Annotated in this window: 58 protein-coding genes, 4 tRNA genes, 1 pseudogene and 1 riboswitch (2 of these 64 running past the window's edge); of the genes and pseudogenes, 41 read left to right on the top strand and 22 right to left on the bottom strand. The window is 72.6% G+C overall.

The window, feature by feature from the left end; genetic code table 11:
• From SJY07_RS02535 to SJY07_RS02500, 8 genes are all read left to right on the top strand, one after another.
• A protein-coding gene (locus tag SJY07_RS02535; protein WP_328295811.1) for a DUF881 domain-containing protein crosses the window boundary here: on the top strand, positions 1–773 show its 3' portion. Its footprint begins 82 nt before the window's first position; the window shows 773 of its 855 coding nt (coding positions 83–855); its start codon lies beyond the left edge, outside the window; it ends in the stop codon at positions 771–773.
• 70 nt (positions 774–843) lie between these two features.
• Positions 844–1176, top strand: coding sequence for a small basic family protein (locus SJY07_RS02530; RefSeq protein ID WP_328295812.1), 333 nt, complete (start codon positions 844–846; stop codon positions 1174–1176).
• Positions 1173–1940, top strand: a complete 768-nt coding sequence (locus tag SJY07_RS02525) for a DUF881 domain-containing protein (protein WP_380156818.1) — start codon at positions 1173–1175, stop codon at positions 1938–1940. The genes SJY07_RS02530 and SJY07_RS02525 overlap by 4 nt, the downstream gene beginning before the upstream one ends.
• A gap of 41 nt (positions 1941–1981) precedes the next feature.
• The gene (gcvH, locus tag SJY07_RS02520; RefSeq protein WP_328295814.1) at positions 1982–2365 is read left to right on the top strand and encodes a glycine cleavage system protein GcvH; all 384 of its coding nucleotides are present in this window, start codon (positions 1982–1984) and stop codon (positions 2363–2365) included.
• Positions 2366–2674: 309 nt separating this feature from the next.
• Positions 2675–3091, top strand: a complete 417-nt coding sequence (locus SJY07_RS02515) for an FHA domain-containing protein (RefSeq protein ID WP_380162111.1) — start codon at positions 2675–2677, stop codon at positions 3089–3091.
• A 41-nt stretch (positions 3092–3132) separates the two neighbouring features.
• Positions 3133–3846: a MerR family transcriptional regulator gene (locus tag SJY07_RS02510; RefSeq protein ID WP_328295816.1), complete on the top strand. Its 714-nt coding sequence runs from the start codon at positions 3133–3135 to the stop codon at positions 3844–3846.
• A gap of 25 nt (positions 3847–3871) precedes the next feature.
• Complete coding sequence (locus SJY07_RS02505; RefSeq protein ID WP_380156816.1) at positions 3872–4351, top strand: bifunctional nuclease family protein; 480 nt, start codon at positions 3872–3874, stop codon at positions 4349–4351.
• Between the two features lie 144 nt (positions 4352–4495).
• Positions 4496–5095, top strand: coding sequence for a MerR family transcriptional regulator (locus SJY07_RS02500; protein WP_380156814.1), 600 nt, complete (start codon positions 4496–4498; stop codon positions 5093–5095).
• 82 nt (positions 5096–5177) lie between these two features.
• On the opposite strand, the gene SJY07_RS02495 is transcribed toward SJY07_RS02500, so the two are convergent.
• A complete protein-coding gene (locus SJY07_RS02495; RefSeq protein ID WP_328295818.1) occupies positions 5178–5843 on the bottom strand; it encodes a hypothetical protein in 666 nt (221 codons plus the stop codon).
• Between the two features lie 141 nt (positions 5844–5984).
• Positions 5985–6746 carry a ParA family protein gene (locus SJY07_RS02490; RefSeq protein WP_328295819.1) on the bottom strand — a complete coding sequence of 254 codons (762 nt, stop codon included), beginning with the start codon at positions 6744–6746 and terminating at the stop codon, positions 5985–5987.
• Positions 6747–6806: 60 nt separating this feature from the next.
• Positions 6807–6908: riboswitch (glycine riboswitch) on the top strand.
• 83 nt (positions 6909–6991) lie between these two features.
• On the opposite strand from SJY07_RS02490, the gene gcvP reads away from it, so the two are divergent.
• The 6 genes from gcvP (at position 6992) to SJY07_RS02460 (ending at position 14276) form a co-directional block, all read left to right on the top strand.
• The gene (gene gcvP, locus SJY07_RS02485; RefSeq protein ID WP_380156811.1) at positions 6992–9865 is read left to right on the top strand and encodes an aminomethyl-transferring glycine dehydrogenase; all 2874 of its coding nucleotides are present in this window, start codon (positions 6992–6994) and stop codon (positions 9863–9865) included.
• Between the two features lie 190 nt (positions 9866–10055).
• Complete coding sequence (locus SJY07_RS02480) at positions 10056–10568, top strand: VanZ family protein (RefSeq protein ID WP_380156809.1); 513 nt, start codon at positions 10056–10058, stop codon at positions 10566–10568.
• A 198-nt stretch (positions 10569–10766) separates the two neighbouring features.
• Positions 10767–11240, top strand: a complete 474-nt coding sequence (locus tag SJY07_RS02475; protein ID WP_380162109.1) for an NfeD family protein — start codon at positions 10767–10769, stop codon at positions 11238–11240.
• A complete protein-coding gene (locus SJY07_RS02470; protein ID WP_380156807.1) occupies positions 11240–12301 on the top strand; it encodes an SPFH domain-containing protein in 1062 nt (353 codons plus the stop codon). The genes SJY07_RS02475 and SJY07_RS02470 overlap by 1 nt, the downstream gene beginning before the upstream one ends.
• 56 nt (positions 12302–12357) lie before the next feature.
• On the top strand, positions 12358–13872 hold the full coding sequence (locus SJY07_RS02465) for a cryptochrome/photolyase family protein (protein ID WP_380156805.1): 1515 nt from the start codon (positions 12358–12360) through the stop codon (positions 13870–13872).
• Positions 13869–14276: a PPOX class F420-dependent oxidoreductase gene (locus SJY07_RS02460; protein WP_328295824.1), complete on the top strand. Its 408-nt coding sequence runs from the start codon at positions 13869–13871 to the stop codon at positions 14274–14276. Before SJY07_RS02465 ends, SJY07_RS02460 begins: the two co-directional genes overlap by 4 nt.
• Positions 14277–14309: 33 nt before the next feature.
• Here SJY07_RS02460 and SJY07_RS02455 read toward each other — a convergent pair whose 3' ends face one another.
• The 4 genes from SJY07_RS02455 to SJY07_RS02440 form a co-directional block, all read right to left on the bottom strand.
• Positions 14310–15026: a RibD family protein gene (locus SJY07_RS02455; protein ID WP_380156802.1), complete on the bottom strand. Its 717-nt coding sequence runs from the start codon at positions 15024–15026 to the stop codon at positions 14310–14312.
• A 4-nt stretch (positions 15027–15030) separates the two neighbouring features.
• Positions 15031–15681, bottom strand: coding sequence for a GTP cyclohydrolase II (gene ribA / locus SJY07_RS02450; protein ID WP_380156800.1), 651 nt, complete (start codon positions 15679–15681; stop codon positions 15031–15033).
• Between the two features lie 16 nt (positions 15682–15697).
• On the bottom strand, positions 15698–16111 hold the full coding sequence (locus SJY07_RS02445) for a SufE family protein (protein WP_380162107.1): 414 nt from the start codon (positions 16109–16111) through the stop codon (positions 15698–15700).
• A 71-nt stretch (positions 16112–16182) separates the two neighbouring features.
• Positions 16183–17091: a sulfurtransferase gene (locus SJY07_RS02440; RefSeq protein ID WP_380156798.1), complete on the bottom strand. Its 909-nt coding sequence runs from the start codon at positions 17089–17091 to the stop codon at positions 16183–16185.
• Between the two features lie 155 nt (positions 17092–17246).
• Between SJY07_RS02440 and zapE the strand changes: the two genes are divergently transcribed.
• Positions 17247–18287: a cell division protein ZapE gene (gene zapE / locus SJY07_RS02435; protein WP_380162105.1), complete on the top strand. Its 1041-nt coding sequence runs from the start codon at positions 17247–17249 to the stop codon at positions 18285–18287.
• Here the strand turns inward: zapE and SJY07_RS02430 are convergent.
• The 5 genes from SJY07_RS02430 to glgX all read right to left on the bottom strand — a co-directional run bounded on the left by SJY07_RS02430 (position 18252) and on the right by glgX (position 26456).
• Positions 18252–19334: a HoxN/HupN/NixA family nickel/cobalt transporter gene (locus SJY07_RS02430; RefSeq protein WP_380156796.1), complete on the bottom strand. Its 1083-nt coding sequence runs from the start codon at positions 19332–19334 to the stop codon at positions 18252–18254. The two genes, zapE and SJY07_RS02430, sit on opposite strands and share 36 nt — an antisense overlap.
• 53 nt (positions 19335–19387) lie before the next feature.
• A complete protein-coding gene (locus SJY07_RS02425; RefSeq protein ID WP_380156794.1) occupies positions 19388–20035 on the bottom strand; it encodes an NUDIX hydrolase N-terminal domain-containing protein in 648 nt (215 codons plus the stop codon).
• 4 nt (positions 20036–20039) lie between these two features.
• Positions 20040–21779 (bottom strand): malto-oligosyltrehalose trehalohydrolase, encoded by a 1740-nt coding sequence (gene treZ, locus SJY07_RS02420; RefSeq protein ID WP_380156792.1) that lies wholly within the window; start codon positions 21777–21779, stop codon positions 20040–20042.
• 97 nt (positions 21780–21876) lie between these two features.
• The gene (gene treY / locus SJY07_RS02415; protein ID WP_380156790.1) at positions 21877–24300 is read right to left on the bottom strand and encodes a malto-oligosyltrehalose synthase; all 2424 of its coding nucleotides are present in this window, start codon (positions 24298–24300) and stop codon (positions 21877–21879) included.
• A gap of 14 nt (positions 24301–24314) precedes the next feature.
• A complete protein-coding gene (glgX, locus tag SJY07_RS02410) occupies positions 24315–26456 on the bottom strand; it encodes a glycogen debranching protein GlgX (RefSeq protein WP_328295834.1) in 2142 nt (713 codons plus the stop codon).
• 199 nt (positions 26457–26655) lie between these two features.
• Here glgX and SJY07_RS02405 point away from each other — a divergent pair, with 199 nt between their 5' ends.
• Complete coding sequence (locus tag SJY07_RS02405; RefSeq protein ID WP_380156788.1) at positions 26656–27603, top strand: YihY/virulence factor BrkB family protein; 948 nt, start codon at positions 26656–26658, stop codon at positions 27601–27603.
• A 13-nt stretch (positions 27604–27616) separates the two neighbouring features.
• Here SJY07_RS02405 and SJY07_RS02400 read toward each other — a convergent pair whose 3' ends face one another.
• The 6 genes from SJY07_RS02400 to SJY07_RS02375 form a co-directional block, all read right to left on the bottom strand.
• A complete protein-coding gene (locus SJY07_RS02400; protein WP_380156786.1) occupies positions 27617–28546 on the bottom strand; it encodes a hypothetical protein in 930 nt (309 codons plus the stop codon).
• Between the two features lie 70 nt (positions 28547–28616).
• The gene (locus SJY07_RS02395) at positions 28617–29852 is read right to left on the bottom strand and encodes a glycosyltransferase (protein WP_380156784.1); all 1236 of its coding nucleotides are present in this window, start codon (positions 29850–29852) and stop codon (positions 28617–28619) included.
• 217 nt (positions 29853–30069) lie between these two features.
• Positions 30070–30144 (bottom strand) — tRNA-Val (locus SJY07_RS02390).
• A gap of 35 nt (positions 30145–30179) precedes the next feature.
• Positions 30180–30253: transfer RNA gene (locus SJY07_RS02385), tRNA-Cys, on the bottom strand.
• 34 nt (positions 30254–30287) lie between these two features.
• Positions 30288–30360 (bottom strand) — tRNA-Gly (locus SJY07_RS02380).
• Positions 30361–30554: 194 nt separating this feature from the next.
• Positions 30555–30983, bottom strand: a complete 429-nt coding sequence (locus SJY07_RS02375; RefSeq protein ID WP_328295838.1) for an SsgA family sporulation/cell division regulator — start codon at positions 30981–30983, stop codon at positions 30555–30557.
• Positions 30984–31353: 370 nt separating this feature from the next.
• Here SJY07_RS02375 and SJY07_RS02370 point away from each other — a divergent pair, with 370 nt between their 5' ends.
• The 6 genes from SJY07_RS02370 (at position 31354) to SJY07_RS02345 (ending at position 35595) form a co-directional block, all read left to right on the top strand.
• The gene (locus SJY07_RS02370; RefSeq protein WP_380156782.1) at positions 31354–31908 is read left to right on the top strand and encodes a TIGR02611 family protein; all 555 of its coding nucleotides are present in this window, start codon (positions 31354–31356) and stop codon (positions 31906–31908) included.
• Between the two features lie 70 nt (positions 31909–31978).
• A tRNA-Val gene (locus tag SJY07_RS02365) sits at positions 31979–32050 on the top strand.
• Between the two features lie 17 nt (positions 32051–32067).
• Positions 32068–32622, top strand: coding sequence for an MOSC N-terminal beta barrel domain-containing protein (locus tag SJY07_RS02360; RefSeq protein ID WP_380156780.1), 555 nt, complete (start codon positions 32068–32070; stop codon positions 32620–32622).
• Positions 32623–32673: 51 nt separating this feature from the next.
• Positions 32674–34656, top strand: a complete 1983-nt coding sequence (gene thrS / locus SJY07_RS02355; protein WP_328295841.1) for a threonine--tRNA ligase — start codon at positions 32674–32676, stop codon at positions 34654–34656.
• A gap of 1 nt (position 34657) precedes the next feature.
• Positions 34658–35230 (top strand): HIT family protein, encoded by a 573-nt coding sequence (locus SJY07_RS02350; RefSeq protein ID WP_380156777.1) that lies wholly within the window; start codon positions 34658–34660, stop codon positions 35228–35230.
• Positions 35227–35595 (top strand): DCC1-like thiol-disulfide oxidoreductase family protein, encoded by a 369-nt coding sequence (locus SJY07_RS02345; RefSeq protein ID WP_328295843.1) that lies wholly within the window; start codon positions 35227–35229, stop codon positions 35593–35595. The genes SJY07_RS02350 and SJY07_RS02345 overlap by 4 nt, the downstream gene beginning before the upstream one ends.
• On the opposite strand, the gene SJY07_RS02340 is transcribed toward SJY07_RS02345, so the two are convergent.
• Entirely contained in the window at positions 35544–36404 is an 861-nt protein-coding gene (locus SJY07_RS02340) for a hypothetical protein (RefSeq protein ID WP_328295844.1), read from the bottom strand. The two genes, SJY07_RS02345 and SJY07_RS02340, sit on opposite strands and share 52 nt — an antisense overlap.
• Positions 36401–36871 (bottom strand): hypothetical protein, encoded by a 471-nt coding sequence (locus SJY07_RS02335; protein ID WP_328295845.1) that lies wholly within the window; start codon positions 36869–36871, stop codon positions 36401–36403. The genes SJY07_RS02340 and SJY07_RS02335 overlap by 4 nt, the downstream gene beginning before the upstream one ends.
• Before the next feature lie 100 nt (positions 36872–36971).
• Between SJY07_RS02335 and pgsA the strand changes: the two genes are divergently transcribed.
• The 7 genes and pseudogenes from pgsA (at position 36972) to SJY07_RS02300 (ending at position 41661) form a co-directional block, all read left to right on the top strand.
• The gene (pgsA, locus tag SJY07_RS02330; RefSeq protein WP_328295846.1) at positions 36972–37589 is read left to right on the top strand and encodes a phosphatidylinositol phosphate synthase; all 618 of its coding nucleotides are present in this window, start codon (positions 36972–36974) and stop codon (positions 37587–37589) included.
• Positions 37586–37846 (top strand): annotated as a pseudogene (locus SJY07_RS02325) (phosphatidylinositol mannoside acyltransferase); the annotation flags it as partial. The gene pgsA and the pseudogene SJY07_RS02325, both read left to right, overlap by 4 nt.
• Before the next feature lie 23 nt (positions 37847–37869).
• Positions 37870–38529: a phosphatidylinositol mannoside acyltransferase gene (locus SJY07_RS02320; RefSeq protein ID WP_380156774.1), complete on the top strand. Its 660-nt coding sequence runs from the start codon at positions 37870–37872 to the stop codon at positions 38527–38529.
• Positions 38530–38532: 3 nt separating this feature from the next.
• Entirely contained in the window at positions 38533–39633 is a 1101-nt protein-coding gene (locus tag SJY07_RS02315) for a glycosyltransferase family 4 protein (RefSeq protein WP_328295848.1), read from the top strand.
• Entirely contained in the window at positions 39630–40163 is a 534-nt protein-coding gene (locus SJY07_RS02310; protein ID WP_328295849.1) for an NUDIX hydrolase, read from the top strand. The genes SJY07_RS02315 and SJY07_RS02310 overlap by 4 nt, the downstream gene beginning before the upstream one ends.
• 48 nt (positions 40164–40211) lie before the next feature.
• Positions 40212–41126 carry a pyridoxal 5'-phosphate synthase lyase subunit PdxS gene (gene pdxS / locus SJY07_RS02305; RefSeq protein ID WP_380156771.1) on the top strand — a complete coding sequence of 305 codons (915 nt, stop codon included), beginning with the start codon at positions 40212–40214 and terminating at the stop codon, positions 41124–41126.
• A 10-nt stretch (positions 41127–41136) separates the two neighbouring features.
• Entirely contained in the window at positions 41137–41661 is a 525-nt protein-coding gene (locus tag SJY07_RS02300) for an NUDIX hydrolase (RefSeq protein WP_380156769.1), read from the top strand.
• Positions 41662–41663: 2 nt separating this feature from the next.
• Here SJY07_RS02300 and SJY07_RS02295 read toward each other — a convergent pair whose 3' ends face one another.
• Complete coding sequence (locus tag SJY07_RS02295) at positions 41664–42509, bottom strand: PIG-L deacetylase family protein (protein WP_380156767.1); 846 nt, start codon at positions 42507–42509, stop codon at positions 41664–41666.
• A 222-nt stretch (positions 42510–42731) separates the two neighbouring features.
• Here SJY07_RS02295 and SJY07_RS02290 point away from each other — a divergent pair, with 222 nt between their 5' ends.
• The 5 genes from SJY07_RS02290 (at position 42732) to ruvC (ending at position 47149) form a co-directional block, all read left to right on the top strand.
• Positions 42732–43811: a YbhN family protein gene (locus tag SJY07_RS02290; protein WP_380156765.1), complete on the top strand. Its 1080-nt coding sequence runs from the start codon at positions 42732–42734 to the stop codon at positions 43809–43811.
• Positions 43808–44980: a glycosyltransferase family 4 protein gene (locus SJY07_RS02285; RefSeq protein ID WP_380156763.1), complete on the top strand. Its 1173-nt coding sequence runs from the start codon at positions 43808–43810 to the stop codon at positions 44978–44980. The genes SJY07_RS02290 and SJY07_RS02285 overlap by 4 nt, the downstream gene beginning before the upstream one ends.
• The gene (gene pdxT / locus SJY07_RS02280; RefSeq protein ID WP_380156761.1) at positions 44977–45630 is read left to right on the top strand and encodes a pyridoxal 5'-phosphate synthase glutaminase subunit PdxT; all 654 of its coding nucleotides are present in this window, start codon (positions 44977–44979) and stop codon (positions 45628–45630) included. Before SJY07_RS02285 ends, pdxT begins: the two co-directional genes overlap by 4 nt.
• 48 nt (positions 45631–45678) lie before the next feature.
• Positions 45679–46440, top strand: a complete 762-nt coding sequence (locus SJY07_RS02275) for a YebC/PmpR family DNA-binding transcriptional regulator (protein ID WP_328295853.1) — start codon at positions 45679–45681, stop codon at positions 46438–46440.
• Between the two features lie 76 nt (positions 46441–46516).
• Entirely contained in the window at positions 46517–47149 is a 633-nt protein-coding gene (gene ruvC, locus SJY07_RS02270; protein WP_328295854.1) for a crossover junction endodeoxyribonuclease RuvC, read from the top strand.
• Here the strand turns inward: ruvC and SJY07_RS02265 are convergent.
• Positions 47068–47784 (bottom strand): dienelactone hydrolase family protein, encoded by a 717-nt coding sequence (locus tag SJY07_RS02265; RefSeq protein ID WP_328295855.1) that lies wholly within the window; start codon positions 47782–47784, stop codon positions 47068–47070. The genes ruvC and SJY07_RS02265 overlap by 82 nt on opposite strands.
• 108 nt (positions 47785–47892) lie before the next feature.
• On the opposite strand from SJY07_RS02265, the gene ruvA reads away from it, so the two are divergent.
• The 7 genes from ruvA (at position 47893) to SJY07_RS02230 (ending at position 56273) form a co-directional block, all read left to right on the top strand.
• On the top strand, positions 47893–48483 hold the full coding sequence (gene ruvA / locus SJY07_RS02260) for a Holliday junction branch migration protein RuvA (RefSeq protein ID WP_380156758.1): 591 nt from the start codon (positions 47893–47895) through the stop codon (positions 48481–48483).
• Positions 48483–49553 carry a Holliday junction branch migration DNA helicase RuvB gene (ruvB, locus tag SJY07_RS02255; RefSeq protein WP_328295857.1) on the top strand — a complete coding sequence of 357 codons (1071 nt, stop codon included), beginning with the start codon at positions 48483–48485 and terminating at the stop codon, positions 49551–49553. The genes ruvA and ruvB overlap by 1 nt, the downstream gene beginning before the upstream one ends.
• A 174-nt stretch (positions 49554–49727) precedes the next feature.
• On the top strand, positions 49728–50090 hold the full coding sequence (yajC, locus tag SJY07_RS02250) for a preprotein translocase subunit YajC (protein WP_328295858.1): 363 nt from the start codon (positions 49728–49730) through the stop codon (positions 50088–50090).
• Between the two features lie 95 nt (positions 50091–50185).
• Entirely contained in the window at positions 50186–52213 is a 2028-nt protein-coding gene (gene secD, locus SJY07_RS02245) for a protein translocase subunit SecD (protein WP_380156755.1), read from the top strand.
• 5 nt (positions 52214–52218) lie between these two features.
• Entirely contained in the window at positions 52219–53205 is a 987-nt protein-coding gene (secF, locus tag SJY07_RS02240) for a protein translocase subunit SecF (RefSeq protein ID WP_380156753.1), read from the top strand.
• Positions 53202–53759: an adenine phosphoribosyltransferase gene (locus SJY07_RS02235; protein ID WP_380156751.1), complete on the top strand. Its 558-nt coding sequence runs from the start codon at positions 53202–53204 to the stop codon at positions 53757–53759. Before secF ends, SJY07_RS02235 begins: the two co-directional genes overlap by 4 nt.
• A gap of 75 nt (positions 53760–53834) precedes the next feature.
• Positions 53835–56273: a RelA/SpoT family protein gene (locus SJY07_RS02230; protein ID WP_380156749.1), complete on the top strand. Its 2439-nt coding sequence runs from the start codon at positions 53835–53837 to the stop codon at positions 56271–56273.
• Here SJY07_RS02230 and SJY07_RS02225 read toward each other — a convergent pair.
• On the bottom strand, positions 56245–56433 hold the 3' end of the coding sequence (locus SJY07_RS02225; RefSeq protein ID WP_380156747.1) for a hypothetical protein. Its footprint extends 441 nt past the window's final position; 189 of the gene's 630 nt are visible here — the last part of the coding sequence; its start codon lies beyond the right edge, outside the window; the stop codon is at positions 56245–56247. The two genes, SJY07_RS02230 and SJY07_RS02225, sit on opposite strands and share 29 nt — an antisense overlap.

Raw genomic sequence — 56433 nt, 5'->3', positions numbered from 1 at the left:
CCCTGGACCCCGGCTACGCCGCGGCCGCCCGACGTCGCGCGGAGACGGGGGAGGAGCGCAGTCGCTCGGGGCGAGGCCTGACCTGGCTCGCGCTGCTGGTGATCGGTGGGCTGCTGGCCGTCGCCGGGGTGCGCGCCGCCGCGGCCGAACCCGCGGCCGACCGCGGCCGGCAGGCGCTCCTGCAGCGGATCGACGACAGCACCGGGCGTTCCGACCGGCTCACCGCGCAGGTCGCCCGCGCCCAGACCGACAACGCCGCGCTCGCCGCGCGGCTGGGCGGGGCACCCGCCGCCTCCGCCGACGCCCAGGCCGGCGGACTCGCCGTGGCCGCCGCCGCGACCGCCGTCACCGGCCCGGGGCTGCAGGTCGTGCTCGACGACGCGCGCGGCGACGACTCCGGCTCCACCACGACCTCGGGACGGGTCGTGGACCGCGACGTCCAGATCGTCGTCAACGGGTTGTGGCAGAACGGCGCCGAGGCCGTCGCGATCAACGGGCAGCGACTGAGTTCGCTGTCCTCGATCCGCGCGGCGGGGGAGGCCGTCCTCGTCGACTACCGCCCGTTGACCCCGCCGTACACGATCTCCGCCATCGGCGACCCCACGGCCCTGCAGACCGGCCTGGCGACGTCCGTCGCGGGTCGCTACCTGCAGGTGCTGCGCGACAACTACGGCATTTCCGCCGGCGTCGACACCCGCTCCGGCGACGACCCGATGACGTTGCCCGCCGCCCCCCGCCTCGACCTGCGCCTGGCCCACCCCTCCGTGCCGTGACCTCGCCGGGACTCCGGACCGGGCGCGCGGCGGCTCGGGGAAGGCGGTGGGGGAGGTAGCGTTCCGCGACGTGATCGCAGCCGTCGGACTCGTCGTCGGGATCGTCGTGGGTGTGCTCCTGCACCCCGAGGTCCCGGTGTCCCTGCAGCCCTACCTGCCGATCGCCGTGGTCGCCGCGCTCGACGCGGTGTTCGGCGGTCTGCGGGCGGTGCTCGACGGGATCTTCGACGACAAGGTGTTCGTCGTCTCCTTCCTGTCCAACGCCGTCGTCGCGGCCCTCATCGTCTACCTCGGCGACCAGCTCGGCGTCGGCTCGCAGCTGTCCACGGGGGTCGTCGTCGTGCTCGGGGTGCGCATCTTCTCCAACGCCGCCGCCATCCGCCGGCACCTGCTGAACGCGTGAGCGAGCCCGCGGCCCCGCGCCGCTCGCCGTGGCGACGGTTGTGGCGCGCGGGCCGGCCCCGCGCCACGCGCGCCCAGGTCCTGGCCGGGATCCTCTGCGCCGCGCTCGGCTTCGGATTCGTGGTGCAGGTGCGTCAGACGAGCACCTCGGGTCTGAGCGACCTGCGCGAGACCGACCTGGTCCGGATCCTGGACGACACCACCGAGCGGGGGGACCGCCTGCAGGAGGAGCTCGACAACCTCCAGGCGACCCGGCGTCAGCTCACCGAGGGGTCCGACTCCGCCCAGGCCGCCGCCCAGGCCGCCGAGCAGCGGGCCCAGGAGTACGGGCTGCTGGCCGGGACGCTGCCCGCGCACGGGCCCGGGATCGTCGCCACCATCACCGACCCCGACACCGCCGTGCGCTCGACCAACCTCATCCAGTTCGTCCAGGAGCTGCGCGACGCCGGCGCCGAGGCGATCCAGATCGGCAGCACCCGCGTGGTGGCCGAGACCGCCTTCACCGACACCACCGGAGCCGTCCTGGTCGACGGGGCGACCGAGCGCGCGCCCTACGTCGTGAGCGTGATCGGCGACCCCGACACCCTCTCCACCGCCCTCGACATCCCGGGCGGGGTGCGCGAGACGTTGCGCTCCGCCGGGGCGGACCTCGAGGTCCGCAACGCCGCCGGTGCCGACGGGGTGCAGGTGGACGCCTTGCACGCCGTCTCCGCGCCTCAGTACGCTCGCCCGGCGTCACCGGAACCCTCCGCCAGCACCGGCTGAGTCCCCGTCCGGCCGTCCCCACCAGAGGAGTCAGTTCCAGCATGTCGAACGTCCCCGCCGACCTCCGCTACACCAGCGAGCACGAATGGGTGCGCGTCGAGGCGGACGGCACCGTCCGGGTCGGCATCACCGACCACGCCCAGGACGCCCTCGGGGACGTCGTGTACGTCTCGCTGCCCGCCGAGGGCGAGACCGTCGCCGCCGGTGGCGCCTGCGGTGAGGTCGAGTCGACCAAGAGCGTCAGCGAGATCACCGCGCCCGTGTCCGGCACCGTCTCGGGGCACAACCCGGGGCTGGAGACGCGTCCCGACCTGGTGAACACCGACCCCTACGGCGACGGCTGGATGTTCACCATCACGCCGAGCGACGTGGCGCAGGTCGAGGGCCTGCTCGACGCGGAGGCCTACACCGCCCACGCGGGCTGAGCGCTCCGCCACCCGTGTCGACCCGGCGACCTGACCTGCCGGGTCGGCACGGCTAGGGTGATCCTGGAAGTTCCAAGCGTGACCGCTCGCGTGCAGGGAGTTGCCTGCCCCCGGGAGTCACGTGTTCTGCCAGCGTGAGAGGTGGTGTCGATGTCTGCGTCGGGCACGTCGTCGGACGACGGGTTGGCTGCGTCGGACGACGGGTTGGCTGCATCGTCGACCGACGGGGCAGGTGCGTCCTCGGAGGGCGGGACGACCCCTGCGTCGACCCCCCGGGGTGGCGCGGCCGAGCGGCCGGTGGACTCCACCATGTCCTTCGCCGGTCTGGTCGTCCCCGAGGTCCACGAGTCCGCGGAACGCGGTCTCACCAGTGACGACCAGGAGGCCATCGACGCCCTGCCGGCCGGATCGGCCCTGCTCGTCGTGCGGCGCGGTCCCAACGCGGGGTCCCGGTTCCTCCTGGACGCCGAGCGGACCTCCGCGGGCCGCCACCAGACCAGCGACATCTTCCTCGACGACGTGACGGTCTCGCGCAAGCACGCGGAGTTCCTCCGCGCGCCCGACCCGGCGACGGGTCCGGGGTTCCGGGTGCGCGACGTCGGCAGTCTCAACGGCACCTACGTCAACCGCGAGCGCATCGACGACGTGGTCCTCGCCGCCGGCGACGAGGTGCAGATCGGCAAGTACCGGATGGACTTCCACCCCAGCCCGCGAGGGGAGCAGTGAGCGCTGCCGGGGCGCGGTCCCTGGACCCGAGTCTGCCCAGGATGACGATCGGCGAGGTCCTCGCGATCCTCACGCCGGACTTCTCCGACGTCAGCATCTCCAAGATCCGCTTCCTCGAGGAGCAGGGCCTCGTCGAACCGGGCCGGACCCCCGCGGGGTACCGCAAGTTCTCCTCCGACGACGTCGACCGGTTGCGGTACGTGCTCTCCGCCCAACGCGACCACTACCTGCCGCTGAAGGTCATCCGGGAGAACCTCGAGGCCATGGACCGCGGCCTCGAGCCGCCGGAACAGCCCGGGGCGGCACCGCGCGTCCCCGAGGTCGTCGCGGCGGGCAGCGTCCCGGGGGCCGACCGGTTCGACGGCCACGCCGCCAACCTCCGGCTGACCCGGCTGGAGATCCTGCGCGAGTCCGGCGTCGACGCCGAGCTCCTCGACGCGCTCGAGGGGTTCGGCGTGCTCTCGCCCGCTCCCGGGGGCCCGTGGTACGACGGTGAGGCCCTGGAGGTGCTGCGCGCCGCGGCCTCGCTGGCGGCGCACGGCATCGAGGCCCGGCACCTGCGGATGTTCCGCACCGCCGCCGACCGTGAGATCGCCCTCGCGGAACAGGTCGCCGCGCCGCTGCAGCGCCTCGGGCAGCGAGGCGGTGGGGAGTCCGTCGACCGCGCCGACCAGGTCGTGCGGGAGATCGCGGCGGCCTGCCTGCGACTGCACACCGCGCTCGTCGCCGGCGCGCTCGGCCGCGGCGCGCGCTGAGCCGACGCCGGGGTACGGTGATCGGGTGCGCGCGCTCGATGTCATCGGCGTCAGAGTCGAGATGCCTTCCAACAACCCGATCGTGCTGCTGCGCGAACGGGACGGCGACCGGTACCTGCCCATCTGGATCGGGGCCCCCGAGGCGAGTGCCATCGCCTTCGCCCAGCAGGGTGTGGTCCCGCCCCGTCCGCTGACCCACGACCTGCTCAAGGACGTCATCGAGGCCGTCGGCCGACGTCTGGAAGAGGTCCGGATCGTGGCGGTCAAGGACAACGTCTACTTCGCGGAACTCGTCTTCGACGGTGGCCTCACGGTCAGCTCGCGGACGTCCGACGCGATCGCCCTCGCCCTGCGCGTGGGCTGCCCCATCGTGAGCGCCGACCAGGTGCTCGACTCCGGGGGCGTCCCGGTGCCGGACGAGGACGAGGACGAGGTGGAGAAGTTCCGCGAGTTCCTCGACCACATCTCGCCCGAGGACTTCGAAGCCGATTCGGGCGAGGCCTGAACCCGGGTTCTCCCGGGTCACGGAAAGGTCACGGTCTGCGGCGCGCCGCGCGCCTCGTTGACGCTCCGGGGGTGCTCTTCTACGGTCAGTATGCAGAACGCTTCCGGTCGGTCTTCGACGGGTGGCGATGACGAGGAGGCCGGCGTGAGCAGTGGCGATGCAGTCGCAGGGTCGTCGCGGAAGTCGACCCCACCAGTTCGTGCGCAGGGTCTGCTGTTCGCCGAGGACCTCCCCGACCTGGACGAAGAGGTCGGCTACCGCGGTCAGACGGCCTGCAAGGCCGCCGGCATCACCTACCGCCAGCTCGACTACTGGGCCCGCACCGGCCTGGTCGAACCGGGTGTGCGCGGTGCCTCCGGCTCCGGCTCGCAGCGTCTCTACGGGTTCCGCGACATCCTGGTCCTGAAGGTCGTCAAGCGACTGCTGGACACCGGCGTCTCGCTGCACCAGATCCGTTCGGCGGTCACCCACCTGCGTGAGCGTGGCGTCGACGACCTCGCCCAGATCACCCTCATGTCCGACGGCGCCAGCGTCTACGAGTGCACCTCGGCCGATGAAGTGATAGATCTCGTCCAAGGCGGTCAAGGCGTCTTCGGCATCGCCGTGGGCCGCGTATGGCGCGAGGTCGAGGGGGAGCTGGCCTCGCTGCCGAGCGAACGTCCCGCCGATCGCGAGCCCGGTCAGAGCGCCATGGTGCTGGCCGACGAGCTGTCCAAGCGTCGCGCCGCCCGCGAAGCCGGTTAGCCCCACCCCACGCACGACGAAGGCCGCGATCCCGCTGGGTTTCCCAGCGAGGTCGCGGCCTTCGTCGTGCGTGGGGTGGGGACTAGTCGAGGAGCTCGGCGCGGGGGAGGGCCTGCAGGGCGAAGGGGTCGGTCACCCAGTCGTGGGCGTCGGGCAGCCAGTGCACCGCGGCGAGCAGGGAGTCGGCCCAGGTGCTCAGCAGCTCGTCGAGACCGACGCGCCAGGAGTGCTGGTAGCCCTCGCCGTCCTCGGCCAGCACGATCTGCTCGACGACGGAGCGGCTGGAGCCCAGGCGCACGGCGATGAGTTCCTCGTCGCGGGCGAAGAGGGGCAGCAGGGCCGGCGGGGCGGTGAGGCCGGGACCCTGGCCGCTCGCGCGACGCACGGCCTCTTCCAGGGTCAGAGGAACCCAGCCACCGGGCCCCACCGTCGGAGCGCTCGTGCGGAAGGTGGTGCGGACGGGATCGACACCGTCGACCGCGCGCCACCAGGCCCGGGCACCGCGAGGGATCAGCAGGCCCATCTGGCGTTCCACCGCGTCGAGGTGCGCCTCGCCGACCCCGGGGCGCAGGTGGCTGGCGATGTCCGCCCCGCAACGCGTCCACTGGGCGCGCAACCGCGTGACGATGCCGGTGATCCGGTCGGCCTCCGGGTCCGGAGCGGGCACGTGCGGCGCTGCGGTCGCAACCGCCGCTCCGCGGACGGCGCGGACCACGCGGAGACGGTCGAGGGGTGTGTTGGGCGTCACGGAACCTCCTAGGGCCCGCGAAGAGCGCGGGGAAGAACGGGCGGCACCAGCGGGGACGAACCCGGGTAGACCGACTTGCTAGAAACTAGGCGTTCGTCGGCGTTCCCGCACCTCGGACGCGGTACGACCCCGCCCGGTTCCCTACGTCGTGCGGAGGATCCGGTCCAGCACCACGTCGAACTGCTCCGCGACGGTCTTCGCCGCCTTGGCCCGCAACGAGTGCAGCGGAACCCCCGCTCCCTGCGACTGCGGCACGGCCACCCGGTCCGGCAGCGGTTCCAGCACCAGGTCGCCGAACATGGCCTGCAGTTCCTCGTAGCGGAAGCGCTGTTCCCCCGAGCGCTGGGTGTAGCGGTTGACCAGGACCCCGACGACCTCCGGGGAGCTGCGCAGGGCACGGACCTCCCGGATCGTGCGGTCGACCGCCGCCACGGAGAAGCGGCTGGCGTCGGAGACCACGAGCACGGCGTCCGCCGCGCGCCACGCCGAACGCGTCAGCCCGTTGAGCGAGGGCGGGGTGTCCAGCAGGGCGAGGTCGTGGTCGTCGAGCTTGCCCAGGGCCCGGCGCAGCGACTTCAGCGTCTCCTCGTCGGCCCCGGGGGTGTCCAGACCCGCGGAGGCCGCGGAACCGGTGAGGACGTCGAGCAGTCCCGGGTGGTCGTCGACCCACCCGCTGGGCGCGACGGCGTCCTCGGCGACACGACGTCTCGGGGTCCGCAGCACGGCGGCGACGTCGTGGTCGCGGTGGGCGCTGACGTCGAGGCCGGACGTGGCGTCCGCCTGCGGGTCGAGGTCGACGACGAGGGTGCTGGTCCCGCGGTGGAGGGCGGCCGAGGCCAGCCCGAGGACGACGGACGTCTTGCCGACCCCACCCTTGGCACTGCAGACGGCGAGGGTGATCACGACGGTCAACCTATCTTCCCGGGATCCGGGATCCCGTCCCGTAGGATGGCGGCAGGCCGTTCAGCTCGTGTGGGAGAGACCCTGGTCGGGGAAGAGTCCGACCGCGGCGCCGAAGGGGCAACATCCCCGGAACCTCTCAGGCGGAAGGACCACGCGAGATCAGGCCGCTCTGAAGCACGTCCGCGCCCGCGCGGGTGGGTGACAGACGGGGAGGTACCTGCCCTCAGCGACCTCCGGAGCGTCCCATGACCTCACCCACGCCCGTCCGCAGCGACCTGCCCGAGTTCTCCCCGGAACCCGCCGCCCTGCCGTTCAGCGCCCGCCACATCGGCCCCGACGCCGCCGACGTCGCCCGGATGCTCGAGGTCGTCGGCCTCTCCTCCACCGAGGAACTCGTCGACCGCGCCGTCCCCGCCGGGATCCGCGACGGCGTCCTCGACCTGCCCGAGGCCCTCGACGAGACCGCCGTCACCGCGGCCCTGCGCGCGCTCGCCGGACGCAACCGGGTCGTCCCCTCGATGATCGGCCTCGGCTACTTCGGCACCCGCACCCCGGCCGTCGTGCGTCGCAACGTCCTCGAGGACCCGTCCTGGTACACGGCGTACACGCCGTACCAGCCCGAGATCTCCCAGGGCCGCCTCGAGGCGCTGCTGAACTTCCAGACCGCCGTCACCGACCTCACCGCCCTCGACGTCGCCAACGCCTCCCTGCTCGACGAGGCGACCGCCGCGGCCGAGGCCATGACCCTGGCCCGACGGACCTCCAAGGCCCCCGCCGGGGCCGTGTTCGCCGTCGACGCCGACGTCCTCCCGCAGACCCTCGCCGTGCTGCGCACCCGCGCCGTGCCGCTGGGCGTCGACCTCGTGAGCGTCGACCTCGACGCCGCGGACCCGCTGGCCGTGGTGGGCGAGCGCGGGGTGTTCGGGGTGCTCCTGCAGTACCCGGGGACCTCCGGCCGGGTCCGCGACCTCGCCGCCGTCGTCGCCGATGCCCACGCCCGCGGTGCGATCGCGATCACCGCGGCCGACCTGCTGGCGCTGACGCTGCTCGTCGCGCCGGGGGAGTTCGGCGTCGACGTCGCCGTCGGTTCCAGCCAGCGCTTCGGCGTCCCGATGGGTGCCGGTGGCCCGCACGCCGCCTACATGGCCGTCCGCAAGGGCCTCGAACGCTCCCTCCCCGGGCGCCTCGTCGGCGTCTCCGTCGACGCCGACGGCAACCGCGCGTACCGCCTCGCCCTGCAGACCCGCGAACAGCACATCCGCCGCGACAAGGCGACCTCCAACATCTGCACCGCCCAGGTCCTGCTGGCCGTGATGGCCGGCTGCTACGCCGTCTGGCACGGCCCGGAGGGTCTGCGCGCCATCGCCTCCCAGGTCGCGCGCCGCGCCGCCGCGCTCGCCGACGCCCTGCGCGCCGGCGGGGTCGAGGTCGTGCACGAGGCGTTCTTCGACACCGTCCTGGCCCGCGTGCCCGGCCGCGCGCAGGCCGTGGTCAGCGCCGCGCTCGAGGCGGGGGTGAACCTGCGCCTCGTCGACGCCGACCACGTCGGCCTGACCGTCGACGAGACCACCTCCGAGGCGCACGTCGCCGCGGCGCTGACCGGTTTCGGCCTGGCCCCGACGGAGGCGACCGCCGAGGCGGCGCTGCCCACCGCGCTGCGTCGCACCAGCGAGTTCCTGACCCACCCCGTCTTCGAGCGGCACCGCTCCGAGACGGCGATGCTGCGCTACCTGCGCACCCTCTCCGACGCCGACTACGCCCTCGACCGCGGCGCGATCCCGCTGGGCTCCTGCACCATGAAGCTCAACGCGACCACCGAACTCGAGCCGATCTCCTGGCCCGAGTTCGCCGACCTGCACCCCTACGCCCCGGCCGACCAGCTCGCCGGCACCGCCGAACTCGCCGCCGACCTCGAAGGCTGGCTCGCCGAGGTCACCGGCTACGACGCCGTCTCGTTGCAGCCCAACGCCGGGTCCCAGGGCGAGTTCGCCGGACTGCTGGCGATCCGCGCCTACCACCTCGCCCAGGGCCACGGTGAGCGCACGATCTGCCTCATCCCCTCCTCCGCCCACGGCACCAACGCCGCCAGTGCCGTGATGGCCGGGCTGAAGGTCGTCGTCGTCCGCTGCGACGACGCGGGCAACGTCGACCTCGACGACCTGCGCGCCAAGGTCGCCGAGCACGCCGACGACCTCGCCGCGCTGATGGTCACCTACCCCTCGACCCACGGCGTCTACGAGGAGTCCATCCGCGAGGTCTGCGGGCTCGTCCACGACGCCGGCGGCCAGGTCTACGTCGACGGCGCGAACCTCAACGCCCTCGTCGGCCTCGCCCGGCCCGGCAAGTTCGGGGCCGACGTCTCCCACCTGAACCTGCACAAGACGTTCTGCATCCCCCACGGCGGCGGCGGCCCCGGCGTCGGACCCGTCGCGGTCCGCTCCCACCTCGCCCCGTTCCTGCCCTCCACCGCCCCCGACGGCGACGGGGTCGGGATGGTCTCCGCCGCCCCGTACGGTTCCGCCGGGATCCTGCCCATCCCGTGGGCCTACCTGCGCCTCATGGGCCCCGACGGGCTGCGCGCCGCGACCGTCCAGGCCGTGCTCTCCGCCAACTACGTCGCCACCCGGCTGCAGGAGGCCTTCCCCGTCCTCTACCGCGGTCCCGGCGGGCTCGTCGCCCACGAGTGCATCCTCGACCTGCGCCCGATGACCAAGGCCACCGGTGTGACCGTCGACGACGTCGCCAAGCGCCTCATCGACCACGGGTTCCACGCCCCGACGATGTCGTTCCCCGTCGTCGGGACCCTCATGGTGGAACCCACCGAGAGCGAGGACCTCGCCGAACTCGACCGGTTCTGCGACGCGATGCTCGCCATCGCCGCCGAGGTCCAGGACATCGCCGACGGGCGCTGGGCCGTCGAGGAATCGCCGCTGCGCCACGCCCCGCACACCGCGGTGTCCCTCGTCGGGGAGTGGAACCACCCCTACTCCCGCGAGGAAGCGGTGTACCCCAACGGGATGAACCCCCGCTCGAAGTACTGGCCCCCCGTCCGCCGCATCGACGGAGCCGCCGGCGACCGGAACCTCGTCTGCTCCTGCCCGCCGCTGTCTGAGTACTGAGGTCTCAAGCCCGCGGGGTCGGGGCGGGCGGACCGCGCGGGACAGGTGCGCCGGATACTCCGTTCGCGCGAGCGGGTGCACCTCGTTGGTCTGGGTGCACCGGCGCTCACTTCGGACATCCGGCGCACCTGTCCCGCCCGGACCGCCCTCCGTGCATCAGGAGCGGCTCGACCAGAGGTAGGGGAGCGGTGTGGGCTGGTTGCCGACGTTGCTGGTCGAGCACTCCGCGCTGGTGCCGCTCGGGGTGCTGGTCGTCGTGGTGGGGTCCGGCGCGCTGGGCTGGGTGGGCCGGAAGAGCCCACGCGTGCTGGGTTGGCTGGTCGGCCTCACGTTGCTGGGGGTCCTGGCGGTCACCCTGGCGCCCGACGACCGGGGGCGGGTGCACGAGGTCACGTGCGAGGTGGGGGTCGACTTCCCGTCGTGGGGGAGCAGCGAACTGCTGGCCAACGTCGCCCTGTTCGTGCCGGTGACGGTGTTCGCCGTGGTGCGGTTCCGGCGCCCGGTCATCGTCGGTCTCGGTGGGATCGTGCTGTCCGCGGCGATCGAGGGCACCCAGGCGCTCGCCGTCGTCCTCGGCCGCTCCTGCACCACCAGCGACTGGGCCATGAACACCGCCGGCACGGTGCTGGGCGTCGGAGTCGGGGCAGCCCTCCTCGTGCTGGACCGCACCCGTGCGGGTCGTGCAGGAGTCGCACCCAGGTGAGGTTGAAGGGTCGCCAGGGAGTGCTGTCCTCGGACGTCCGAAGTGAGCGCTGGTGCAGTCGACGTGAGTGGGTGCACCTGCTCGCGCGAACGGAGTGTCCGAGGACAGCACTCCCTGACGCCCCGGACGAGAACCCGCCCGGGTCCCGGCCCAGCCCCACCCCGGGTTGGTAGGGTCCCCGGCGAGGGGGTGATCACGATGGAGTTCCTGGACGCGTTGCTGGACCGCAGCTGGTTGCTGTGGGTCGCGGCGGCCCTGGTCCTGGGGATCCTCGAGATCACCGCCATCGACCTCGTCTTCGCGATGCTCGCGGGCGGGGCGGTGGCGGGGGCGATCGCCGACGCGGTGGGGCTGTCGTTCGTCCCGCAGGTCCTCATCGCGGCCGTCGTGGCCGGGTTGCTGCTGGCGACGATCCGGCCCGTCCTGCTGCGGCGCCTGCGGATGCCGCCGACGGGTACCACCAACTCGGCCGCCCTCGTCGGGCGCTCGGCGATCGTCCTCGAACCGGTCACCCTCCGCGGGGGCCTGGTGAAACTCGTCGGGGAGACGTGGTCGGCGCGCTCGACCGGTCCGACGTTCGCCGCGGGTGACGACGTCGTCGTCACCGCGATCGACGGGGCCACCGCGGTCGTGGGGCCGCTCGCACCACTCAGTACCACCGAGGAGAACTGATGGACAACGTCGTCACCCTTGTCGTGCTCGTGCTCGTCGTCGTGTTCGTGGTGACGGTGATCGCCCGCACGATCCGGATCGTCCCGCAGGCCACGGCCGTCATCGTGGAACGGCTCGGCCGGTACTCGCGGACGCTGGAGGCGGGGCTGAACATCCTGGTCCCCTTCATCGACAAGGTGCGGGCCAACGTCGACCTGCGCGAGCAGGTCGTCTCGTTCCCGCCGCAGCCGGTCATCACCTCCGACAACCTCGTCGTGAGCATCGACACCGTCATCTACTACCAGCCGACCGACCCGAAGTCCGCGACGTACGAGATCGCGAACTACATCCAGGGCATCGAGCAGCTCACCGTCACCACGCTGCGCAACGTCATCGGGTCCCTCGACCTCGAGCAGACCCTGACGAGTCGCGACCAGATCAACGGTCAGCTGCGCGGGGTCCTCGACGAGGCGACGGGCCGGTGGGGGATCCGCGTGAACCGCGTGGAGCTCAAGGCGATCGACCCGCCCGCCAGCGTGCAGGACTCGATGGAGAAGCAGATGCGCGCCGAACGGGACAAGCGCGCCGCGATCCTCACGGCCGAGGGTTTCAAGCAGTCGCAGATCCTGACGGCCGAGGGTGAGAAGCAGTCCTCGATCCTGCGGGCCGAGGGTTCCGCCCAGGCCGCGATCCTCGAGTCGCAGGGGCAGGCGAAGGCGATCACCCAGGTGTTCGACGCCATCCACCGCGGCGACCCGGATCCGAAGCTGTTGGCCTACCAGTACCTGCAGATGCTCCCGAAGATCGCCGACGGCAGCTCGAACAAGCTGTGGATCGTGCCGAGCGAGCTGAACGACGCCCTCAAGGGTTTCGGGAACATGTTCACCGCCCACGGCGGTGACTCCTCGGGTTCCGACGGGTCCCGAGCGGCCCGTCCCGCCGCCCCGGAGCCGACGACGGGTTTCGACGAGGTCGTCCTCGAGGACCCCGCGCAGGCGTTGAAGCGGGCCCGTGAGGAGGCCGCGGGGGCGGCCCGCGACGCCGAGGGCGTCACCCGGGAGACGCACCTCCCGGGGAACTGACGGGTCCCGCCCCGCTTCGGCGTGCCGAGCGGGCGTCGCTCTCCCAGAGTGGACGCGTGGACGTCGCCGCGCAGGAACTGCCCGACCGCTCGCCGGACACCCGGCGGTGGTTGTTCGCCGATCAGCTCGGCCCGCACTTCCTCGACGCTCCGGGGCAACCGGTGCTGCTCGTCGAGTCCACCGAGGTGTTCCGGCGTGCCCGCTACCACCGGCGCAAGGCGCACCTGATCCTCTCCGCGTTGCGGCACCGCGCCGCGGAACTCGGCGACCAGGCGGTGTTCGTCCGGTCGGGCACCTACCGCGACGGACTCGCGGCGTCGGGGGAGCCGGTGAGCGTCTGCGACCCCACGTCCTACCGTTCCCGCCGCTTCGTCCGGCGGGTGCCCGACCTCGAGGTGCTCGCCTCCCGGGGTTTCGTGGTCTCCGAGCGGCAGTTCGCCGGGTGGGCCGACCGGCGGGGCGGGAAGCGGCTCCTCATGGAGGACTTCTACCGCGACGTCCGTCGCCAGCACGGGTTGTTGATGGACGGCGCCGAACCGGTCGGCGGTTCGTGGAACTACGACCACGACAACCGCGAGGCGCCGCCGAAGCAGGCGACGCTCGACGTCCGCGAACCCTGGTGGCCCACGGAGGACGCGATCGACGACGAGGTGCGCGCCGACCTGGACCGGATGGTGCGCGACGACGGCGTCGAGTTCAGCGGCAACGACGGGCCGCGCCGGTTCGCGGTGACCCGCCGGGAGGCGCTGAGCGCGCTCCGCCGGTTCCTGTCCGAGCGGTTGGAGCAGTTCGGCGTCTACGAGGACGCCATGCTCGCGGCCGACCCGTGGATGGCGCACTCGATGCTCTCCGTCCCGTTGAACCTCGGCCTCCTCGACCCGGTCGAGGTGGCCCGCCGGGCGGAGGAGCACGGCCGGGAGCACCAGGTCCGGCTGGCCTCGGTGGAGGGTTTCGTGCGTCAGGTCGTGGGCTGGCGCTCCTACACCTGGCACCTGTACTGGCACCTGGGGGAGGACTACAAGGGCCGCAACGCGATGGGGGCGACGTCACCGCTTCCGGACTGGTTCGCCGACCTCGACGCCGACGCGGTGGAGGCGAACTGCCTGCACCACGTCCTGGCCGGCGTCCGCGACGAGGGCTGGGCCCACCACATCCCGCGGCTCATGGTGCTGGGCAACTGGGGTCTGCAGCGCGGCTACCGGCCGGCGGAACTCGCCGACTGGTTCTGGCGGAACTTCGTCGACGGCTACGACTGGGTCATGACGACGAACGTCGTCGGGATGTCCCAGCACGCCGACCACGGTGTCCTCGCCACCAAGCCGTACGCCTCGGGCGGCGCGTACATCGACCGGATGAGCGACTTCTGCGGGGGTTGTCGCTACGATCCCAAGGTCCGGGTGGGCGAGGACGCCTGCCCGTTCACCGCGGGGTACTGGAACTTCCTGGCCGGCCACCGGGAGGAACTGGGAGGCAACCGGCGCATGTCCCGGGCACTGGGGGGCCTGGACCGGTTGCGGGACCTCGACGGTGTGCTCCACCAGGAGGCCGAGAGAGGTAGTGGTCCACCGTGACCGACGTCCAGCGAGCGACGGAACTGCTGGGGAAGTCCTCCTACGTGCTCCTCACCACGTCCCGTCGTGACGGGCGCCTCGTGCCGACGCCGGTGTGGGCGGCGCCGTACGGCGACGGTCGCCTCGTCCTGGTCACCCAGGACACCACGGGGAAGGTCAAGCGCCTGCGCCGGGAACCTCAGGTGCTCCTCGCTCCCTGCAGCAACCGCGGGAAACCCTACGGTCGTCCGGTGCGCGGCACGGCGGAGCTGCTCGGGCCGGAGGAACTGCCCGAGGTGGAGAGGGTCCTCGCGGCCAAGTACGGCCTCCAGTTCCAGCTGTTCACCCGGGTCGAAGGGTTCATGCAGCGCCGCGGACGCATGCAGGGCGAACGGGTGGGGGTCGTCCTCACCGTCACCGACTGATGCCCGGCGCCGCGGTCCTTGCCCGACCACCGCTCAGGCGCGGAGGTCGAGTTCGAAGCAGACGTCGTCACCGAGGAGGTGGCGACGGGCGGGTGGGCGCAGGCAGTCGGTGAGGGGTTCGACGTCGGGCAACGAGATCCCCCGCCGGCCGCCGCGGCCGACGACGAGCGGGGCGACCGTGAGGTAGAGCCGGTCGACCAGCCCGGCCGCGACCCAGTCGCTGACCGTGGCTCCGCCGCCCTCGACGAGGATCCGGCGCAACCCCTGCTCCCGCAGGGTCTTCAGGACGGTCCGGGGCGAACGGGCCGGCTCGCCGACCAGGTGGACCGTGGTGGGGTCCCGCAGGACCCCGCGGTCGAGCAGCGTTCCGCGCGGGTCGAGGACGACCCGCACCGGGTTCGGCCCCTCGACGGCCCGCACGGTCAGCTGCGGGTCGTCGGTGTGGACGGTGCCGGGCCCGACGACGACGGCGTCGACCAGTGCGCGCAACCGGTGCAGGTGTTCGCGGTCGGCCTCGCCGGTGACGAAGTGCGAGTCGCCCGAGGCGGTCGCGATGCAGCCGTCAAGGCTCTGTCCGAGCTGGGCGACGACGCCGGTGCGCCCCGCGAGCAGCAGCGGTGCGTAGCGGTCGACGAGGTCGCCGCCGGAGCGTTCCTGCAGTCCCGCCCCGACGAGGACCGGGTCGTCCTCGCGCGCCAGGCGCAGCAGGGTGTCCCAGTCGCCGAGGCGGACTGGTGCGTCGATGCTCACCGGGTCAGCTCACACCGGGGAGGCGGTGGCCCATCCGGTCGCGCTTGGTCCGCAGGTACCGGACGTTGTCGAGGGTCTGGGCGACGGGCAGGTCCCGACGGCGCAGCACGGGGACACCGTGGGTCTCCAGCGCCGCGACCTTCACCGGGTTGTGGGTCATCAGCTCCACGTCGTGGACGCCGAGGTCGCGCAGGACCGCGACGGCCCCGGCGTAGTCGCGGGAGTCGACGGGCAGACCGAGGTCGAGGTTGGCCTCGACCGTGTCGCGACCCTGCTCCTGCAACGCGTAGGCCGCGATCTTCTCGGCGAGCCCGATGCCGCGCCCCTCCTGACCACGCAGGTAGAGCACGACCCCCCGACCCTCCGCGGTGACGGCCTCCAGTGCGGCGTGCAGCTGCGGACCGCAGTCGCAGCGCAGTGAGCCGAGCACGTCGCCCGTCAGGCACTCCGAGTGCATCCGAACCAGGACGTCGTGCCCGTCGCCGATGTCGCCGGCGACGAGCGCGAGGTGCTCGATCCCGTCGGCCTGGCGGTAGGCGACGGCGCGGAAGGTGCCGAAGGTCGTGGGCAGTCGTGCTTCGGAGATCCGCGTCACCGGTAGGGCACGGTTGTCCTCCGCCAGCAGCTCGTGGCTCGACTCCTGGGTGTACGTCACGTCCTCGTCCCTCTCCTCAGGCGACGGTGGCGACGCGCACCTGGCGCTTCACCCGCGCCAGCATCCCCGTCATCCCCCGCATCCGCAGCGGGCTGACGGCTCGGTCGAGCCCCAGCCGGGAACACACGTCACCCGGCAGGTCGAGCACCACCGCCGCGGGCAGGCCGTCCAGACCTTCCTGCAGCACCCCCGCGAAACCGCGCGTGGTCGGCGCCTCGGGTGGCGCCGAGACGTGCAGGTGCACGGCGTCGGCGTCGTCGACCTCGACGGTGATGAAGACGGGTGACTGGCACTCGTCCACCCGCTCCATCTTCTCGAGGTGCCCCTCGAACTGCGGGGGCAGCGGCTTCAGGCCCTGGCTGAACTCGAGCAGCAGTTGCAGCCGCTCGCGATCGGGCAGCGCCTGGAAGTCCTCGACGATCTCGGCCATCGGGGCCGGCAACCCCGCGGTCGGGTCGTCGCTGAGGTCATCGCTGCGGTCGTCGCCCGACGCGTCGGCGGTCACTGGACCGAACCCTTGTCGGACCCCTTGGCGATCGGGACGCGGACGGCGTTGCCCCACTCCGTCCAGGACCCGTCGTAGTTGCGGACCTGACCGAAACCGAGCAGCTGGGAGAGCACGAACCAGGTGTGGCTGGAGCGTTCCCCGATGCGGCAGTAGGCGATCACGTCGTCCTGGGGGGAGAGGCCCTTCTCGTCCTGGTAGATCGCGGCGAGTTCCTCGCGGGAGCGGAAGGTGCCGTCCTCGGCGGCGGCGCGAGCCCACGGGACGCTGTCGGCGCCGGGGATGTGGCCGCCGCGGACGGTGCCCTCCTCGGGGTAGTCCGGCATGTGCGTGCGTTCGCCCGTGTACTCCTGCGGGGACCGCACGTCGACCAGCTTGCCGCCGCTACCGGTGCGGATGTGCGCGAGCACGTCCTCCTTGAAGGCGCGGATCGAGGTGTCCTCGCGTTCGACGACGGGGTAGTCCGCTGCGGGACGCGCGGGGGCCTCGGTCGTCATCTCCCGGCCCTCGGCGACCCACTTCGCGCGGCCGCCGTCGAGCAGGCGGACGTCGGGGTGGCCGAAGAGGGTGAAGACCCACAGCGCGTACGCGGCCCACCAGTTGTTCTTGTCGCCGTAGATCACGACGGTGTCCTCACGGCGGACGCCCTTGGCCGACATCAGCGCGGCGAAGCCGGCGCCGTCGACGTAGTCGCGGGTCACGGAGTCGTTGAGCTCGGTGTGCCAGTCGACCTTCACCGATCCGGGCACGTGCCCGGTGTCCCAGAGCAGGACGTCCTCGTCGCTCTCGACGACGACGAGGCCCGGTTCACCGAGGTGCTGCGCCAGCCAATCCGTCGTCACGAGCTTCTCGGGGTGGGCGTAGGCGGCGAGCTTCTCGTCGGTGTCCAGGGGCAGCGTGGTCACGGTGGTTCCTCCAGCGGTCGTCGTCCTTGCAGCAACGTCCCGGCGCGGTCCGTCGTTCCCAGCCGTGGTCGTTCCCGCTGGCCGCGATCCTGCCAGACCCCACCGACGCCCCCACCGACCGCTCACTACTGTGGAGCACTGTGACCGGCTCTCAGATGCGTCTGGACTCCCTGGCAGACCGCAACCCGCGGGTACCCCCGCAGCAGCTGGTCGCGGAGCTGGTGCCGCCGCCGCGCTTCGCCGACGTCCGCTTCGCCAGCTACGTCCCCGCCCCCGAGCACCCCAGCCAGGCCGAGGCCGTCGCCGGGATGAGCGCGTTCGGGGAGCGCGTCCTCGCGGCCGGCGCGCCGGCGAAGGGTCTGGCGGGCCTCTTCAAGCGCAAGGCCGCGCCGAGCGGTGCGCCGGGGATGTACCTCGACGGTGGCTTCGGGGTCGGCAAGACCCACCTGCTCTCCTCGCTGTACCACCAGGTCGTCACCGAGGGTGGCCGCACCGCCGCCTACGGCACCTTCGTCGAGTACACCAACCTCGTCGGTGCACTGGGCTTCCTGCCCGCCGTCGAGGCGCTGGCGCCGAACGCCCTGGTCTGCATCGACGAGTTCGAGCTCGACGACCCGGGTGACACCGTCCTGATGTCGCGGTTGATGCGCGAACTCGTCGACCGCGGGGTGAAGCTGGCGGCGACGTCGAACACGCTGCCGGGGGCCCTGGGCGAGGGGCGCTTCGCCGCGCAGGACTTCCAGCGCGAGATCCAGGCCCTGGCCGGGCAGTTCGACGTGCAGCGCGTCGACGGCGAGGACTACCGCCACCGCGGCTTGCAGCCCGCGCCCGCGCCGCTGTCCGACGAGGAGGTCGAACGCGCCGCCGCTGCCCGTCCGGGCGCGACGTTCGACGACTTCACGACCGTGCTGAACCACCTGGCCCAGGTCCACCCCAGCCGCTACGGCGCGATGGTCGGCCAGACCACGGCGGTCTGCCTCCGCGGGGTCAGCACCGTCACCGACCAGATGGTGGGTCTGCGCCTCGTCGTCCTCGCCGACCGGCTCTACGACCGGGACATCCCCGTCGTCGCGTCCGGAGTCCCCTTCGACGCCGTGTTCACCGACGAGCTGATCAACGGCGGGTACCGCAAGAAGTACCTGCGCGCGGTGTCGCGGTTGTCAGCCCTCGCGCGTGAGGGTGCGGCGCCGGCCTGAGCGGCGCCACCACACCAGCGCGACCGCCCACACGAGCAGGAACAGCCCCGCGACGGCGTACCCGACGTACTCCGTGTCGAGGCCGGAGATCCACGTCGCGGCGCCGCCGAGACCGAGTTCGTCGTGCAGGACCGACACCAGCTGGATGGTGCCGATGGCCAGCGCGACGACCACCGAGACCCCCGTCACCACGGCGTTGTAGGTCAAGCGCCGCAACGGGTTCGCCAGGGCCCAGTCGTAGGCGAGGTTCATGAAGGCGCCGTCGAGGGTGTCGAACAGGCTCATGCCCGCGGCGAACAGGACCGGGAGCACGAGGACCGCGTACCAGGGCAGGGTCACGGCCGCCGTCCCGGCGAGCACGAGCAGCGCGACCTCCGTCGCCGTGTCGAAACCCAGACCCATGAGCAACCCGGCCGGGTAGATCTGGCGGGGGGAGCGGATCCTCGCGGTGAAACCCCGCAGCAACCGGGCCACCGCACCGTCGAGGGCGAGTCGCTGGTGCAGGGCCGCGTCGTCGAGTTCCCCGCGACGGCGCATCCGGGCCGTGCGCAGGATCCCGACCAGCGCGGCGAGGTTCACCAGCCCGATGACCCAGAGGAAGACCCCCGCGGCGCTCGTGCCGAACACCCCGAGGGCGTCGTGCGCCGCGCTGCCCTCGGTGACGAGGCCGGAGGCGAACCTCGCGCCCGTCGCCACGACGACGGCCATCGCGAACACAACGCTGGAGTGGCCCAGGGAGAACCAGAAACCCACCGACAGCGGACGCTGGCCGTCCCCCGTGAGCTTGCGCGTGGTTCCGTCGATGACGGCGATGTGGTCGGCGTCGAAGGCGTGCCGCACCCCGAACACGTAGGCCGTCAGTCCCAGCCCCCAGCCGAAGACCTGCTCGCCCACGGAGAACTCGTGGGGTACGACGAGGAGACCCAGGACACCCCACCCGAGCACGTGCAACCCCGCGACGACGGCCAGCAGACGCAGCAGGCGTCGGGTGTCGAGGCCGCTCCAGGAGCGGCCGGCGGCGCGGGACGGCTCGGACAGGACGGACACGCTCACTCCTCGCTTGTTGCAAGTCACTGGCAACAAGCAGGGAGCCTAACGGGTCAGTCCCACTCGGTGGGCAGGGACGGGTCCAGGTGGTGGGCCATCATCCGTTCCAGCTCCCAGCGGTTGATGCGCCGCTGCGACAGCTCCGGCAACTCGTCCAGGCCGAACCAGCCGACGTCCAGGGTCTCGAGCTCGCTCGCCGCGACGCGGTCCCCGGAGACGGTGCAGAGGAAGTACAGGTGGAAGACGCTCACCGGCATCGGCGGCTGCTTGCCGCGGGCGTCCCGTTCCCAGACGCCCACGACCTTGATCACCTCGACGGGGTAGCCCGTCTCCTCCAGCACCTCGCGGACCGCCGCCTGAGCCGGGCGGTCACCCGGGTCCGCCCACCCTCCCGGCATCGACCAGAGCCCGTCGCTGCGCTCGCGCAGCAGCAGGAACCGGCCCTGATCGTCGATGACCCCCGCCCGGACGTCGACCTTGGGCGTCGCGTAGCCCGCGTCGGTGTCCAGGAGCGCCCGCAGGACGTCGCGGGGCGAGGTGGAGACCGCGGCCAGCAGATCCGCCGCGAGCTCGGTCAGCTCCCGGTAGCGGGCCGCGTCGTAGTCCTTGGCGGGGTCGCCGAGCGCGAAGGTCAACCCGTCCTGGGCCAGGGCCGCGATGCGGACGGCGGCCGTGCGGACCAGGTCGGCGGGTTCGCTCACGCGATCACGCTACCCGCAGCACCACCACCGACTCCGCGGACGTGCGCACCCCTTCGCCGAGCAGCTCGGCGGCCGGGCCGTCGCTGAACTGGGCGACGACCTCGAGGGGGCTGCCCTCGACCTCGACGTCGGCGCCTTCCCCGAGGGTGACGACGACCCGGTACCGGCCCCGGTGCAGGACCAGGGCGTTGCCCGCGACGTCCACCCGGACCTCGCGCAGGTCCGCGGCCGCGAAGTCCGGCACGGCGCGACGCAGGCCGGTCAGCGTCCGGTACCAGGCCAGCATCCGCGCGTGCGGCTCGGCGTCGACCTCGTCCCAGCGCAGGACCGAGGCCTCCTTGGTGGCCGGATCCTGGGGGTCGGGGACGTCCTCGGCGTCCCACCCGTGCTGGCCGAACTCCGAGCGGCGGCCGGTGCTGACGGCCTTGCCGAGGTCGGGATCGGGGAAGGAGGTGAAGAACTGCCACTTCGTCGAGGCGTTCCACTCCTCACCCATGAACACCATCGGCGTGAAGGGGCCCAGCAGGTACAGCGCCGCCCCGGCGGCCTGCGCGGTGGGGGAGAGCAGGTGCCCGATCCGGTCGCCGACGGCGCGGTTGCCGACCTGGTCGTGGGTCTGCAGGTACCCCAGGAACGCCGTCCCCGGGACGCTCGCACGGTCGACCTTCTTCCCCCACTGCTCCCCGCGGAAGGTGGAGAACCGCTCGGCGTGGAAGAACGCCTCCTCGAACGTCGTCTTCACGACCTCGGCGTCGCCGAAGTCGGCGTAGTAGCCCTGACGTTCCCCGGTGAGCCAGGCGTGCAGGGCGTGGTGCACGTCGTCGTCCCACTGCGCGGTCATCCCCCGGCCACCCTGAGCCGTGGGGGAGACCATGAACGCGTCGTTGAGGTCGGACTCCGCGACCAGGGACAGCGGTCGGCCGAGCTGGCGGGCGAGTTCCGCGACCTCGTCCGACAGCTGCGCCAGGACGTGGCGGGGGGAGTCGTCGACGAGGGCGTGCACGGCGTCCAGGCGCAGGGCGTCGACGTGGAAGTCGCGGAACCAGCGCAGCGCGTTGTCGACGATCCAGCGACGGACCTCGACCGAGCCCTCGTCGTCGAGGTTCACGGCCGCACCCCAGGGGGTGTCGTGCTTCTCGGTGAAGTAGGGCCCGAACTCCGCCAGGTAGTTCCCGCTGGGCCCGAGGTGGTTGTAGACGCAGTCGAGCGCGACGGCCAGACCCTTCGCGTGGCAGGCGTCGACGAACGTGGCGAAACCCTCCGGACCGCCGTACTCGTGCTGCACCGCGTAGGGGGAGACGCCGTCGTAACCCCAGTTCCACGGCCCGTCCCACGCCGACACCGGCAGGACCTCCACGACGTCCACGCCGAGGTCGACGAGGTGGTCCAGCTTCTGCGCCGCCGCCGCGAACGTCCCCTCGGGGGTGAAGGTCCCGATGTGCAGTTCGTAGAACACCGCCCCGTGGGCGTCCCGGCCGGCCCAGTTCTGGTCGGTCCAGGTGAAGAGCGACGGGTCCACCACGGCGCTCGCGGCGTTCACCCCGTCCGGCAGCCAGCCGCTGCGCGGGTCCGGGCGCGGGTCACCCCCGTCGAGGGAGAACGCGTAGCGGGTGCCGTCCGCGCCCTCGGCCTCGACGCTCCACCACCCCGGACGGGGGGAGTCGCTGCGCCGCATCGGCACCCGTCCCGCGTCGAGGACGAGCTCCACCTCTTGCGCCGCCGGCGCCCACAGTTCGAACCGCATGGTGCACAGCTTGTCGGAGCCCGCGCCCCCTTGCGACTTCTGGGGGACTTCCCACCCTTCCGCGGCCTGGGAAGGGTGGGAAGTCCCCCAGAAGTTGCTAGGCGCGGACGAGCAGCGCCACCGGGAGGTCGGTGAGGACGTCGGCGATGCGGGCGGCCCCGCCGGGGACCTCGGCGCCGGTGAAGACGTTGCGCCACAGGCCCTCGGGGAGGGTCAGGGTGTGCTCGCCCCAACCGCCGAGACGTTCCAGCGACACCGGGAGGCGGGTCGCCACCGCGACGACGGCCGGGTTCTCCGCCGGGCCGCGGGAGAACGCGACGGCGTTGCCGTTGGTCGTGGGGACGGGGGAGTAGGCGCCCGCGAAGACCTCGGGGTGGTCTCGGCGCACCCGCAGGGTCCGCGAGACCACGAGGAGCTTCTCGTCGTCCAGGTCGGTCGGCCCCGAGCCCGCGTCCAGCGCCGTCAGGCGGCGGGCGCGGTCGGCGAAGTCGACCGGGCGGCGGTTGTCGGGGTCGACCAGGGACAGGTCGACGAGTTCGGTGCCCTGGTAGACGTCGGGGACACCCGGCATCGTCAGCTGCACGAACTTCTGCCCCAGCAGCGCGACCCGCGCCGCGGGGCCCGTGAGCTCGACGAACTCGGCAACGGCGGCCAGGACCTCGGCGTCACCGAGGACCCCCGTCGCGAACCGTTCCACCGCAGCCTCGTAGGCCTCGTCCGGCGCGGTCCACGTGGTGTGGTCCTTGGCCTCGCGGGTCGCCTTCTGGAGGTAGCCGAGGAGGCGTTCCGCCGCGATCGGACCCGAGGAGCCCCAGGTGCCGACGAGCGTCTGCCAGATCAGCAGTTCCGTCCGGGCGTCCAGTTCCGCGGCCCGGTGGGTGGTGGCCAGTTCCCGCCACGCGGTGACGGCGGCCGCCCACTCGGTGGTGAACTCCGACAACGTCGACAGGCGGGCGCGGACGTCCTCGCTGCGCTTGGTGTCGTGGGTGGAGAGCGTCGTCATCGTGGCCGGCCAGTCGCGCGCCAGCGCCGAGGCGAAGGAGTGGAACTCCTCCGGGGAGGTCCCGAACCTCGTGGGTTCACCGCCGACCTCGTTGAGCGAGCTCAGCCGGAACCACCGGTAGAACGCGGTGTCCTCGATGCCCTTGGCCATCACCGGGCCGCACGTCTGCTGGAACCGGACGATGAACTCCGCCGCGCGCGCGTCGTCGGTCGCGACCCGACCCAGCGCCAGGTCCACGACGACCGCGAGGGTGTCGTGGCGCTCGGCGGGCAGGCGGGCTCCGGCGACCTCGGCGGCGTGCTCGAGGACCTCGACGGCCACCTCCGGTGCCGCCTCGCCCGGGACCACGTAGGCGCGGTACTGCTCGATGGAGACGAGCAGCTCGAGCACGCTCTCGTGCAACCCGCGACGGGTGTGGTCGCGCAGGTCGACGTGGTCGTGGCAGATGCCGGCGAGGAGCTCCACCAGGCGGTGGACCTCGGCGTAGAGGCCGAACTCGGCGACCTCGCGCTTCGCCTCGTCGACGATGGTGGAGAACGGCCGGTTCTCACCGGTCACCGCGGCGTACTGCGCGGACAGCGGTTCGGCCCCGGCGGAGTCCAGGAAGAGCCCACCGATGCGCTGCAACGCGTCGTAGCCGGTGGTCCCGGCGCACTCCCAGTCCTCGGGCAGGGTCTCGTCACCCTCAAGGATCTTCTCGACGACGACCCAGGCGCTCGAGTCCCCCTCGCGCGTGACCTCGGCCAGGCGGCGCAGGTAGCCGCGCGGGTCCGCGAGACCGTCCGGGTGGTCGATCCGCAACCCCTGCAGGTCCCCCGCGCGCAGCAGTTCCAGCAGCAGGGCGTGCGAGGCGTCGAAGACGGCCGGGTCCTCGACCCGGATCGCGGCGAGGGTGTCGACGTCGAAGAAGCGGCGGTAGTTCAGCTCCTCGTCGGCCACCCGCCAGTGCGCCAGCCGGTACCACTGGCGGTCCACCAGCTCGGCCAGCGGCAGGTCCTCGGTGCCGGGACGCACCGGGAACACGTGGTCGTAGTAGCGCAGGACGAGCTCGTCGCCGGAGTCGTCCAGGGCCAGCTCGCCCGCGGCGAGGACCTGCCCGATCCGCTGACCGAGGACGGCCATGAGGATCGCCCGGTCCGGCACCGACCAGTCGACGTCGAACCAGGAGGCGAAGGGCGAGTCCGGCCCCTCCTTGAGGACCGACCACAGCTGCGCGTTGTCGGAGGCGGGAGTGGGCACGGCCATGTGGTTGGGGACGACGTCGGCCACCGCGGCGAGACCGGCGGAACGCAGCGCGGCCACCAGCCGGTCGAAGCCCTCCCGACCCCCGGCCTCGGGGTTCAAGTGGGAGTGGTCGACGACGTCGTAGCCGTGCTCGGAGCCCTTAGCGGGCGCCAGCACCGGCGAGAGGTAGGCGTGCGAGACGCCGAGGGTCGCCAGGTACTCCGCCTGCGCGGCGGCGTCGTCGAAGGTGAAGGCCGGCTGCACCTGCAGCCGGTAGGTGCTCCCGGGCACCACGGTCGGACGGTAGGTCACTTCTCTCCCAGTGGTCCACGAGCGAGCACGAGCACCGAGCGGGCCGCCACCGGCAGCTTCGCGCCCGGGGAGAACGCCGATTCTTCGGTGAAGATCGAGACGATGCCGACCTGGTCGTCGGCGGTGTCGAGGCGGGGGGCCCAGTCGTCGCCGTAGGCCTTCTCGGGCAGCGTGAACTCCACCGCCTCGTGCCACGGGTTCCACAGCACCAGGAACGAGTCGCCGACGATGCGCTCCCCGCGCTTGTCCGGTTCGGGGATCGCCTCCCCGTTGAGGAACACCATGACGGTGTGGTTGGACCGGTCGGCCCAGTCCGCGGCGGTCATCTCGGTGCCGTCGTTGGTGAACCACTCGATGTCGCCGACCTCGCTCTCCCCGCCGTGGGAGGCGTCACCGGCGAAGAAGCGCCGGCGCTGGAAGACGGGCTCGGTGCGGCGCAGGGCGACGATGCGCTGGGTGAAGGCCAGCAGCTCCTTCTGGGGGTCGTCGAGATCCCAGTCGACCCAGGACAGCTCGTTGTCCTGGCAGTAGACGTTGTTGTTGCCCCGCTGGGTGCGGCCGAGCTCGTCGCCGTGCAGGAGCATCGGCACGCCCTGGGAGAGCAGCAGCGTCGTCAGCAGGTTCCGGTGCTGGCGGGCCCGCAGGGCGATGATCTCGGGGTCCTTCGTCTCGCCCTCGACCCCGCAGTTCCAGGAGCGGTTGTGGCTCTCGCCGTCGTTGCCGCCCTCACCGTTGGCGGCGTTGTGCTTGTCGTTGTAGGACACCAGGTCCCGCATCGTGAAGCCGTCGTGGGCGGTGACGAAGTTGATGCTCGCGATGGGCTTGCGCCCGGAGTGCTCGTAGAGGTCGGAGGAACCGCTGATGCGGCTGGCGAAGTCGCCCAGCGACTCGGGCTCCCCGCGCCAGAAGTCGCGCACGGAGTCGCGGTACTTGCCGTTCCACTCCGTCCACAGCGGGGGGAAGCCGCCGACCTGGTAGCCCCCCTCGCCGATGTCCCAGGGCTCGGCGATGAGCTTGACCTGGGAGACGATCGGGTCCTGCTGCACCAGGTCGAAGAAGGCGCTGAGCCGGTCGACCTCGTGGAACTGGCGGGCCAGCGTCGCGGCGAGGTCGAAGCGGAAGCCGTCGACGTGCATGTCCGTCACCCAGTAGCGCAGCGAGTCCATGATGAGCTGCAGGACGTGCGGGTGGCGCATCAGCAGGCTGTTGCCGGTGCCGGTGGTGTCGAAGTAGTGCTTCTGGTCGCCGTCGACGAGACGGTAGTAGGCCTGGTTGTCGATGCCGCGCATGCACAGCGTCGGGCCCATGTGGTTGCCCTCGGCGGTGTGGTTGTAGACCACGTCGAGGATGACCTCGATGTTCGCCTGGTGCAGCGCGAGCACCATCGACTTGAACTCCTGCACCTGCTGACCGCGCTGGCCGTTGGAGGAGTAGGCGTTGTGCGGGGCGAAGAACCCGATGGTGTTGTAGCCCCAGTAGTTCGAGAGGCCCTTGTCGACGAGGTGGGTGTCCTGCACGAACTGGTGCACCGGCATGAGCTCGACGGCCGTCACCCCGAGGGAAGTGAGGTGCTCGATGATCGCCGGGTGCGCCATCGCGGCGTAGGTGCCGCGGATGTCCTCGGGCACGTCGGGGTGCTGCATCGTCAGACCCTTGACGTGGGCCTCGTAGATCACCGACTCGTGGTACTCGTGGCCGGGGCGGTGGTCGTTGCCCCAGTCGAAGAAGGGGTTCACGACGACGGAGAGCATCGTGTGGCCGAGGCTGTCCTCGACGTTCACCTCGTCCGGGCGGTCGAAGTGGTAGGAGAACAGCGACTCGTCGCCGTCCACCTGGCCCTCGATGGCCTTCGCGTAGGGGTCGAGCAGCAGCTTCTCCGGCTGGCAGCGCGATCCGCTCTCGGGGTGGAACGGGCCGTGCACGCGGAAGCCGTAGCGCTGACCGGGCATCACCGAGGGCAGGTACGCGTGCCAGACGAACCCGTCGACCTCGGGCACGTCGAACCGCTGCTCGGTGCCGTCGTCGGCGATGAGGCACAGCTCGACCCGTTCGGCCACCTCCGAGAAGAGGGCGAAGTTCGTCCCGGCGCCGTCGTACGTGGCGCCGAGGGGATAGGGCCGTCCGGGCCAGATCTGCATCGCGGGGTTCCCTCCGGAAGGGATTCGAAGTGGGCGTGACCGGCCCATCATGGCGGGTCGAGGACCGTGCCACCTCCCGGGGCGCCTCCCGCGGCCGGGCTCCCGGCCCGGTTACGGTGTCCGGACGCCTGCGGACCCGCCGTGTCCGGCGAGCGAGGCGGACCACCGTCTGGACCACCTGCGGGACCCCGAGGAGACGATGCACCAGCAGCCTGTCCTGACCCTGTCGTGGCCGGGGAGGGCGTGGCGCGACGTCCGGGCCCTGGCCACCGCGACCGTCGGGGCCTGCATGCGCTTCCGGGTCACCGGTCTGGCGGCGGAGGGCGGGTTCTTCGCCCTGCTCTCGTTGCCGCCGCTGGTCTTCGGCATCGTCGCCAGCCTGGGCTACCTCGGGCGCTGGCTGGGAGCCGACGACGTCGCCGCCGTGCGCGAGCAGCTCGCCCGGATCACCGAGGCCGTCTTCACGTCCCAGGCCATCGCCGACGTGATCCTGCCGACCTTCGACTCCGTCACCACGCAGGGCCGGGCCGACCTCACGGTGCTCGCGTTCCTGGTCAGCGTGTGGTCGGGCTCGCGCGCCCTCAACGTCTACGTCGACACCATCGCGATCATGTACGGGCTCGGCGGGCACCGCGGCATCGTCCGGACCCGGATCCTGTCGCTGTCCACCTACCTGGTGGCGCTGCTCGTGGGGGTCGTCGTCGTGCCGCTGGTGCTCGTGGGCCCGCGCCTGCTGCAGGAGTGGCTGCCCGCGAACGTGCGGGTGCTGTCGCACCTGTACTGGCCGGTCGTCCTGGTGCTCTCGGTCTTCTGCCTCACGACGCTCTACCACCTCTCGACGCCCGTGCGGTCGCGCTGGTGGCGCGACCTGCCCGGGGCGCTGCTGGCGCTGCTGGGGTGGTTCCTCGTCTCGTGGGTGCTGCGCCGCTCGCTGGCGCTCTCGATCGCGGGCCCCTCGACGTCGATCTACGGGCCGCTCGCGGCGCCCGTCGTGGTACTGATCTGGTTCTACTTCCTGGCCATCTCGGTGCTCATCGGCGCGGCCCTGAACTCGGCCGTGGACCGGGTGTGGCCGGACCCGACGAAGACCGCGGCCCGCGAGGCCGCCCGGCGCCAGGCGGCCGAGCGGCGTCGCTGGGTCCCCTGATCCCCGGCAGGGGTCAGCGCGTGACCCGCACCCGGGCGTAGCGGTAGCCGACCATGCGCTGGAAGTGGCGCAGGCCGTTGGACAGCTGCGGCGGCGGGGTCGAGTCCACGAGGTGGCGCACCCCGCGCTCGGCCAGGGCCGAGACCAGGGCCGGCATCAGCAGGTAGCGGGCGTCGCTGTGCGCGGGGGAGGCGCCCAGGGTGCGGAAGTAGCGCAACAGGGCCCACTCGCCGTCGACCGGGGTCACCGACAGCATGATCGCCTCACCGTCGGCGTCGGTCGCCACCAGCCAGAGGTCGTGCAGCAGCAGGTCGGAGTTGTCGGGGGTGTCCACCCGGTACTGGGCGTCGGCGTGCGCCTGCTCGGCCGCGTTGGCGCGCTCCAGCAGGGCCGCGCGCTCCGCCGCGTCCTCGACGAAGCGGAACGTCACGCCCTTCTTCTGCGCCGCCCGCACCTTGCGGCGCAGCGTCTGACGGGCCGCGCCCAGCACGTAGTCACCACCGTCGGCGGGCACGTCGAGGACGGCGACCCCGGTCGAGGCGACCGTCAGCCCACCGAGGTGGCGGGCCAGCAGCGTGGAGCGGAGGATCTCACCGGCCGGTCCGTCCCCCAGCGCCGCGGGGGCGACGGGCAGGCGCAGGACGGCCGCGACGGCGCCGAGGGTGGCCGAGGGGTGGTGCAGGGCGTAGCGGAGCGCGTGCCGGCCACCCTCGGTGGCGCCGCTCTCGCGGTCGTCGACGTAGGCGGTGAGGAACGCGGCGAGGGAGGCCTCGGTGGTGCGTTCGCGCAGTTCGCGGGGAACCTCGGTGCGGACCTTTCGACCCGCCTCGAGCGCTCTGGCGGCGGCGTTGCCGAGACGGGCCCGCAGCGCGGTGGGGGTGTCGGGGACGGTGCGCGTCGTTGCGCTGGTGGAGAGGAAACGGACCAGGTCGAGCGCGCGCACGGTGAGGAGCTCCTAGGGCTTCGAGGGATGCGGTGGTTTCGATGGGTCGGTCGGGCGGACGGGCGGTGGGTCAGGTGGTGCTGCCGAGGGACGGACCCTGGTGCGTCCTCAGCAACGTGTCCCCGGTCGCGACGGGCAGCGGGGCGAACACGGGCAGCGGTGCTCCGCTGATCCGGGACAGCAGCGCGAGGTGCTCGCGGGCGAGGCGACGCGGTTCGAACCGTCGGGCGAAGGCCGGTCCGGCCGCCGCGGCGTTCCGCAACCGCCGCTGGTCGCCCAGGTGAGCGGCGATCGCCTCGGTGAGGGCCTCGACGGACTCCGGCGCGACGAGGTCACCGTAGCGACCGTCGTCCAGCAGCAACCGCGAGCCCTCGCAGCAGTCGGTGGCGACGACGGGGACGGCCAGGGCCAGCGACTCCAGCAGCGTCAACGGCATCGCCTCCGTGCGGGAGGAGGAGACGAAGAGGTCGGCCTGGGCCAGCAGGGCCGCCGGGTTCTCCACGAACCCGGGCAGGCTGACGTGGTCCGCGCCCAGCTCGGCGGCGAGCTGCTCGAGGGCGGCCCGGTCAGGGCCCTCCCCGGCGATCACGAGGTCGTGGTCGAACCCGCGGTCGCGGACGCCGACCGAGGCGCGCAGCAGCAGGTCGAAGCCCTTGTGCGAGGTGAGCCGGCCGATCGCCAGCAGGCGCGGTCGCCGGGGCACCGGGTCGGGGGCGCCGCGGTCGGTCACGGCCCGTTCCTGCACCTCGTCCACGTCGACGCCGTTCACGACGACGTGCGCGCGCTCCGCGGGGAGGCCGTTGGCCAGCAGACCCGGGACCAGGCCGGGGGAGACGGCGATCACCGCGTCCGCGTGGCGGTGCACCCACCGCGTGGCGGACTGCAGCTTGGCGGGGACCCAGGCGGCGATTGCCTGGTCGAGGTCGCCCTGGGCCAGGACCACGAAGGGCTTGCCGAGGGTGCGGGCGACCAGGGACGCCGCGAGCAGGCCGTGGCCGATCTCCGAGCCGGAGACCACGACGTCGTAGCCGCGGGCGGTGCGCAGCAGGGCGAGGAGCCCGGTGGGCAGCCGGCGGGCGGCCGGGAGGGCGTGGTGGGCGCCGTAGCGCAGCGCGACGCCGTCGCTGGGGAGCGCCACGGCCTCCTCACCGTCGACCTCCTCCAGGGCGAAGACGCCCGTCCGGACCCCGTCGGCGCTGAAGCGGGCCGCCAGGGCGTTGACGACGCGGAGGCCGCCGTTCTCCCGGAGGTGGCCCTGGACGAACAGCACGCGCAGCGCCGGGCGGCCGGAGTGTGCGGAGGACATGGCCGTCACCGTACGTACTCCGCGGCTCCGTGACAGGCGTGTTACGAATTCGTTAACCCGTTGGCAGGCAAGGCGTTGGTCCGCCTGGGTGACCTTTCGTGACTCTCTGCGGTTTCAGCGGCGAGACCGTGTACCGGAACCCCGGGAGGCGTCACGAGCGCGGCCGGAACGACGAAGAGGGTCGGGTCCGTCTCCGGACCCGACCCTCTTCACGTGCTGGTGGGCGATACTGGGATCGAACCAGTGACCTCTTCCGTGTCAGGGAAGCGCGCTACCGCTGCGCCAATCGCCCTCGGTACCCACGGTCGGGAGCTACCCGACTGCGAGTGGAGGTGGAGACGGGATTCGAACCCGTGTGGACGGCTTTGCAGGCCGCTGCCTAACCTCTCGGCCACTCCACCGTAGAGGCTCACGGCCCCGTTGTGCCGACTTCCGAGCGGACGACGAGACTCGAACTCGCGACCCTCACCTTGGCAAGGTGATGCGCTACCAACTGCGCTACGTCCGCATGCCCTGGTTTCCCTGCCGTTCCCGGCCGGTTCCCCGTGGCGTTGAAAACATTAGCCGACGTCGGCCACAAGGCCAAATCCCCTCCCGGCTCACGCGGCCGCAGGGAACGGAAGAGCTGCGACACGGGAGAACCCGCCGCGGCGACAGTGCCGGGGCGGGTCCGCTCGCGTTCGTGCGTCGTCTGCCGGTGCGTCAGGACACCAGGCGAGCGATGAGCTCGTCCAGGTCCAGGTGGCGGGTCTCGCGGCCCGGGGGGACGAGGGCGTCGGCACGGCGCAGGAAGCGCCGGACGTCGGCCTCGTCGGCTTCGAGTTCCGCGTTGCCGTCCGGGGACGACAGGCGGAGCAGGACCCGGGGGCGGCCGTCGAGGGTGTCCGAACAGGGCCGCACCTGCACGTCGCCGGTGCCGGCGGGTGCGGTCAGTCCTTCCCTCAACAGGTCCCGTGCGAAGACCCACTCCACGTCCGTGTCGCCACCGCGGAAGACCGCGTGGATGGCGTAGGGGTCGTCAGCTCCGTAGTGGAGGCTGGCGGGGACGGGGAGTCCCGGACCACTGGTGGTCCGGAGTCGCAGCGACACGTCGACGTCGACCTCGGTCTTGCGGTGCGGCAATGCAGGCACGTCGACCTCCGTGTGTGCTCATGGCCGCTGACGGGCTCCAGCGACCGTGTCCATGAGTTTCCCACCAACTGCGTGCTTGAAACACCCGAACGACGCAAGTGGGACGTCGGCGTGTCGCCGGAGGTTCCCCCACCGTTCGGCCACGGCGGGTTCGCGGGCCTACGAGGGGGTGTATCCGCAGGTCAACCGCCGTCCGGCGGGCCGCTGTGACGGTTCTCACCACGGGTCGACGCGAAACCTCCACCTCCGGCGGGAGCGTCGCGACCCGTCCGTGCGTTGGAGGAGTCGGCAGGTCGTGGACGGAGGGTGAGCGGTGCGGACGGTGCACGAACACGGACCTGGGGACCAGGACGGCGCGGTGGACGGGCAGGTGGACGAGCAAGTGGACGGGCAGCTGGACGGGCAGGTGGAGCACCGGGCGCGCGCCGAGGGGGCGTCGCTGCCGTCGCCGCCGACCGCGCCGCACCCCGTGGTGACCGGGGTGGACGCCCCGGTCAGCGCCCACCAGCACCGGGTGCGGCGGACCCGGGCCGCCCTGCACGCCCAGCGCGAGCGGATCCGCGCCGACACCCGCAAGAACCGGGTCTACCGCGCCGTCGTCGGGGCCGTCGGCGCGTTCGTCGTCCTGCTCGGCCTCGTGCTGGTGCCGCTGCCCGGTCCCGGCTGGCTCGTGGTGTTCCTCGGGCTCGCCGTCCTCGGCACGGAGTTCTCCTCCGCCCAACGGCTCAAGCACTTCGGGGAACGTCAGCTCCACCGCTGGGCCCGGTGGCTCGCGCGCCGCTCCCTGGCGACCCGCGCGGCGCTGGGGACGGGAACCGCCGCCGTCGTCGCGGCCCTGCTCTGGGGCTACCTCGCCTGGCAGGGGCTGCCGGCGTGGACGCCCGAGGTCGTCACCGCCCAGCTGCAGTGGGTCCCGGGTCTCTGACCGCGGCGGTCGAGAGCACGGCCCGAGTCACGGTATGGTTCTCGGGCCGGACGCGCTCAGCGCGACGTTCGGGCGATTAGCTCAGTGGTAGAGCACTTCGTTCACACCGAAGGGGTCACTGGTTCGAACCCAGTATCGCCCACCCAGCATCATCAGGACATGACCCTCGTCGGCGTCCTGCGCGAGATCCTCCTCTTCCCGGTGAAGTCCGTCCCGGGATCCTCCCTCACCGCGGCCGAACTCGGCCCCGACGGCCTCCTGGGTGACCGCGGCCACGCGGTCGTCGACGAGGCGGGTCGCGTCCTCGCCGCCAAGCGGAACCCCGCGCTGCGCGGGCTCGCCCTCGCCGGGGACCCCCTCGAACCCCGCCTGCGCACTCCCGACGGGACGGCGCTCGCGGACTTCCTGGCCGTGCCCGGGGCACGACTCGCGCCCGTCGACGGCGGAGCGCGGCAGGTGGCTCCCGTGCACCTCGTCAGCCTCGGCCAGCGACGGGAGCCGGACGCCGGGGACTCCTCGCGAGCCAACCTCGTCGTGGAGTTCGGCGCCGACGAACCTCCGGCCGCGGACCTGCAGGGGTGGACCTGCTCGATCGGCGCGGCGGTGTTGCGGCTGGGGGGAGCGCCCCGGCACTGCGCGGGGCTGTTCGCCCAGGTCGCGACGGGCGGGGTGCTGCGGGTGGGGGACGAGGTCCGCGTGAACCCCCCTGGGTAGAGTCGAACGGTCCGTCCCAGCACCAGCAGCCCAGACCAGCGGAGGCCCCACGTGTCGGCCCAGTTCAGCATCACCCGATCCGGGGAGACCCAGCAGGTGGCCGCCGGCACCACGGCAGGGGAGCTGTTCGCCGACGACCGCGCCGTCGTCGTCGCGAAGGTCAACGGCGAACTGCGCGACCTCTCCCACGTCCTCGCCGAGGGCGACGACGTCGAGGGTGTCCTCATCTCCTCCGACGAGGGCCTCGCCGTGCTGCGTCACTCGACCGCGCACGTCATGGCCCAGGCCGTGCAGCAGCACTTCCCCGAGGCCAAGCTCGGCATCGGCCCCCCGATCCGCGACGGCTTCTACTTCGACTTCGACGTCGAGCGCCCCTTCACCCCCGAGGACCTCAAGGTCATCGAGAAGACGATGCAGCGCATCGTCAAGGAGGGGCAGCGATTCGCCCGTCGCGACGTCTCCGACGACGAGGCCCGCGCCGAGATGGCCGACGAGCCGTACAAGCTGGAGCTCATCGGCCTCAAGAGCACCGCCCCCGGTGGTGTCGCGGACGCGGCCGAGGGCGCCTCGGCCGAGGTCGGCGAGGGCGGACTGACCATCTACGACAACCTCAAGCGCGACGACTCCGTGGCCTTCAAGGACCTCTGCCGCGGTCCGCACCTGCCGACCACGCGTCTCGTCGGCATCGGGTTCAGCCTGACCCGCTCGGCCGCGGCCTACTGGCGCGGGAGCGAGAAGAACCCGCAGCTGCAGCGCATCTACGGCACCGCGTGGCCGTCCAAGGACGAGCTGAAGGCCTACCAGGAACGCGTCGCGGAGGCCGAACGTCGCGACCACCGTCGCCTCGGGGCGGAACTCGACCTGTTCTCCTTCCCCGACGAGATCGGGTCCGGCCTGGTCGTCTTCCACCCCAAGGGCGGGGTGATCAAGCGGGAGATGGAGGACTACGTCCGTCGCCGCCACATCGAGGAGGGGTTCTCCTACGTCGGAACCCCGCACATCTCCAAGGGTGGTCTGTTCGAGACCTCCGGGCACCTGCCGTACTACGAGGACACGATGTTCCCCGGCATGGAGCTGGAGAACTCGAAGTACTACCTCAAGGCCATGAACTGCCCCATGCACAACCTGATCTTCCGTTCGCGCGGTCGGTCCTACCGGGAACTGCCGTTGCGGTTCTTCGAGTTCGGGTCCGTCTACCGCTACGAGAAGAGCGGCGTCGTGCACGGCCTCACCCGCGTCCGCGGGCTGACCCAGGACGACTCGCACTCCTACGTCACCCAGGAGCAGGCGCCGGGAGAGATCAAGCACCTCCTCGACTTCGTCCTCGGCCTCCTCAAGGACTTCGGTCTCGACGACTACTACCTCGAACTCTCCACCCGCGGGGACTCGGCGAAGTTCATCGGCTCCGACGAGGAGTGGGAGAAGGCCACCGCGGTCCTCGAGACCGCGGCGAAGGAGACCGGGCTGGAACTCGTCGCCGACCCCGGCGGGGCCGCGTTCTACGGGCCGAAGATCTCCGTGCAGGCCAAGGACGCCATCGGCCGCACCTGGCAGATGTCGACCATCCAGTACGACTTCAACCAGCCCGCCCGCTTCGAGCTGGAGTACACCGCCGCCGACGGCACCAAGCAGCAGCCGGTGATGATCCACTCGGCCAAGTTCGGTTCGCTAGAACGCTTCTTCGGCGTCCTCGTCGAGCACTACGCCGGGGCGTTCCCCCCGTGGCTGGCCCCCGTGCAGGTCGTGGGGATCCCCGTCGCCGACGCGCACGTCCCGCACCTGCAGGAGGTCGCGCAGAAGCTGCGCGCCGCCGGGATCCGGGTCGAGGTGGACGACGCCGACGACCGGATGCCGAAGAAGATCCGCACCTGGACCAAGCAGAAGATCCCGTTCCTGCTCATCGCCGGGGCCGAGGACGTCGAGAACGGTGCGGTGTCGTTCCGCTTCCGTGACGGCAGCCAGGAGAACGGCGTCCCGGTCGACGACGCGGTCGCGCGGATCGCCGCCGCCGTGCGTGACCGGGTGCAGGTGTGACGTGAGCGGTGACCCGACCGACGACGAGGCGGTGGGGGTCGAACCGGCCGAACGGTTCGCGGGGGAACCCGACGGGTTCGCCCGGTTGTGGACCCCCCACCGCCTCGCCTACATCCAGGGCGAGAAGAAACCGGCCGACGGGGAACCGGGCAGCTGCCCGTTCTGCCGGGCGCCGGGCCTCGCCGACGACGAGGGGCTCATCGTGCACCGCGGCGAGCACGTCTTCGCGGTGCTCAACCTGTTCCCGTACAACCCCGGGCACCTCATGGTGTGCCCCTACCGGCACGTGTCGGCCTACGTCGACCTCCACGCCGACGAGCTGGCCGAGTTCACCGCCTTCACCCGGGCGGCGATCCACACGCTGACGGCGGCCTCGAACCCGTCGGGTTTCAACGTCGGGATGAACCAGGGCGCGGTCGCCGGGGCCGGGATCGCCGCTCACCTGCACCAGCACGTCGTCCCGCGCTGGGAGGGCGACGCCAACTTCCTGCCCGTCGTCGGGCGGACGAAGGCGATGCCGGAACTGCTGGAGGACACCCGGTCGCGGCTCGCCCAGGCCTGGACCCGCGGGTGAGGCCCGTGCTCGTCTTCGACGGGGACTGCGGGATCTGCACCCGCCTGGCGGGGTTCGTCCCGGCGTTGCGGGCCGACGTGGACGTCGCGGCTTGGCAGACCCTCGACCTCCCCTCCCTCGGGTTGACCCCCGAGGCCTGCGACCGGGCGTTGCAGTTCGTCGACGCGCGACGGCGGATCTCCTCGGCCCAGGACGCGGTCGCGGTGCTGTTGCGGCACAGCGCCTTCCCGCTGCCGGTGGCCGGTCGCCTGCTGCAGCTCCCGGGGTTGAACGCCCTGGCCGGGTTCGGCTACCGCTGGGTCGCCCGGAACCGTCAGCGCCTGCCCGGCGGGACCCCCGCCTGCGCCCTGCCCGCCCAGCGCTGACGCAGCCCCCGCACCGACACCCGTTCCAACGGCACGAACGCCAGCAGGCAGACCACCGTGGGCAGGAAGTGGATGCCGAGGGTCAGGTAGGTGCCCAGGTGGAAGAACCCCCAGAACAGGATGGCCGCGGCGAGCGCGCGACCCCGCAGCCACAGCATCACCGGGGAGCAGAACTCCGCGACGATGACGATCCACTGGATCCCGACGACGAAGAACGGGATCCGCTGCAACGCGTCGGTGAGCCCGTTGCCCCGGCGGGAGAACGCCCACGTCGTCACCGCCCCGTTCGCCCAGTCCCAGCCCCCGAAACGCACCTTGGCCAGCGAGGCGAGGAAGTACGTGCAGACCGTCGCGACCTGGATGCAGCGCACCGCCCAGCCGGCGGACTCGCTCGGCCCGCCGCGGGCCCCCGCACGACCCACGCTCGGCAGGACGAGCAACGCCACCAGCAGGGCGACGTGGTCGTGGTCGATCTTGGAGTAGCTGAAGCCGTTGCCCAGCCAGTACAGGTAGGCGATCGCGCAGACCGCCCCGGCCACCCGGGGCAGACGTCCGCTCGCCGCCACCAGCGCGGTGACGGTCAGCACCCACAGGTCGAGGTGGGTGACCACGTGCGTCGGCGCCGGCACGTGCAGCGCACGGAAGAGCAGGATCGGGCGGTACAGCTGCGCCGGCACGTCCCCGTGCGACAGCGGCCACGTCGTGATCCGCCACGCGTCCCAGACGACGAAGAGGTACAGCAGGACCCGCAGCGCGGCGATCCGCCGCAACGGGACCGCGGGGAACCACCACGTGCGCCACGCGCTCACGAGCAGCACCCCAGCGGGTGCCGCGGATCGGGGACGTCCCAGCTGGAGAGGACCTCGGTGCTCTTCCCCACCACCGTCCCGTCGTGCAGCGCACTGACGTCCTGGACCAGGATCACCTCCGCGTAGCGCGGCGCATCGGGGTGGCGCGTGGCGTAGGCCGCCGCGATCGCCTCCAGCAACGCCGGGTCGTCGACGAAGCGGCGCAACTGGCCCTCGACCTCCGCCCGGCGCAGCCCGACACCGCCGGGGGAGAGCGGCACGTCGACCTGCTCGCCGTCGACGGTCACGGCCTCCACCCGCGTCGAGCGGATCTCGCCGTTCAGGTCCACCCCGAAGGCGTACTGCGACATCGGGGCGAACGGCCAGCGGTCGTCGTCGAAGCGCAGGGTGCCCAGGACCAGCGCGACCAGGAACGCCAGGGCGAGCGCGGTGCGCCACCACCGGGCGGGACGGGACAGGTGGTGCACGACCCGAACCCTAGTGATCGCGCCACCCGGCGCGGGCGACCGGAGCGTGGGCGCGCCGACGCTACCCTGGAGCCCCCCGACCCCGACGGACGACGAGACGATGCTCAACAGGTACGCGCGTGCGGTGGTCACGAAGGTCTTCACCCCGTTGGCGCGGCTGCTGCTGCGGCTGGGGGTGACCCCGGACATGGTGACGGTCTTCGGCACGGTCTGCACCGTGCTCAGCGCTCTCGTCCTCTACCCCACGGGGCACCTGTTCTGGGCCTCGCTGGCCGTGACGGTCTTCGTCCTCTTCGACACCATCGACGGGATCATGGCCCGCATCCTCGGCCGGTCCGGCAAGTGGGGCGCCTACCTGGACTCCAGCCTCGACCGCTTCGCCGACAGCGCCGTCTTCGGTGGGCTGGTCGTCTGGTTCGCCCGCGGCGGGAACGACGAGCTCACCGCCGGGCTCGCCCTGGCCTGCCTCGTGTTCGGCAGCATCGTGTCCTACGTCAAGGCCCGCGCCGAGGGCCTCGGCTACACGGCCAACGTCGGCATCGCCGAACGCGGCGAACGACTCGTCGCCGTCCTCGTCGGCGCCGGGTTCGTCGGCCTCGGTGTCCCGCTGCCCTTCCTGCAGGTCGTCCTCGGCCTGCTCGCCCTCGCCAGCGTCGTCACCATCGTGCAGCGCATGTCGACGGTCCGCCGGCAGGCGCTGGCCGACCACCCCGCATGACCCCCCGCACCTCCCTGCGCCGCACCCGCGACCGGTGCGTGACCACGGCCTTCCGGCTCGGCTGGCGCCTGGCCCGCAGCGTCCCCGAACCCCTCGCCGTCGCCGCCTGCACCCGGGTCGCCGACCGCGTCACCGCCCGCGGTGGGAAGGGCGTGGAGCAGTTGCGCCGCAACCTCTCCCGGGCCCGCCCCGAGGCGACGCCGGCCGAGCTCGACGCCCTCGTCCGCGACGGTCTCCGCAGCTACACCCGCTACTGGCTCGACGCGTTCGCGCTGCCCGGGTGGAGTCGGGAGCGCATCGTCGACACCGTCCGGATGGACGGGGGGAAGCGCTCCGGACCGAACTCACCGCCGGTCGGGGCGCCGTCGCCTTCCTCGGTCACCTCGGCAACTGGGACCACGCCGCCGCCTGGTCGGCCCACGACCTGCACCACGTCGTCACCGTCGCCGAACGGTTGCGGCCCGAGGAGGTCTACGAGGAGTTCCTCGCCTTCCGCCGCGGCCTCGGGATGGAGGTCCTGCCGCTGGGGGACCCGGCGACGTTCCCGACGCTGGTCCGCCGGCTGCGGGCCGGTGCCCTCGTCCCGCTGCTCGCCGACCGCGACCTGTCCGCCACCGGCGTCGAGGTCGACTTCCTCGGCGACCGCGTCCGGATGGCTCCGGGACCCGCGGCGCTCGCCGTCCTCACCGGCGCCGGACTGTTCCCGATGACCCTGCACCACGAGGTCGGAGCGCAGGGCCGGGTGCTGGTGGTCGTGACCCACCCACGGGTGGAGGTCCCGCAGCGCCGGGCGGGGGAGTCCGTCCGGGGCCACCGCGACCGGGCCATCGCCGCGATGACCCAGACCTGCGCCGACGTGCTCGCCGCAGCCGTCCGGGCCCACCCCGACGAGTGGCACGTGCTGCAACCGGTGTTCCCCGCCGACCTGCGGAGCGGGTGAGCGGTGCGGATCGGGATCGTCTGCCCCTACTCCTTCGACGTGCCCGGTGGGGTGCAGTTCCACGTCCGGGACCTCGCCGAGCACCTCATCGGCCTCGGCCACCACGTCCGCGTGCTGGCGCCCGCCGACGACGAGTCGACCCTGCCGAGCTTCGCCGACCCGGGCGGCAACGTCGTCGCCGTGCCCTACAACGGGTCCGTCGCGCGACTCTCCTTCGGGCCGGTGACCGCGGCCCGGGTGCGCCGCTGGATCGCCGAGGGGGACTTCGACGTCCTGCACGTGCACGAACCGCTCTCACCCAGCACCTCGCTGCTCGCCCTGTGGGCGGCGAGCGGACCGCTGGTCGCCACGTTCCACACCGCGAACCTGCGCTCGCGGGCGATGCAGGCCGCGTTCCCGCTGCTGCGGCCCAGCCTGGAGAAGATCTCGGCCCGCATCGCGGTCAGCGAGGACGCCCGGCGGACCGTCGTCGAGCACGTGGGCGGCGACGCTGTCGTCATCCCCAACGGGGTCTTCACCGACGTCTTCGCCCGCGCCGAGAGGCGTCCGGAGTGGACCGGGACCCCCGAAGCTCCCGTGATCGCCTTCGTCGGCCGGCTCGACGAACCGCGCAAGGGGTTGCCGCTGCTGTGCCGGATCGTGCCGCTGGTGCGGGCGGTCGTGCCCGGGGCGCGCTTCCTCGTCGCCGGACGCGGTGACGTCGAGGCCGCCCGGGCGCTGCTGGACGACCCGTCCTCGGTGGAGTTCCTCGGCGCGGTGGACGACCCGGCGAAGGCGTCGCTGCTGGCCAGCGCCGACGTCTACCTCGCCCCGCACACCGGCGGGGAGAGCTTCGGCATCGTCCTGGTCGAGGCGATGGCGGCGGGGGCGCCCGTCGTCGCGGCCGACCTCGGCGCGTTCCGGCGGGTGCTGGGCGACGGCGAGTTCGGGCGGGTCTTCACCCTCGGCGACGCGGCCTCGGCGGCGGAGGCGGTGCTCGACCTGCTGGCCCACCCCGCACAGCGCCTCGCCCTCGGGGCCGCCGGTCAGCGGGCCGCCGCGCGCTACGACTGGTCCGTCGTCGCCGCCCAGGTGCTCACCGTCTACGAGACGGTGGTCGCGTGACCCCGGTGGTCTCGACGCTGGTCGTCCTGCTGCTGCTGACCGTCCTCGCCTGGTACCTCTCGGCCACGGCGCAGCGCGTCGACCGGCTGCACCGGCGGGTCGAGACCAGCCGCGCCGCCCTCGACGCCGAACTCACCCGGCGCGCTTCGGCCGCCCTGGAGTACGCCACCTCCGGTGAGCTGGACCCCGCCTCGTCGCTGGTGCTGGCCGACGCCGCGACCGCGAGCCTGGACGCCCCCCGCACCCCGGCGGCGCTGCGCGACGCCAGCGACGCCGACGACGCCCACCGCTGGCGGGTCGAGAGCGACCTGACCCGGGCGATGGAGGTCGCCCTCCCCGACGAGGACGGTCCCGGTCTCGCCCGGGTCGCCGACGCGGAGCACCGGGTGGAACTGGCCCGGCGCTTCCACAACGACGCCGTCGTCCAGACCCGGCGGCTGCGGGGCAAGCGGGTCGTGCGCTGGGCCCGGCTGGCGGGGTACGCGCGGCTGCCCGAGACGGCGGACTTCCTCGACGGTTCCGACTCGTAGGATGACGAGCGCCTGAACTCTCTCCTTCTGAATCGCGAGGCGACGACCGTGAGCACCGACAGCACCGAGCAGACGAGCGCACCGGCGGTCGGCACCAGCCGCGTCAAGCGCGGCATGGCCGAGATGCTCAAGGGCGGCGTGATCATGGACGTCGTGACCGCCGACCAGGCCCGCATCGCCGCCGACGCCGGGGCGGTGGCCGTCATGGCCCTCGAGCGCGTCCCCGCCGACATCCGCGCCCAGGGCGGCGTCTCGCGGATGTCCGACCCCGACATGATCGACTCGATCATCGCCGCGGTCTCCATCCCGGTCATGGCCAAGGCCCGCATCGGCCACTTCGTCGAGGCCCGGGTGCTGCAGTCCCTGGGCGTGGACTACATCGACGAGTCCGAGGTCCTCACCCCCGCCGACTACACCCACCACATCGACAAGCACTCCTTCACCGTCCCCTTCGTCTGCGGGGCGACGAACCTCGGCGAGGCGCTGCGCCGCATCACCGAGGGCGCGGCGATGATCCGCTCCAAGGGCGAGGCCGGCACCGGTGACGTCTCTAACGCGGTCATGCACATGCGCACGATCCGCGCCGAGCTCAACCGCCTCCGCTCGATGGAGGAGGACGAGCTGTACGTCGCCGCCAAGGAGATGTCCGCGCCGTTCGACCTCGTCCGCGAGGTCGCCGAGAAGGGCAAGCTGCCCACCGTCCTCTTCACCGCGGGCGGCATCGCCACCCCGGCCGACGCGGCGATGATGATGCAGATGGGGGCCGACGGCGTCTTCGTCGGCTCCGGGATCTTCAAGTCCGGCAACCCCGCCCAGCGCGCGGAGGCCATCGTCAAGGCCACGACCTTCCACGACGACCCCGACGTCATCGCCAAGGTCTCGCGCGGTCTGGGCGAGGCGATGGTCGGGCTCAACGTCGAGGAGATCCCCGAACCGCACCGGCTGGCCCAGCGCGGCTGGTGACCCGCCTCGCGTGAGCACCGACCCCCTCGGCCCGGAGTGGGCCCACGGTCCCGACGGGCTCCGCACCCGCAGCGCGTCCCGCGTCGTCGTCCTCGACGACGCGGGACGCGTGCTGATGCTGCGCGGGTGCGACCCGGCGACCCCGGGCAGCGACTGGTGGTTCACCGTCGGCGGCGGTCGGGCGCCCGGGGAGGACGCCCGCGTCGCGGCGTGCCGGGAGCTGCGCGAGGAGACGGGGCTCGACGTCGACCCCGCCGAGCTCGTCGGGCCGGTGTGGGTGCGCAGCGCGGAGTTCCCCTTCCTCGGCGCGCGGTGCCGGCAGGCGGAGGAGTTCTTCGTCCTGCGCGTGGGGGAGGGTTTCACCCTCGACGTGGCCGGCTGGACGGACCTGGAACGGGAGTCGGTCAGCGAGTGGCGCTGGTGGGCACCGGCGGACCTGGCCGCCGCGGGGACGACGTACTACCCGGGCGACCTCGTGCGTCTCGTCGCGCAACTCCCGCTGGCCTGGACGGGCGACCCGCTGCCCATCGTCTGAGGTCAGCGCTCCCGCACGTCGGCGAAGACGTCACCGAGCGGCCGTCGCGCCGGGACGGCACCCCGCTGGACGAACCACTCCCGCCCGGCGAGGACCCGGAAGACGGGACGCGGCAGCAGCAGCAGCAGGCCGAGCCCCCGCACGCCGCGCGCTCCACCCGTCTCGGACTGGCTGGCGTGCGCGGCGAGGGCCGCGCGCTTCGCCCCCGCGTGCGCGCGCACGTCGACGCGGTGGGTGATGTCGGCGCGCGCGGTGAAGGCCCCGCGGACCCGCTCCGCCGTCACCTCGCCGACGACCCCCGGCAGCAGGGACACCACACGCATCGCCCGGTGCAGCAGCGTCCGGTCCGCGGTCGCCTCCAGGACCACCGGGGTGCCCGCGAGCTCGGCGGCGAGCGCCCCGACGCGGTGGACCTGCACGTGGTCGGGGTGGCCGTAGCCGCCCCGGGCGTCGTAGCTGGTGAGGACGTCGGCCCCCTCCTCGAGCAGGACCTGCGCCACCTCGGCGGCGACGACCTCGACGGGCAGGTCGCTGAAGACCGGCTCCCCGTCGCTCGCCGCCGCCGTGAGGTAGCCGCTGTCCCGGTGCCCGAGCCGCACGACGCGGGCCACCCCGAGCGCCCGGGCCGAGCGGTGCAGCTCCTCGACCCGGCGGGCGGCCAGAGTTTCGGTGGGACCGTCGGCGAGGCCCGCCGCCCCGTCGGTCGCCACCACGAGCACCACCCGGTGGCCCTCCGCCGCGGCGCGCGCCAACGTCCCGCCGGTCAGCAGCGCCTCGTCGTCGGGGTGGGCGTGCAAGGACACGAGCACGTGGGTGCCGTGCTCGCGGGTCTGCGGGTCATGGCTCACCGATCCACCCTGGCACGGGCCGGGGGCCGCCCGGGGCGCTCGGACACGCGCCGCGGTGAAGATCATCCCGGGGGTGGACACCACCCGGCCGTAGGGGGTGCGAGCGGCACCCCGGTAGGACCGCAGGGGGGCACCGGGGACCGATGACGGCCCCTGGTCACCTCTGCCACCGTGGGGACCAGGGGCGAGCGAGGAGGACCAGTGGTGGTGGTGGTGGTGGTGGTGGAGGAGCGACCGGACGTGGTGCCGGAGCGCCCCCGGCGCTCGGGGACGCGGGTCGCGGCGGGTCTGGTGACCACCGCGGCGGCCGTGGTGGCCGTGGCGGTGCTGCCCCGTCTCGTCGGGGCCGGCTGGCACGAGGTCGCCGCCGCGGTCGCCGGGGTGGGTGCGGGGCAGCTCGTGCTCCTGGTCCTGGTGTGGGCCGCCGGCCTGCTGGTGTGCGCCGGGGTCCTGACGGCGTCGCTGGCCGGGTTGTCCCGGCGCCGCGCCGTCCTGCTCAACCTCTCCGGCAGTGCCGTGGCGAGCGCGCTGCCCTTCGGCGGTGCCGTCGGTGTCTGGCTCAACTCCCTGATGCTGCGCCGCTGGCGCTTCTCCGGCCGCGACGTCGCCTCCTTCACGATCACCAGCAACGGGGTCGACCTGGTGGGGAAGTTCGCGGTGGCCCTGCCTGCGCTCGCGATCGCCCTGGGCACCGGGGGGATGCCCCGGCTGCCGCACGCCGAGGGGTGGTCGATCGCGCTGGGGTCGAGCGTGCTCGCGGGGGCGCTCGTCGTGGTCGCGGCGGGCACGAGCCGCGGTCTGCGGACCCTCTCGGGGGCGCTCGCGAGCGCGGACCGGCTGCTCGCGCGGTCGCCTCGTCGCGCCTCTGCCCCGCGCGTCGCGGCGCAGTGGTTCCTCGGCCTCGACGAGGTCCGGACCACCGTGCTGGCGCGGGTGCGCGCCGAGTGGCCCCGGTTGACCTTCGGGGTGCTGGGCTACGTCGCCCTGCAGGGACTGCTCTTCGTGCTCTGCCTGCGGGCGGCCGGTGTGCACTCCGCGGCGACCGTGGTCCTCGCGGCGTTCGCCCTGGACCGGGTGGCGAGCAGCGTTCCCCTCACCCCGTCGGGGACGGGGATGGCGGAGGCCGCGGCCTGCGCCGTGCTCATCGGGGCCGGGGCTCCCGCCGTGCCCGTCCTGACCGGTGTGCTGCTGTACCGCTTCCTGATCGTGGTGCTGGAGGTGCCCGTGGGTGGGATCGCCCTGGGCGGGTGGCTGCTCGCGCACCGCGGTGACCGCAGCGGTGACGGGAGGGGTCTTCGATGAGCGTCCTCACGCTGCCGCCCGAGCTCGTCCGCGCGGCCCGGACTCCGACCTCGCGCGTCCTGCTGGTGGCCGACAGCTACCTGCCCCGCCTCGGGGGGATCGAGCTGCACGTGCGCGACCTCGCGACCCGGCTGTCCGAGCAGGGGCACGCGGTGACGGTCGTGACGGCCACGGGCGCGTTCCCGGACGAGGTCCCCGGGGGACCGTTCCGGGTGATCCGGCTGCAGCCGGCCGACGCGCTCGGGGTCGTCGACCCGGTGCTCTGGAGCGGCGCCGGTCGCGCCGAGCTGCACGAGCTGGTGGCGGCGGCCGACGTCGTGCACGCCCACTCCTCGGTCGTCTCCCCGCTGAGCTGGGCCACGCTGCGCGCCGCGCACCGGCTCGGGGTCCCGGCGGTCGTCACCGTGCACTCGATGCTCCCGCGCGGCAGTGCCGTCCCGTTGGCGCTGGCCCTCTCGTCGCGGCGGGCGGGGTCGCTGCGCTGGACCGCGGTCAGCGAGGCCGTCGCCGCCCCGCTGCGCCGGGCCACCGGAGCGCCGGTGGCCCTGCTGCCCAACGGCATCGACCCGGCCCCCTGGCGCGGCGTCCCGCGGTCGTCGGGGTCGGAGCCGTTCACGGTGGTGACGGCCGGGCGCTTCGCCGCCCGCAAGCGGGTCCTGCCGCTGCTGGGGGTGCTGCGCGACCTGCGCGCCTCGCTGCCCCACGACCTCCCGCTGCGGGCGGTCCTCGTCGGGGACGGACCGCAGCACCGCGCGGCCCGGGCCTTCGTGCAGCGCCACGACATGGGTGACTGGGTGTCGCTGCCGGGGCGCCGGACGCGTCCCGAGCTGGCTGAGCTCTTCGCCACCGCCGACGTCTACGTCGCCCCCGCGGTGTGGGAGTCCTTCGGCCTGGCCGCGCTGGAGGCGCGGTGCGCCGGGCTGGCCGTCGCGGGGATGGCCGGCAGCGGGCTCGGCGAGTTCGTCACCGACGGGGTGGAGGGCGCGCTGGCCCGCGACGACCGGCACCTGGCCGAGGTCCTGGCCGCCTGGGCGCTGGAGCGCGGACGGGTGGACGCGATCCGCCGGCACAACGTCACGACCGATCCGCGGGTGACGTGGGAGCGCGTCCTGCCCGCCACCCTGGCCGCGTACGAGGCGGCCGGGGCGCGGCCTAGTCTTCGCGCGTGAGCGTTGGAGGAACCGGATCGGGAGGGCCTGACGTCGTCATCGGCGTCCTCGCCCTGCAGGGCGACGTCGGGGAACACGTCCGCGCGCTGGAGTCCGGGGGAGCGCGGGCGGTCACCGTCCGCCGCCTCGCCGAGCTGGAGAGCGTCGACGGTCTCGTCCTGCCCGGGGGCGAGTCGACGACGATCGACCGGTTGCTGCGGGTCTTCGAGCTCCGCGACGTCCTGCGGGCCCGGATCACCGACGGGTTGCCGGTCTACGGCTCGTGTGCGGGGATGATCCTGCTGGCCGACCGGATCCTGGACGGGGGGAAGGGCCAGGAGACCCTCGGCGGGATCGACATCACCGTGCGGCGCAACGCCTTCGGACGCCAGGTCGACTCCTGGGAGGAGCTCCTCCCGCTCGAGGAGATCACCCGCGGGGGACCGGCGGTCGAGGGGATCTTCATCCGGGCGCCGTGGGTCGAGGAGGCCGGTCCGGAGGTCAGCGTGCTCGCCCGACTGAGCGCGGGGCCCGCCGCGGGTAGGATCGTCGCCGTGCGACAGGGTCGTCTGCTCGCCACGTCGTTCCACCCGGAGATCACCGGGGACGACCGGGTGCACCGCTACTTCGTGGAGATGGTCCGCGACAGCGTGGCGGCGACGACGGCCTGAGCGCACACACGTTTTTCGAGCAGGTAGAGCAACGGCGGAGGGAAGCAGATGTCCGGCCACTCCAAGTGGGCGACGACCAAGCACAAGAAGGCCGTCGTCGACGCCAAGCGCGCCAAGAGCTTCGCCCGACTGATCAAGAACATCGAGGTCGCGGCGCGCACGGGCGGCGGCGACGTCTCGGGCAACCCGACGCTCTTCGACGCGATCCAGAAGGCGAAGAAGACCTCCGTGCCCGCCGACAACATCGACCGCGCCGTCAAGCGCGGCTCTGGTGCCGAGGCCGGCGGCGCGGACTGGCAGACGATCATGTACGAGGGCTACGGCCCCAACGGCGTCGCGCTCCTCATCGAGTGCCTCACCGACAACAAGAACCGCGCGGCCATGGAGGTCCGGACGGCGATGACCCGCAACGGCGGCTCGCTCGCCGACCCGGGGTCGGTGGCCTACATGTTCACCCGCAAGGGTGTCGTCGTCATCGGCAAGGAAGGCACCGACCTCACCGAGGACGGCGTCCTCGAAGCCGTGCTCGAGGCCGGGGCCGAGGAGGTCACCGACCAGGGCGACACCTTCGAGGTCGTCAGCGAGGCGACCGACCTCGGCGCCGTGCGTGACGCGCTGAAGGCCGCGGGGATCGAGTACGACTCCGCCGACGCCAGCTTCGTGCCCAGCGTCGAGGTGCCGCTGGACGCCGAGGGCGCGACGAAGGTCTTCCGTCTCATCGACGTCCTCGACGACTGCGACGACGTGCAGAACGTCTACGCGAACTACGACGTGTCCGACGACGTGATGGCGGCCCTCGAGGACGCCTGACCCACCGCCCCGACGCCCGAGCGCTCCCGAGCGCGGCTCCCGGCCCCCACGACCGCTCCGTGCGATCGTGGGGGCCGTGCGCGTTCTAGCGGTCGACCCCGGGCTGACCCGGTGCGGCGTCGGGGTGATCGACGCGGTCCGCGCCGGACGTCGCGCCGAGCTCGTCGGCGTCGGCGTCATCCGGACCCCCGCCACCGATCCCGTGGCCTCCCGGCTGCTCGCGATCAGCGACGGCCTCGACGAGTGGCTCGACACCCACCGCCCCGACGTCGTCGCCGTCGAACGCGTCTTCGCCCAGGCCAACGTCCGTTCCGTCATGGGGACCGCGCAGGCCGCCGGTCTGGTCCTCGTCGCCGCCGCGCGCCGGGGACTGCCCGTGGCGATGCACACGCCGAGCGAGGTGAAGGCCGCGGTGACCGGGTCGGGGCGGGCCGAGAAGGAGCAGGTCACCGTCATGGTCACCCGCATCCTCGGTCTCGACGCCCCGCCCCGGCCCGCCGACGCCGCCGACGCCCTCGCGCTGGCGTTGTGCCACCTCTGGCGGGGCGGGGCGACCTCCCGACTGGAGGCCGCCGCGCACACCGCCCTCGTCACGGGCCGGCGCAACGCCTACGCGGAGGCGGAGGCTCAGGCGCGCTCGGCCGCGAGCCGACCCCGCAGGAAGGCCGTCGTGCGCTCCCAGGCCAGCTCGGCCGACTCGGGCCGGTAGCTCGGGCGTTCGTCGTTGTAGAACGCGTGCGGGGCCGGGTAGACCTCCATCGTCACCTCGACCCCCGCCTGCTCGCGGATGCGGGCCTCGGTGGCGCGCACACCCTCCAGCGGGACGGAGGTGTCCTCGGCGCCGTAGTGGCCCAGCACCGGCGCCCGCAGGCCGGAGTAGTCGGTGTCCGGGCCGGGGAGCCCGTACCAGGGCACCGCCGCGCCGATCCGGTCGCCCTGCTGCGCAGCCAGGGTCAGCACGAAGCCCCCGCCCATGCAGAAGCCGACGACCCCGGCGCGTTGCGAGGTGGTCTCGGGCAGGTCGAGCAGGTACGTGACGGCCCCGGCCAGGTCGCGGGCCGCGTCCTGCGCGGGCAGGTCGGTGAGCAGCTGCGCCGCCTCGGCGGAGTCGTGGGTCGTGCGCCCGCCGTAGAGGTCCGGGGCCAGCGCCACGAAGCCCTCGCGGGCGAGGCGGTCGACGATGCCGGCGATGTGGTCGGTGAGGCCCCACCACTCCTGGACGACGATGACGCCCGGGCCGCTGCCGGACTCGGGGACGCGGAGGTAGCCGTGGGCGTGGCCGGACTCGGTGGCGCTGTCGAAGGTGACGTTCTGGCGGGGGTTCGCGGTCTTCTCGTGGGTCACGGCAGCACTCTGCCCCCAGGGTCCGCGCGGCGCGCCTGAGGGGTCGTGTCGCAGGGGCCGTCTAGCCTCTCGTACAAGTGTTCGTCGGGTGTCTCGGAGGTCGTGCTGGTGATCGCGTCGGTGCGTGGGCAGGTGCTCGCGGTGCGGCTGGACTCCGCGGTCGTGGAGGTGGGTGGCGTGGGGATGTTCGTCCTGGCCGCGCCCGCCACGCTGGCCGGTCTGCGCGTGGGCCAGGAGGCGTTGCTGCACACCACGTTGGTGGTGCGCGAGGACTCCCTGACGCTGTTCGGCTTCGCCGACGCCGACGAGAAGGAGGTCTTCGAGATCGTGCAGACCGCCTCCGGGGTCGGGCCGAAGATGGCGCTGGCCATGCTGGCGGTGCACCGCCCCGACGGGATCCGCGCGGCCGTCGCCTCCGAGGACCACGCGGCCCTCGTCCGGGTGCCGGGCATCGGCAAGAAGACCGCTCAGCGCATCTGCCTGGAGCTGGGGGACCGCCTCGGACCGCCCTCGGGGTCGATCGCGCCGGCGGCCTCGCCCTCGGGCGGGGACGCGCGCAAGGACCGGGTGGTCGAGGCCCTGGTCGGTCTGGGTTACCCGCTCAAGCAGGCCGGTGACGTCGTGGAGGTCGTGCTCGACGACGACCTCGACGTGCCGGGCGTCCTGCGGGCGGCGCTGCGCCACCTGTCGGGTCGCTGATGGAGGACCGGCTGGTGACGACGGGGGCCGACGAGCACGAGCGCGCCGCCGAGTCCGCGCTGCGCCCCCACGGTCTCGACGAGTTCGTCGGGCAGAAGGTCGTGCGGGAGCAGCTCGCGCTCGTCCTCGACGCCGCCAAGGCGCGCGGGATGCCCAGCGACCACGTCCTCTTCTCCGGTCCGCCCGGGCTGGGCAAGACGACGCTGGCGATGATCGTGGCCTCCGAGATGGGCGCCCCGTTGCGCCAGTCCAGCGGTCCGGCCATCCAGCACGCGGGGGACCTCGCGGCGGTGCTGAGCTCGCTCGACGAGGGTGAGGTGCTGTTCCTCGACGAGATCCACCGGATGGCCCGCCCGGCCGAGGAGATGCTCTACATCGCCATGGAGGACTACCGCGTCGACGTCATCGTGGGCAAGGGCGCGGGGGCCACGGCGATCCCGCTGGAGTTGCCGAAGTTCACCCTGGTCGGGGCGACGACCCGGGCCGGCCTGCTCCCGGCGCCGCTGCGCGACCGGTTCGGCTTCACCGGCTACCTCGACTTCTACACGCCCGCGGAGCTCGTGCAGGTGTTGCGCCGCAGCGCTTCCCTGCTCGGGGTACAGCTCACCGCGGAGGGGGCCGCCGAGATCGGCGGCCGCTCGCGGGGGACGCCCCGCATCGCCAACCGGCTGCTGCGCCGGGTCCGCGACTGGGCGCAGGTGCGGGGGTCGGGGATCGTCGACCGACACGCGGCCCGGGCGGCGCTGGAGGTCTACGAGGTCGACGAGCGCGGCCTGGACCGCCTCGACCGCGCCGTGCTCGACGCGTTGTGCCGGCGCTTCGGCGGCGGGCCGGTGGGTCTCTCGACCTTGGCCGTCGTCGTGGGGGAGGAGGCCGAGACCGTCGAGACGGTCGCCGAGCCCTTCCTGGTGCGCGAGGGGCTGCTGGGACGGACCCCGCGGGGTCGGATCGCCCTGCCCGACACCTGGGCCCACCTGGGACTCACCCCGCCCCGCAACGCGCCCGTGGGGACGGCCTGGGCGTTCGCTCCCGAGGGCGACGAGACCGACGAGGACCCCTCGCAACCCTGAGCGTCGCTGGGCTGGGCCGGACGGGTGAGCCTCTAGACTCCACGGGCGAGTCGGTCCCGGGTGGGTCCCTGCGGAACCTCACAGGGCCTCACCGCGTTGGCCCGGCCGTGCCGGCACCGGGTCGGCGCAAGCACCGGTGAGTCGTCGATCCCACCGGTGCGGAGAGGTTTTGTCGTGGGTGGTGGCAGCAGCCAGCTGATCTTCCTGCTGATCATGGTCGCCCTGTTGGTGTTCATGTTCAGCCGGACGCGCAAGCAGCAGAAGGCTCAACAGCAGATGCAGACCGGGGTCGCGCCCGGGGCCAGGGTCATGACGACCTCGGGCATGTTCGGGACCGTCGTGGAGATCGAGGGTGACGAGGTCGTCCTCGAGATCGCCCCCGGCCTGCAGACCCGGTGGACCCGCCGGGCCGTCGCCCGCGTGGTGGCGCCGACCGAGGTGGCTCCCCTCGAGGAGAGCGTGGACCCGGGCGACGGTGCTCTCAGCCTGCAGAAGCGCGACGACGACACCGCGGGCGGTGCCCCGCGCGCACAGTGACTACTGATAAGACAGCAGTCGTCCACTAGCAGTGACAAGCTTGCGCTGACCGGGTGAACATCCGTCACCCGGTGAGCGCCGTCCCGAGGTATTGAGTGTCCAACGACAGGCCGACGTCCACCAGCGGGTCCCCGAACCGGCCGCCCCGCGTGCGCCGCGGTGCGCCCATCCGCCGACCCCACCCGGGCCGCACCCTCGCGGTGCTGGTCCTCGTCGTCGTCGCGATGTTCGCGTCGGTGGCCGCCGGTTCGATCTGGAGCACCGCGAAGTGGTCGCCCGGTCTGGCCCTCGACCTCGAGGGCGGGACGCAGATCGTCCTGACGCCCCGTTCGACCAACGGCGGGACGGTGCCCACCGAACAGGTCCAGCGCGCGGCCGAGATCATCCGGCAGCGCGTCGACGCCACCGGGCTGAGCGAGACGGAGGTCTCCGTCCAGGGCGGGCAGAACATCTCCGTCTCCATCCCGGGCCAGGCCACCCGTGAGCAGCTCAACCTCATCTCGCAGTCGGCGCAGATGCGGATGCGGGTCGTCCTCTTCGACGAGGCCGTCACCCCGCCCGCCACCGACACGCCCACCGAGGGGGCCACCCCCACGGACGGGGCCACGCCCACCGACGGTGCGTCGGCGAACCCCACCGACGGGGCGACGCCCACCGACGGGGCGACGCCCACCGACGCGGCGACCCCGACGGGCGCAGCCACGCCCGACCCGACGCAGAGCGCGGACGGCGCGGCCGCCCCCGCCGCCCTGCAGGCCGCCACGACCGCTCCCACGGAGGCGCCCACCGCTGCGGTGACGCCCCCGACGCTCGCCGACATCGCGACCCCGACCCCCACCCCGGGGCCGGGACAGCCCAGCGGCACCCCGGCGGCCTCGCCGACCGACGCGAGCGACTTCGACAACTACCAGACCATCCCGGACCTCCCGGCCCTGTTCCAGAACCTGGACTGCTCCGACCCGGCCCAGCGCGCACGGGGCATCGCCGACGACCCGACCAAGGTCCTCGTCACCTGCAGCCAGGACGGCACGTACAAGTACGTCCTGGGCCCGGCCGAGCTCGAGGGCACGCAGCTCACCAGCGCGGTCGCCACGACCGCGACGAACAGCTCCGGGGTGAACACCGGCCAGTGGGTCGTGCGGTTGAAGTTCAACAGCGCGGGCGCCGACGCCTTCTCGAAGCTCACCACCCGCATCTCGACGCTGCCTTCGCCGAAGAACCAGTTCGCCGCGGTCCTCGACGGTCTCGTCATCACCGCTCCCACGGTGTCCCAGCGCTTCGGCGCCGACGTCGACATCGAGGGGAACTTCACCCAGGCCAGTGCCGAGGCGCTGGCCCAGCAGCTCCAGTTCGGCGCGCTGCCGGTGTCGTTCGTCGTGCAGACCCAGGAGCAGGTCTCCGCGACCCTCGGCTCGGAGCAGTTGCGCCACGGGCTGCTCGCCGGGTTGATCGGTCTGATCCTCGTCGTCGCCTACTCGCTGGTCCAGTACCGCGCGCTGGGCCTGGTGACCATCGGCAGCCTCGTGCTGGCGGCGGCGCTGAACTTCGGGGTCATCCTGCTGCTGAGCTGGCTGCAGGGCTTCCGGCTCAGCCTGGCCGCGATCGCCGGGCTCATCGTCGCCATCGGCATCACCGCCGACTCGTTCATCCTGTTCTTCGAACGCGTCCGCGACGAGATCCGCGACGGCCGCATCCTGTCCTCCGCCGTCGAGGCCGGCTGGTTCCGCGCCCGGCGCACGATCCTCGTCTCCGACGCGGTCAGCCTGCTCTCGGCCGTGGTCCTCTACGTCCTCGCCGTCGGCAACGTCCGGGGGTTCGCCTACACCCTGGGCATCACGACGATCATCGACGTCGCGATCGTGATCCTCTTCACCCACCCCGTCGTCGCACTGCTGGCGAAGACGAAGTTCTTCGGCGGTGGGCACAAGTGGTCCGGTTTCGACCCCGAACACCTCGGGTCCGTCGTGGCCCGGGTCGCCCTGCACCACGGCGAGCACCGGCCCACCGTGGCCGAACGCCGTGCGGCGGAACGGGAGAAGGCCCGGGCGACGTCCGGGTCGGGTGGCGGTCAGGGTGAGGGCGAGCCGGACGCCGGCCGCGACGAGAACGAGGCGGGTTCCTGATGGGCATGGCGCAACTGGGCAACCGGCTCTACACCGGTGAGTCCTCCTTCGACTTCGTCGGCCGCCGCAAGCTGTGGTTCCTCATCGCGGGTGCGCTCGTGCTGATCTCGGCGATCCTGCTGGTCAAGCCCGGACTCACCTACGGCATCGAGTTCGAGGGGGGCGCGGAGTTCCGCGTCTCCGGGACCACGAACCAGGACGCCGCCCGCGAGGCGGTCCAGGCGGTCCTCCCGGACGCCGTGCCGACGGTGACCACCGTCGGCGGGAACGGGTTGCGGGTCCAGACCGAGACGGTCAGCACGACGCAGCTCGACGAGATCCGGGCCGAGCTCGCGCAGAAGCTCGGGGTCTCCCAGAACGACGTGAACCCCTCGAGCATCGGTCCGAGCTGGGGTGCGGACGTGACCAACAAGGCCCTCACCGGTCTGATCGTCTTCCTCGTCATCGTGTCCATCGTCATGGCGCTGTACTTCCGGGCCTGGACGATGGCGATCGCCTCGCTCGTCGCGCTGTTCCACGACCTGCTGATCACCGCCGGGGTCTACGCCCTCGTCGGGTTCGAGGTCACGCCGGCCTCGGTGATCGGGTTCCTGACGATCCTCGGCTACTCGCTCTACGACACCGTCGTGGTCTTCGACAAGGTCCGCGAGAACACCGACGGCGCCTTCCTCAAGAAGGACCGCACCTTCGGTGACGCGGCCAACCTCGCGATCAACCAGACCGTCGTGCGTTCGGTGAACACGACCGTCGTGGCCCTGCTGCCCGTCGCCGCGATCCTCTTCATCGGGGACCTGCTGCTCGGCGCGGGCACGCTGCGCGACATCAGTCTCGCGTTGTTCGTCGGCATGCTCGTCGGGGCGTACTCGTCGATCTTCGTCGCCACGCCGCTGCTGGTCGTGCTCCGCTCCCGCGAGGCGCGGGTCAGGCAGCTCGACCGCGACGTCCGCGAGGGCGTCACCGCCGAACCCGTCACCGCCGGCGACCCCGCGTGAGCCGGGTGCTGACCGTGCCCGACGCCGAGCGCGTCGCGGCCACGGTGGTCGCCGGCTTCCGCGACGTCCCCGACTTCCCCGAACCGGGAGTCGTCTTCAAGGACATCACCCCGCTGCTGGCCGACGCGTCGGCGTTCGCGACGGTCGTCGCGGCGCTGGCGGAGGTGGCCCGGGCGACCGGCGCCACCGCCGTGGCGGGGATCGAGGCCCGCGGGTTCATGCTCGCCGCCCCGGCCGCCGAACGCGCCGGGCTGGGGTTCTGGCCGATCCGCAAGGCCGGGAAGCTGCCCGCGCCCGTGCACCGGCGCGACTACGCCCTGGAGTACGGCACCGCCGCCCTGGAGCTGTCGGCGCACACCGTCGGTGCGGGGGAGCGGGTCCTCGTCGTCGACGACGTCCTGGCCACCGGCGGAACGGCCCGCGCGGCGTGCGAGCTGCTGGAGGAGGCCGGGGCCGAGGTGGTCGGCCTGGCCGTGCTGCTCGAACTGGGGTTCCTCGCCGGTCGTCCGCAGCTGGGCCAGCGGCCCGTGCTGGCCCTGCACACCGAGGCCTGAGCGCAGGTCGGCCCGTCCTCCTCCCCTTCCGTCCGCGTTCACCTAGACTGGTGCCCGGACGAACGGAGGGGCGACATGGCCGACGGCACCGAGACTCACGCCACTGCCACGAGTGCGCCCGACACACCGGCGCAGGTGGAATCCCCGACGCAGGGGTCCGTGGTCCCCGCACCGGCACCGCAACGCCGTCCCCCCACGGGCCGACCCAACGGGCCGGAACGACGTCGCGGCACGGAGGCGCAGCACACCGGTCCGGTCACCGCCGGGCGGATGCTCTCGCGCCTCGCGCGCTTCGGTCAGCACCGCCAGTCCAGCGTCTCGCCCGTGTTGGAACCGCTGCTGCGCACCGTCTCCAACACCCATCCGAAGGCGGACCTGTCCGTCGTCGAGAAGGCCTTCGACCGCGCCGAGCGCGCGCACGACGGCCAGCGCCGCAAGAGCGGCGACCCCTACATCACCCACCCCGTCGCGGTCGCGACGATCCTCGCCGAGCTCGGCATGACCCCGTCGACGCTCGCCGCGGCGCTGCTGCACGACACCGTCGAGGACACCGACTACACGCTGGCGAACCTGCGCGCCGACTTCGGTGACGAGATCGCCGTCCTCGTCGACGGCGTCACGAAGCTCGACAAGGTCACCTACGGCGACGCCGCGCAGGCCGAGACCGTCCGCAAGATGGTCGTGGCGATGGCCAAGGACATCCGCGTCCTGGTCATCAAGCTCGCCGACCGCCTCCACAACGCCCGGACCTGGCGCTACGTGTCGGCGGCCTCGGCGGAGAAGAAGGCCCGCGAGACCCTCGAGATCTACGCCCCCCTGGCCCACCGCCTGGGCATGAACACCATCAAGTGGGAGCTGGAGGACCTGTCGTTCGCGACGGTCTACCCCAAGGTCTTCGACGAGATCGTCCGCCTCGTGGCCGACCGGGCGCCCGCGCGCGAGGAGTACCTGCAGGGCGTCCGCGAACAGATCGAGGACGACCTCAAGAGCGCACGGGTGCGGGCGACGGTCACCGGCCGGCCCAAGCACTACTACTCGATCTACCAGAAGATGATCGTGCGCGGCCGCGACTTCGCCGAGATCTACGACCTCGTCGGGGTGCGGGTCCTGGTCGACTCCGTCCGCGACTGCTACGCCGTCCTCGGTGCGCTGCACGCGCGCTGGAACCCGGTCCCCGGCCGGTTCAAGGACTACATCGCGATGCCCAAGTTCAACATGTACCAGTCGCTGCACACGACGGTCATCGGGCCCGAGGGCAAGCCCGTCGAGATCCAGATCCGCACCTACAACATGCACCAGCGCGCCGAGTACGGCGTCGCGGCGCACTGGAAGTACAAGGACGACCCGAACGCCGTCGGCGGCGGCGGGGCGCAGAACGAGATGGACTGGCTGAAGGCCGTCGTCGACTGGCAGCGCGAGTCCGCCTCCAGCGACTTCCTCGACGACCTGCGCTGGGAGATCAACGCCGGTCAGGTGTTCGTCTTCACCCCCAAGGGCGACGTGCAGGAGCTGCCGGCCGGTTCCACCCCGGTCGACTTCGCCTACGCCGTGCACACCGAGGTCGGCCACCGCACGATGGGCGCCCGCGTCAACGGCCGCCTCGTCCCGCTGGAGTCGACCCTCGACAACGGCGACCTCGTCGAGATCTTCACCTCCAAGGCCGACGGCGCCGGGCCCAGCCGCGACTGGCTGCAGTTCGTCAAGAGCCCGCGGGCGCGCAACAAGATCAAGCAGCACTTCTCGAAGGAACGGCGCGAGGAGGCGATCGAGGACGGCAAGGACGAGATCGCCCGGGCGATGCGCAAGCAGCACCTGCCGTTGCAGCGTCTGCTGTCCCACGACTCGCTGCTCGTCGTCGCCCGCGAGCTGAACCACCCCGACGTCTCGGCGCTCTACGCGGCGGTGGGGGAGCGTCACGTCTCCGCGGCCCACGTCGTCGAGAAGCTCATCGCCGCCGTCGGCGGGGAGGCCGCCGCCGAGGAGGACCTCGCGGAGGCGACCACTCCGGGCCAGACCCGGCCGAGTCGCAGCAGCGGTGACGCCGGGGTCGTCGTGGCCGGTGCGGACGACGTGTGGGTCAAGCTCGCCCGGTGTTGCACCCCCGTGCCGCAGGACCCGATCGTCGGGTTCGTCACCCGGGGTGCCGGTGTCTCGGTGCACCGGGAGGACTGCGAGAACGTGACGATGCTGCGCAACGAGCCCGAGCGGATCGTCGACGTGCAGTGGGCCTCGGCCATCGCGACCGGTCAGACCCGGCTCTTCCTGGTGCAGATCCAGGTCGAGGCGCTGGACCGGGCGCGTCTGCTCTCCGACGTCACCCGGGTCCTCTCGGACAACCACGTGAACATCCTGTCCGCGACGGTGTCGACGAGCCGGGACCGGGTGGCCCTGTCGAAGTTCTCCTTCGAGATGGCCGAACCCAACCACCTCAGCCAGGTGCTGAACGCGGTGCGCCGCGTCGACGGGGTCTTCGACGCCTACCGGGTCATGGCGTCGCGTCCGACGAAGGCCTGACCTCCTCCCGCGGGCGGGGTGCCCGCGGGAGGTCGAGGGCCCGGCGGGCGGTGCGCACCCCGCCGCGCCCGCGGGCCCGGTCGCTGGCGTCCCGGAGGTCGCCGTCCGCCAGCAGTCCCGCGTCGAGCATCCGCTCGCGCAGCCACGGTGCGCGGTGGGG

Origin of the sequence: Kineococcus sp. R86509 (assembly GCF_042466365.1) — a bacterium.
Taxonomy (GTDB): domain Bacteria; phylum Actinomycetota; class Actinomycetes; order Actinomycetales; family Kineococcaceae; genus Kineococcus.
This window is presented reverse-complemented; position numbering and strand designations above follow the sequence as displayed.

Bases quoted from the DNA above. Each gene is read 5' to 3' on its own strand.
- gcvH (WP_328295814.1), top strand. From the start codon at position 1,982: ATGTCGAACGTCCCCGCCGACCTCCGCTACACCAGCGAGCACGAATGG.
- SJY07_RS02515 (WP_380162111.1), top strand. From the start codon at position 2,675: ATGTCCTTCGCCGGTCTGGTCGTCCCCGAGGTCCACGAGTCCGCGGAA.
- SJY07_RS02510 (WP_328295816.1), top strand. From the start codon at position 3,133: ATGACGATCGGCGAGGTCCTCGCGATCCTCACGCCGGACTTCTCCGAC.
- gcvP (WP_380156811.1), top strand. From the start codon at position 6,992: ATGACCTCACCCACGCCCGTCCGCAGCGACCTGCCCGAGTTCTCCCCG.
- SJY07_RS02475 (WP_380162109.1), top strand. From the start codon at position 10,767: ATGGAGTTCCTGGACGCGTTGCTGGACCGCAGCTGGTTGCTGTGGGTC.
- SJY07_RS02470 (WP_380156807.1), top strand. From the start codon at position 11,240: ATGGACAACGTCGTCACCCTTGTCGTGCTCGTGCTCGTCGTCGTGTTC.
- SJY07_RS02445 (WP_380162107.1), bottom strand. From the start codon at position 16,111: ATGGCCGAGATCGTCGAGGACTTCCAGGCGCTGCCCGATCGCGAGCGG.
- zapE (WP_380162105.1), top strand. From the start codon at position 17,247: ATGCGTCTGGACTCCCTGGCAGACCGCAACCCGCGGGTACCCCCGCAG.
- treZ (WP_380156792.1), bottom strand. From the start codon at position 21,779: ATGCGGTTCGAACTGTGGGCGCCGGCGGCGCAAGAGGTGGAGCTCGTC.
- glgX (WP_328295834.1), bottom strand. From the start codon at position 26,456: ATGCAGATCTGGCCCGGACGGCCCTATCCCCTCGGCGCCACGTACGAC.
- SJY07_RS02405 (WP_380156788.1), top strand. From the start codon at position 26,656: ATGCACCAGCAGCCTGTCCTGACCCTGTCGTGGCCGGGGAGGGCGTGG.
- SJY07_RS02395 (WP_380156784.1), bottom strand. From the start codon at position 29,852: ATGTCCTCCGCACACTCCGGCCGCCCGGCGCTGCGCGTGCTGTTCGTC.
- SJY07_RS02360 (WP_380156780.1), top strand. From the start codon at position 32,068: ATGACCCTCGTCGGCGTCCTGCGCGAGATCCTCCTCTTCCCGGTGAAG.
- pgsA (WP_328295846.1), top strand. From the start codon at position 36,972: ATGCTCAACAGGTACGCGCGTGCGGTGGTCACGAAGGTCTTCACCCCG.
- SJY07_RS02285 (WP_380156763.1), top strand. From the start codon at position 43,808: ATGAGCGTCCTCACGCTGCCGCCCGAGCTCGTCCGCGCGGCCCGGACT.
- SJY07_RS02275 (WP_328295853.1), top strand. From the start codon at position 45,679: ATGTCCGGCCACTCCAAGTGGGCGACGACCAAGCACAAGAAGGCCGTC.
- ruvB (WP_328295857.1), top strand. From the start codon at position 48,483: ATGGAGGACCGGCTGGTGACGACGGGGGCCGACGAGCACGAGCGCGCC.
- secF (WP_380156753.1), top strand. From the start codon at position 52,219: ATGGCGCAACTGGGCAACCGGCTCTACACCGGTGAGTCCTCCTTCGAC.
- SJY07_RS02230 (WP_380156749.1), top strand. From the start codon at position 53,835: ATGGCCGACGGCACCGAGACTCACGCCACTGCCACGAGTGCGCCCGAC.